Raw genomic sequence first — 52,855 nt, 5'->3', positions numbered from 1 at the left:
GGTGCCGAGGGCGCCGCCAACGTCATCTTCCGCCGTCAGATCGCCGAGGCCGAGGACCCCGAGGCCATGCGCACCCGCATGGTCAAGGAGTACAAGGCCGAGCTCATGCACCCGTACTACGCGGCCGAGCGGGGCCTGGTCGACGACGTCATCGACCCCGCCGAGACCCGCGAGGTGCTCATCCGCTCCCTCGCGATGCTCCGCACGAAGCACGCCGACCTGCCTTCGCGCAAGCACGGCAACCCCCCGCAGTAACCCCACAAGGAGATCACTGCACATGTCTGCACACGACATCCGCGTTGAGAAGGGCCACGCCGAGCCCGAGGAGGTCGCGGCCCTGACCGCGATCCTGCTGGCCCGCGCCGCCGCCGCATCGACCGACAGCCCCGCCCTGCGTGGCCGCGACAAGGCCGGCTGGCGCCGCCTGGAGCGCCAGCACGGCTTCCGCGCCCCGCACAGCTGGCAGGGCTAGGGCCGGCGGGCATACGGCCCGTCCGGCCTCTCAGGGCCTCTCAGGACGGGCCCACAGCGCGGAAAAGCCCCCGGTGACCCACACAGGGTCCCGGGGGCTTTTCCATGCCTTCGGGCGCCGGAGGCTACCGGAGGCGGGCCATCAGCGCGTGCTCCACGAGCGTGATGAGCGCCGACTTCGCATCCGCGCGGTGACGGGCGTCGGTCGTGATGATCGGGGTGTCCGGGCCGATCTGCAGCGCCTCACGGACCTCGTCCGGCTGGTACGGCTGGCTGCCGTCGAAGCCGTTGAGGGCGACGACGAAGGGCAGTCCGGAGTTCTCGAAGTAGTCGACGGCAGGGAAGCAGTCGGCGAGACGGCGGGTGTCGACGAGCACGATCGCGCCGATCGCGCCGCGCACCAGGTCGTCCCACATGAACCAGAAGCGGTCCTGACCGGGCGTACCGAAGAGGTACAGGATCAGGTCCTGGTCCAGGGTGATGCGGCCGAAGTCCATGGCGACGGTGGTCGTCGTCTTGTCTCCGGTGTGGGTGAGGTCGTCGATGCCCGCGGACGCGGACGTCATGACGGCCTCGGTGCGCAGAGGGTTGATCTCCGAGACGGCGCCCACGAAGGTCGTCTTGCCGACGCCGAAGCCGCCCGCCACCACGATCTTCGCGGACGTGGTGGAGCGGGAAGGCCCTCCGCTAGAGCTTGCGAAGTCCACTGAGCACCCTTTCGAGCAAAGTCACGTCTGGCTGGCCGCCGGCGTTCTCTTCGCCGCCGGGCTGATGAATGGCGACCAGGCCCGCCTCCGCCAAGTCGGCGACGAGAATCCTGGCCACGCCGAGGGGGATGCTGAGCAGGGCCGAGACTTCGGCCACTGACTTGATCTCTCGGCAGAGGGTGCAGATCCGCTGGTGCTCGGGCAACTGGCCCTGCAACTGGTGCGGCTGCGCGGTGGTGTGCACCAGCGCCTCGATGGCGAGCTGGTAGCGCGGCCTGGTGCGGCCACCCGTCATGGCGTAGGGACGCACCAGGGGATTGTTGGCGGCCGGTGCGGGGCTGTCGGGGCGCCGCTGCGGCTGCACGGGCTGGATGCGCGGTGCAGACGGCTGGTCGTACGGCCCCGGCTGCCGCGGCTGCGGCGGGTGCGGGGGCGCGTACGGCTGCCGCTGGTGGCTCGGCGCGGAGGGGAAGTTGTACCGGTTCGGCGCGTCACCCTGCCCCTGGCCCTGACCCTGACCCTGGCCAGGCCCGTAGGACCAGTTCGCCGATGAACCGCTCGGGGGTGTTGCAGAACCAGCCACGCTTTCCTCCTCCAACTGTGCCGGGCACCATCACCGTGGAGCCGCGTCCCGAAACCTTACGGCTACGGAACGCGAAATCGCACCGTCTGTCTGTCAGTTGAGAAGGCTCCCCTGAAGCTCGGCCCGCAGGTCGGGAGTGAGAACCGTCCCCGCGCGGTCGACAAGAAGTGCCATCTCGTACCCGACGAGGCCAATGTCCGCCTCCGGGTGTGCGAGGACGGCGAGGGAAGAACCGTCGGAGATGGACATAAGGAAGAGGAATCCTCGCTCCATCTCCACAACTGTCTGGTTCACGCTGCCGCCCTCGAAGATGCGGGACGCGCCCGCGGTCAGCGAGGTAAGTCCCGACGCTACGGCCGCCAGCTGGTCGGCACGGTCACGCGGGAACCCTTCGGACATCGCCAGAAGGAGTCCGTCGGCGGAGACCACCACCGTGTGGGACACCCCAGGGGTGTTGTCCACGAAGTTGGTGATCAACCAGTTCAGGTTCTGTGCCGCCTGGCTCATCGGGCTCACACTAACGCTCCTGGTTGTAGGTGCTGTCAGGACCACTGTGCTGATTCGTGGCCTGGCCGTTCGTGTCACTTCCTGCTTCGCGTCCCCGCTGCACGCCACGGCGCAGGTTGCTCAGCCTGCCCCTGACGTCCTCAGGCGCGCGGGAGACCTGGGGGCCGCCCTGCGGGGTCGATTCCGCCGTGCCCTCGACCAGGTTGGCCTTGGGCACCCGGCGCGGCAGACCGGAGGAGGTGACTCCGCCCGCCTTGGGCTTCCGGAGCTGCTCCGCGCGGACCCAGCGCTCGTCGTTGGACGAACGCCAGTCGCCGGGGCCGCTGCCGTCGCCGCTGCCGTTGTCCTGGGTGGTGTTGTCGCCGCGGTCGGGTGCCGGCGTCGCCGCCGGGGCCTGGCGCTGCTGCCCGCCCGCACCGCGCATCGGAAGACCGGAGTCGGTGAGCGAACGTGCGGCGGACGGGGTGGGCCCGGCCGGCGCCGCGGGACCGTGCGGGTCGAAGCCTACGCGCTCCTGCTGACCGGCGTCAGCGCGCTGCGCGGATTCCGCTTGAGCGTTGTGCTCGGACCGGTAGGACTCCTGGTAGCCGTCCTGCGCCTGCCAGCCGCCCTGCTGCGAGCCGCGCAGCGGCGAATCGCCGAAGGCCGAGTACGTCTCCTGGACGGGTTCCGTATACGCGTCCTGGGACGCGTAGCCGTCCTGCGGCGCGAAGAACGAGTCGTTGTAGGAGCCGTTCTGCGGCTGCTCGTCGTACGTCTGCCGGCCCTGCGCATAGACGGACGAGGGATCCTCGTACGCCTGCTGCTGACGGTTGTCGTACGCGTCCTGCGCCGGAGGGTAGGTGGTCTGCTGCTGCTCGAACGGGTCCTGGCCCTGCGCCGCCGCGATCTCGTCGCGGAACAGGGGGCGGTCGTCGCCCGGCTCACCGGTGTGCGCCTGGGCCTCCAGGGCCGCGCGGCGCTCCTCGCGCATCAGCGAACGGCCGACCGGGTCCAGGTCGCGCAGGTCGTCGGGGACCTCGCCGTAGCGGCTGTCGTCGAAGCCGAGCTCCGCGGCGGTGCGCAGCGGGGTCGGCTCGTACGCCGACTGCGACGGGATCATCGACGAGACGGTGAACTCGGACTCGGGGAGGTGCTCGCCGCTGCCACCGTGGGTGATGGCGTCGGGCAGCATGACGAGCGACGTCGTGCCGGCCTGCTCGCCCGAGGGGCGCAGCTGGACGCGGATGCCGTGCCGGTCGGACAGGCGGCCGACCACGAACAGGCCCATGCGCTGCGAGATCGCGGCGTCCACCGTCGGCGGGTTGGCCAGCTTGTGGTTGATGTCCGCGAAGTCCTCGGCGGTGAGGCCGATGCCCTTGTCGTGGATCTCGACCATGACGCGGCCGTCGGGCAGACGGGTCGCGGTGACACGGACCTTGGTCTGCGGCGAGGAGAACGTCGTGGCGTTCTCCAGGAGCTCGGCGAGCAGGTGCACGAGGTCGGTCACCGAACGGCCGTGGATCTCGGCCTCCGGCACACCCGACAGCTCGATGCGCTCGTACTGCTCCACCTCGGAGGAGGCGGCGCGCAGGACGTCGACCAGCGGGACCGGCTGGTCCCAGCGGCGGCCCGGCTCCTCGCCGGCGAGGACCAGGAGGTTCTCGCCGTTGCGGCGCATACGGGTCGCGAGGTGGTCCAGGCGGAAGAGGTTCTCCAGCTGGTCCGGCTCGGCCTCGTTGTTCTCCAGGTCCGTGATGAGGGTCAGCTGGCCCTCGATCAGGGACTGGTTGCGGCGCGACAGGTTGGTGAAGATCGCGTTGATGTTGCCGCGGAGCAGGGCCTGCTCGGCGGCGAGGCGGACGGCCTCGCGGTGCACCTGGTCGAAGGCGCGGGCGACCTCGCCGATCTCGTCCGTGGAGTTGATCGGGATGGGCTGCACACGGGTGTCGACGCGGCCCGGGTCGGTGCGCGAGAGCTGGTCGACGAGCATCGGCAGGCGCTGCTCGGCGACGTCGAAGGCGGCGGTGCGCAGGCGGCGCATCGAGCGGCTCATCTGGCGCGCCATCATCCCGGCCAGCGCGAACGCGGCGAGCAGGGCGACCAGGACGACCGCACCGGTGATGAACGTGGACTGCTTGGCGTCGTCGGCGATGCCGGCGGCCTCGTTCACCGCCTTGTCGGCGAGGTCGGACTCGATGGTGCGGTACGCGTTGAACTTGGCGGTGTTGACCGCCCACCAGTTCTCCGCGGTGACGCCGTCCTGCGCGATGGCGAGGCGGGCGCTCGGCTGCGTGGTGGGCAGTGCCGCGATCTCGGCCACCATCTGCGTGGGGTCGGTCGGCGGCGGGACGTAGGTCTTGCCCTGCGCCTTCGCGGCGGCGACGGCCTGCTTGGCCTGCTTCGCGCCGTCGATCGCCAGCTGCTTCCTGGCGGCGTCGAGCTTGTCGACGTCGGCCTGCGTGCCGCCGCCCTTGTACTCCTCGACGGCGATGCCCTCGAGGTACGCGTAGGAGGAGAGCGCGATCTTCTGCTTGCCGAAGGTCTCGGCCGTGGGGCCCGGCTTCACCAGCAGGTGCATACCGATGGACCGCTCGAGGGAGAGCGCGGCCTTGGACAGCGAGATCGCGTAGACCGTGCGGCCGTAGCTCGTGATGTTTCCGGTGCCGAGGCCGAGCTCGTTGGCGAACTCCATCAGCGGGTGCTGGATGCCGACATAGTTCTCTTCGGTCTGCACGGCGGGGAGCTTGCTCGTGTACGCGGCGGCCCGCAGCTTCTCCAGGCCGGGCTCGACCTTACGGAACTGTGTGAGGCGGCGCTCGAGGCCTTCCTTGGCCGGCATGTTCTTCGCGGCGGCGTCGAAGGCGTCGGCGGCCTCGTTCGTCGCCTCGCGGGCCTTGACGACCTTCGGGTCGTTCTTCTTGCCGAGCAGGAGAGGAGCCGCGGAGATGTCGCGCTCCTCGATCAGGCTGTTGGCGTACGTCAGGGACGCCTGCACCAGACGCGCGGTGTTCTCCGCGTCCTCGGCCTCGTTCCAGGTGTCGATCGAGCCCTTCACCTGGAAGCCACCCATGATCAGACCCACGAGCACGGGTATGAGCAGGATCGCGTTCAGCTTGGTGGGCACCCGCCAGTTGCGCGGCGACATCCGGCCGCCGGACGGTGCCGGGGGCGCCTCGGCCCGTGGCACATGCGCGGCCGGCGCCGCTGCACGCGGCGGCGGGGTGAAGTTGCCCCGCGCCGACGACGGCTCGGGACTGTTCTTGCTTCGCCTCACTCGACCAACAACCTCTCGGCGTCGGCACTTACGCTGTGCCGCTGTCTCCAGGCCCTTACCTACTGGGCAGTTCAGCGCATTCCAGCACGTCAGGCGGTTCTCTTCCAAACACCGGGAACCGGAACCTCCGAGTGACCTATGCCCCAGATAAAACGGTCATAAAGAGCGAGCCCCGCCAAAAGGCGGGGCTCTTGTGCGCACAGTGGAACCGGGTGTGCGCGACCTGTGTCTGAGGCACTGGAATTCTCTGTCGAAACGTTATGAACACGGAGGCCGACCGTGTCAAAGGACACAGCGGCCTCCGGGCACAGTACGACAACTGCCGTACGGATCTAGCCACTTGATGGCCGGATTTTCGGCGGCAGAGCTACTTCAGGCGGGCCATCAGCGCGTGCTCGACGAGCGTGATCAGGCCACTCTTTGCATCCGCACGGTGTCGGGCGTCCGTGGTGATGATCGGGGTGTCCGGACCGATCTGGAGCGCCTCGCGCACCTCGTCGGGCGTGTAGGGCTGGTGACCCTCGAAGCCGTTGAGGGCGACGACGAAGGGCAGTCCGGAGTTCTCGAAGTAGTCGACGGCCGGGAAGCAGTCGGCGAGACGGCGGGTGTCGACGAGCACGATCGCGCCGATCGCGCCGCGCACCAGGTCGTCCCACATGAACCAGAAGCGGTCCTGACCGGGCGTACCGAAGAGGTACAGGATCAGGTCCTGGTCCAGGGTGATGCGGCCGAAGTCCATGGCGACGGTGGTCGTCGTCTTGTCTCCGGTGTGGGTGAGGTCGTCGATGCCCGCGGACGCGGACGTCATGACGGCCTCGGTGCGCAGAGGGTTGATCTCCGAGACGGCGCCCACGAACGTGGTCTTGCCGACGCCGAAGCCGCCCGCCACCACGATCTTCGCGGACGTGGTGGAACGGCCGCCTCCGCCGTTAGAGCTTGCGAAGTCCACTGAGCACCCTTTCGAGCAGTGTCACGTCTGGCTGGCCGCCTGCGTTCTCGTCGCCACCGGGCTGGTGGATGGCCACCATTCCCGCTTCCGCCAGGTCCGCGACGAGGATCCGGGCCACACCGAGAGGCATCGACAGCAGGGCCGACACCTCCGCCACCGACTTGACCTCTCGGCACAGGTGGCAGATGCGCTGGTGCTCGGGGAGCAGCCCTGACAGCTGGGCCGGGTCGGCGGTCGTGCTGACGAGCGCCTCGATGGCGAGCTGGTAGCGCGGCCGTGTCCGGCCACCGGTCATCGCATAAGGACGCACCAGCGGCTGGTCGCCCTCAGGACCGTACGCGGCGTGCGGAGATACGCCGTACGGGTCGTGAGAGGCGGTGGGCGGGGTCATGGATCCTCCGGGCGGGACAGCAGGTGGTCTGCGTGCCGTCTGACGGGGCCGGTGGGGGACGGTGACGGCCTGACGGTGCGGTCATACGTGCGTGTGGGGGAGGGCGTGACTAGTGCAGCAGGCTGCCCTGCAGTTCGGCGCGGAGATCGGGGGTGAGCACGGAACCCGCACGGTCCACGAGCAGCGCCATCTCGTAGCCGACGAGGCCGATGTCGCACTCGGGGTGCGCGAGCACCGCGAGGGACGAGCCGTCCGAGACCGACATGAGGAAGAGGAAGCCACGCTCCATCTCCACCACGGTCTGGGCCACCGTGCCGCCCTCGAAGATCCGGGACGCGCCCGCGGTCAGCGAGGTGAGGCCCGAAGCGACGGCGGCCAGCTGGTCGGCGCGGTCCCGGGGGAATCCCTCCGACATGGCGAGCAGCAGGCCGTCCGCGGACACGACGACGGTGTGGGAGACCCCCGGCGTGTTGTCCACGAAGTTGGTGATCAACCAGTTCAGGTTCTGTGCCGCCTGGCTCATCTGGGTCAACTAACGCTCCTGCTGGTGAGTGGGGCTGGGGAAGCTGCCGGTCTGGCCCGTACCGGCCTGGCGACCCTGCTGGATGCCCCGACGGAGATTGGTCAGCCGGCCGCGAACGTCATCAGGCGAACGCGAGACCTGCGGACCGGTTTGGTGCTGTTGCTGCTGAGCCGTACCCGCGACGAGGTTCGCACGCGGGACGCGACGCGGAAGCCCGGAGACGGTGACCCCGCCGGCCGAGGGCTGGCGGACCCGCTCGGCCTGGCGGCCGAGTTCGTCGTTGGGCGACTGGCGCCAGTTGGCGGGCGCCTGAGCCTGCTGGGGCGCCGCGGGTGCGGCGGCCGCCGGGCGGGCGGGCGCGGGGGAGGCGGCGGCGGGCGGCTGGGGCTGCTGCGGCGAGCGCTGCGGCAGGCCGCCCGGCCGGCCGTTGTTCTGCTGGGGGGCGGGCGCCTGCGGCCGGTCCTGCTGCCGCGGGGCCTGCTGGCCGTGGAACCAGTTGGTCTCAAGGGTGTCGAAGAGCGGCGTGCGGCCGTCGCCGGGTCCGGCGGGCGGCAGGTCGTCCTGTCGGCCGGGGGCCTGCGGCTGCGCCGGGAAGCCCTGGTCCTGACCGCCCTGGAGCGGCGGTCGCGGCATCGAGAAGTCCGCCGCGTCCCGGGAGCCGAGCTGCGGGAGTTCGCGCGCGGGACCGCCGGGGCGGCCCTGCGGCTGCCCCTGGCCCTGTCCTTGCTGCGACTGCCCGAAGGCGTCGCCGCCGGGGAACTGGCCGTCCTGGCGCGGACGTCCGGAGTTGTTCTGGCCGGGGGCCGCGAACTGGCCGGTGGCGGACGGGTCCTGAGCGCCGGGGCGCAGACCGTCACCGAAGCCGGGCGCCGCGAACTGGCCGGTCTGGTGGTTCGCGTTCTGCGGCTGACCCTGCGGCTGCAGGTGGTTCGGGTTCTGCGACTGGCTCTGGTGGCCGCCGAAGACGTCGTTACGGACGAACGCCCCCGTGTCCTGGCCCTGACCGTGGTCGTGCGGGGCGGGCGCGCCGGGACGGGGCCCGTCGAAGTCGGGCCGGGCGAACTCGGCCGTCGAGCCGGGGCCCTGGCGGTCGTCCACCCGCGGGAACTGCGACGTGGAGTCCGGCTCCTCGTGCCCGCGGGGCGCGTCCAGCGAGGCGCGCGGCACCGGCGGCTGCGCGTCGTCGTTGCCCCAACTCGGCACGCGCGGCTGGGGGTTGTTGCCGCCGGGCAGCTCGGCGCGGGGCCCGCCACGCGGCGGCAGGACCGGCCGGCGGCCCTGCTCGGGCGCCTGGTTCGTACGCTGCGGGGGCGGTACGGCACCGTTCTGGCCCTGGCCCTGGCCCTGGCCGAGGCCCTGACCCTGCGGCTGACCCTGGCCGGGACCGCCCTGCAGCCCCTGCGCGCCGAACGCGCCGGCCGGAGCCGGACGACCCTGCTGGGGCGACTGCTGCGACTGAGGTGCCTGAGGTGCCTGCGGGCCACCGGCCTGCGGGCCGTTGCCGTCACGGCCGGGCAGCGCGGCGCGCGGACCCGAGCCCGCGACCTGCGGACGCGCCGCGCCGGGACCGGCACCGAGCCGGCCCGTGCCACCGGGGCCACCCGGACCGCCCTGCGCACCCGAGCCGACCCCACGCCGTGCGGCGGCCACACCGGCGGCGGCCTGCGCGGCGGCGGGACCACCGGAGGCGGCGCCGGGACCGGGCTTGCCAGGAGCCTTCTTGCCGCCCTGTGCGACGTCGACGGGCAGCATGACGAGCGCCGTCGTGCCACCGGAGTCGGACGGGCGGAGCTGGATACGGATGCCGTGACGCTGCGACAGACGGCCGACCACGAACAGACCCATGCGGCGCGAGACCGACACGTCCACGGTGGGCGGCGACGCGAGCCGCTCGTTGATCGCGGCGAGGTCCTCCGGGGAGAGGCCGATACCGGTGTCATGGATCTCGATGAGCACACGGCCGTCGGGCAGCGCGTGACCGGTGACCTTGACCTTGGTCTGCGGCGAGGAGAACGAGGTCGCGTTCTCGAGCAGCTCGGCGAGCAGGTGCACGAGGTCGTTGACGACGCGTCCGGCGACCTCGGTCGTGGGGACCGAGGCCAGCTCGATGCGCTCGTACTGTTCCACCTCGGAGGCGGCGGCACGCAGGACGTCGACCAGCGGGACCGGGCGGGTCCAGCGGCGGCCGGGCTCTTCACCGGCGAGAACGAGGAGGTTCTCACCGTTACGGCGCATGCGGGTCGCGAGGTGGTCGAGCTTGAACAGGGAGGACAGCTGGTCGGGGTCGGCCTCGCGGGACTCCAGCTCGGAGATGAGCGAGAGCTGGCGCTGGATAAGACCCTGCGAACGGCGCGAGAGGTTGGTGAACATCGCGTTGACGTTGCCTCGCAGCAGGGCCTGCTCGGCGGCCAGACGGACCGCCTCGCGGTGCACGTCGTCGAAGGCCGAGGCCACCTGGCCGATCTCGTCGCGCGAGTGCACACCGACGGACTCGACGGAGGTGTCGATGTCCTGCGGGTCCGACTCGGACAGCTGCTTGACCAGCTCGGGCAGACGGTCCTGGGCGACCTTGGTCGCGGTGTCCTGGAGCCGGCGCAGCGAGCGGATCATGGACCGGGCCACGACGAACGCGCCGACGAGCGAGACGCCGAGGACGAGCAGGATCAGGGCACCGTTGATGATGGCCGTGCGCTCGGACTCGTTGCGCAGCTCGCGGGCCTGCTGCTCCATCTGGTTGAGCAGCGTCAGCTCGATCTTGGACATTTCCTGCAGACGCTGGCTGTCCGCGTCGACCCAGTCCTTGTAGGACCGCTTGTCCTGGATCCTGATGCCGCCCTCCTGGCTGAGGGCGCGGCGGGCGTACTGGTCGGCGGCCTTGATCGTCGCGTTGCCCGAGTCGATGGGCTTCATCAGCTCGGTGGCGGCGACGTTTCCGTAGACGGAGCTGAAGCCCTTGAGGTCGGACTCCTGGTTCTCCAGCGCGGACTCGCCGTAGCGGCGGTCGGTCTCGGAGAGCTTGCCGAAGTCACGGTCGTTCGGGGGCAGGGCGGCCGCGATGACGGCGCGCTGCACGGACGCGTACTCCTTGGCGGAGGAGAACGACGCCAGGGCGCGCGTGCGCTTGATCATCTCGGGGTTGCTGGTCGCCTGCGCCATGTCGGTGGACAGCGACAGGAGCTGCTCGACGAGGCGGCTGTAGGCGTCGATCGTCTGGGACGAGGTGCTGCGGTCCTGGAACGCGTCCTGCCGGATGCCCTTGAGGTTGTTGAGCTGGCCGGCGATCTGCGTGACGTGGTCCTGCACACCGTCGAGACCGCTGTTGCTGGTCCCGTCGGTGATCTCGTACGTGCCTTCCATGAAGGCCTTGCGCGCGCGGTCGGTCTTCTCGCGCGCTCCCTTGACGGTGTAGTCCTCGGTCGCCTTGCCGCCGTTGGCCAGCGGGCCCGCCGACTGGTCGCGCTCCTCCTGGAGCGCGGACGCGAGCTCGGTGGCCTGCTTGGTCATGTCGGTCAGCAGCTTCATGTTGTCGAGCTGCTGGATGTCGCTCATCGACTCGCCGATACGCAGCGCGCCGAGGGAGGTCGCGGCGACCACGGGGAGAGCGAGCAGCGACACCAGGCGGGTGGAGATACGCCAGTTGCGCAGGGCTATTCGCGAGCCGGGGCCGGTCGGGCTCTTCGGCTTCGCGGCGGTCTTGGGCGCGGCCGAGGCCGTCGTACTGCCCTCGACGGAGGCGGTCCGGCCCGGGTTCTGGGCGTGCTGGGGCGAGGAACTGCCTGTCATCGGGCCAGTCCCGCCGCGCGGCTCAGGCTCCGCCGCAGCGCTGCCATCCCTGTTCTTACGTCCCTGCACTAGCGTCGCAACCTCTGGACCAGGCGTCCCCCGCGTGCGCGGACGGGACGGTGTCGGCGTAGTTCGGGGGCGAGCGGACACGCCCCCTTCGGTCGTCGGTGACCGGCGCTGCTCCCCCTTCCCGCCGCGACTCGGCGCTGCGTTGCGCCCCGTGCGCGCCGGCTCGATCTCGCGGCGGTCCCGCGAATTCCAGCACAGTGCAGGATCTCCAACAAGGGCCGAGCGTCAGCACGCGACCAGTGTGACGCCGTGTGAGGGGTGTGTCACGAGACGTAGAAAGTGATCTCGTCGATAACGGACTTTTAATGACGTTCCACCTACGCCCCGGGGGTGTCCCAGTCGCCATGATCGGGAGCGGAATCGTGGCTTCAGTGGCGGAATGCCCGTTTCGGTACGGCACACTTCGGGTCCGAATTGAAACCTTTGCCCGCCCTCTGGTGAGCAAACTCACACGAAGAACATCGTCTCTTCCTCGCTTTCGACGGTAATCAGATGTTTAGCCTGACGCTTTACAGGGATGGCGAATCCGACAACCGGCGCCCTGCGGGCGCCCGCACCGACAAGGTCACGAGCGACACATGAAGACAGTGAAGTCCGCGATGTTCCGCAACATCGCCAACCCGCGGCGTACGACGCTGATGCACCTCAAGGACGCCGACGAGCTGCAGGCGGCACCGGAGCAGCCCGAGTACTCCGTCGAACTCCCCGCGCAGACGGCCAACCCGCGCCGCGCCATCCTGATGGAGCTCCCGGAGACGACCGAGGCGGCGTGAGGACGCGCCCCTGATCTCCGTGCCCCAAAGGGGCGCGGGGAACTGCGCGACAAGCCCCCACCGGGGGGAACGGGCAAACAACCCCGAGCCCCCACCCGCGCTAGCCTGAAGCATCACATTCCACCAGGCACAAGCAAGAAAAGGGGCGCAGCCAACTCGTGCGGATCGCCAGATTCTCCATCGACGGCAATGTCGCCTTCGGCGCGGTCGAGGGCGACAAGCCTGACGAGCTTGTCCTCGACATCATCAAGGGCATCCCGTTCGCGGACTTCGAACTCTCCGGTACGAAGGTCCCGCTGAGCAAGGTCAGGCTCCTGCCGCCGGTGCTCCCGAACAAGGTCGTCGCCTTCGGCCGCAACTACGCGGAACACGCGAAGGAACTGGGCAACGAGGTCCCGGACGCCCCCTTCGCGTTCTTCAAGCCGTCCACCTCGGTGATCGGCCCCGGCGACCAGATCGCGTACCCCTCCTTCTCGCAGGAACTGCACCACGAGGCCGAGCTCGCCGTCGTCATCGGCCGCATGTGCCGCGAGGTCCCGCGCGAGCGCGTCAAGGACGTCATCCTCGGCTACACCTGCGCGAACGACGTCACCGCGCGTGACGTCCAGAAGCGCGAGAAGCAGTGGGCCAGGGCCAAGGGCTTCGACACCTCCTGCCCGCTCGGCCCCTGGGTGGAGACGGACCTCGACCCCAGCGACCTGACGATCCAGTGCACGGTCAACGGACAGCAGCGCCAGCTCGGCCGCACGTCCCAGATGATCCACTCGATCGAGGACCTGATCGTCAACATCTCCGAGGCCATGACGCTGCTCCCCGGCGACGTGATCCTCACGGGCACCCCGGAAGGGGTCGGCCCGCTCAACGTCGGCGACGAGGTCGCCGTCACCATCGAAGGCATCGGCACTCTCACCAACAAGGTGATCAAGCGTGGCTAACGCGAACTCCCCCAAGCTCTCGAATCCGCTCGACCGGGGGGTACCCCCACGCGTACGTTTCTGTCCCTCTCCCACCGGCAACCCCCATGTGGGCCTGGTGCGCACCGCCCTCTTCAACTGGGCCTACGCCCGGCACAACCAGGGCACCCTGGTCTTCCGCATCGAGGACACCGACGCGGCCCGCGACTCCGAGGAGTCGTACAACCAGCTGCTCGACTCGATGCGCTGGCTGGGCTTCGACTGGGACGAGGGCCCCGAGATCGGCGGCCCCCACGCGCCGTACCGCCAGTCGCAGCGCATGGACATCTACAAGGACGTCGCCGAGAAGCTCCTCGCCGCCGGCCACGCGTACCGCTGCTACTGCTCCACCGAGGAGCTCGACGTCCGCCGCGACGCCGCCCGCGCCGCCGGCAAGCCCTCCGGTTACGACGGTCACTGCCGCGACCTGAGCGCCGAGCAGATCGCCGCGTACGAGGCCGAGGGCCGGCAGCCCATCGTCCGTTTCCGTATGCCCGACGAGGCGATCACCTTCGAGGACCTGGTCCGCGGCGAGATCACCTACCAGCCGGAGAACGTCCCGGACTTCGGCATCGTCCGCGCGAACGGCGCCCCGCTGTACACGCTGGTCAACCCGGTCGACGACGCTCTCATGGAGATCACCCACGTCCTGCGCGGCGAGGACCTGCTCTCGTCCACGCCCCGCCAGATCGCCCTCTACAAGGCGCTCACCGAGCTCGGCATCGCGAAGCTCACGCCCGCCTTCGGCCACCTCCCGTACGTCATGGGCGAGGGCAACAAGAAGCTCTCGAAGCGCGACCCGCAGGCCTCGCTCAACCTCTACCGCGAGCGCGGTTTCCTGCCCGAGGGACTGCTCAACTACCTGTCCCTGCTCGGCTGGTCCTTCTCGGCCGACCAGGACGTCTTCTCCATCGAGGACATGGTCGCGAAGTTCGACCTCGCGGACGTCAACGCGAACCCGGCGCGCTTCGACCTCAAGAAGGCCGAGTCGATCAACGGCGACCACATCCGCATGCTGGACGTGAAGGCGTTCGCGACGGCCTGCGAGCCGTGGCTGCGCGCCCCGTTCGCCAACTGGGCGCCCGAGGACTTCGACCAGGCGGCCTGGGAGGCCATCGCCCCCCACGCGCAGACCCGTGTGACGGTCCTGTCGGACATCACGGCCAACGTCGACTTCCTGTTCCTCAAGGAGCCGGTGGAGGACGAGGCGTCCTGGACCAAGGCCATGAAGGGCGACCCGGCCGGCCTCCTGACCACGGCCCGCGCGAAGCTCGAGGCCGCCGACTGGACGTCGGCCGACGCCCTCAAGGAGGCCGTCCTGGCCGCCGGCGAGGAGCATGGCCTCAAGCTCGGCAAGGCGCAGGCCCCGGTCCGCGTCGCCGTCACCGGCCGCACGGTCGGCCTGCCCCTCTTCGAGTCCCTGGAGATCCTGGGCAAGGACAAGACCCTGACCCGCATCGACGCGGCGCTGGCCAAGCTCACGGCCTAAGCTCGGTCACATGCCGATCCGCGCGGTCCTGTGGGACGTAGACGACACGATCTTCGACTACGCGAACGCGGACCGCGCGGGAATGCGGGAACACCTTCGGGCCGAGGGCCTGGCCGACGGATTCACCTCCGTCGGCCAGGCCCTCGCCCGTTGGCGCACCCTCACCCAGGAGCACTGGGCGCGCTTCGAATCGGGCGAGACCGACTGGGAGGGTCAGCGCCGCGATCGCGTACGGGCCTTCGTGGGGAGCGGCGCCGACGACGCCGACGACATGGGCGACGCAGAGGCCGACGCCTGGTTCGGGCGCTACATCGTCCACTACGAGGCCGCCTGGGCGCTGTTCCCCGACACCGTCCCCGTGCTCGACCTCCTCGCGGACCGCTACCGGCACGCCGTCCTGTCCAACTCCTCGCTGCACAACCAGGACCGCAAGCTGCGCGTCCTCGGCGTCAGGGACCGCTTCGAGGCCGTCGTCTGCGCCGCCGAACTCGGCGTGGCCAAACCGCAGGCGGCCGCCTTCCACGCCGCCTGCGAGGCGCTGGAACTGCCCCCGCACGAGGTCGCGTACGTCGGCGACCAGCCCGACACCGACGCCCGTGGCGCCGAGGAGGCGGGGCTCACCGGCATCTGGCTGGACCGTGCGCGGACCGGCGGCCGTCCCGAACTCACGCGCATCACGGCGCTCGGCCAGCTCCCCGCCCTGCTGGCCCCGGATACCCGTTTTGGAGCGCCGTCCACCTTCGGGTAATGTTCTTCCTGCGCCGAGGGAAACGGGCCGACAGGCCGGACCCGGAAGCGTAAATCAAACAGAACCCTCGCAAGGGGTTGCTTTTTGATGGCCTATGGTGTAATTGGCAGCACGACGGTTTCTGGTTCCGTTAGTCTAGGTTCGAGTCCTGGTAGGCCAGCTCGCAGAGCTTATCTGCATCGCGGATTCCAGATCCGCAAAGCCCCCGTTGTGTAGCGGCCTAGCACGCTGCCCTCTCAAGGCAGTAGCGCCGGTTCGAATCCGGTCGGGGGTACAGATCCTTCCCAGGGGGACAGTCCGGGTCGCACCCGCTGTTTCTCATGCAGGATCGCTAGGGCCCCCGTTGTGTAGCGGCCTAGCACGCCGCCCTCTCAAGGCGGTAGCGCCGGTTCGAATCCGGTCGGGGGTACTGATCGGGCCACCCAGGCCTGGATCGCATTGGGCTATGGTGTAATTGGCAACACGACGGTTTCTGGTTCCGTTGTTCTAGGTTCGAGTCCTGGTAGCCCAGCTGGATCGCGTGGCATCACAAGATCCTTGCCCCCGTTGTGTAGCGGCCTAGCACGCCGCCCTCTCAAGGCGGTAGCGCCGGTTCGAATCCGGTCGGGGGTACAAGACAGCAAGAGGCCCTCCCCAGCAGGGGAGGGCCTCTTCGCGTTGCCCGGAGCGGGTGCCCGTGAGGTCCCGACAAGTCTCAACTCGGGCCGGTCGCTGCGGCGTTGAAGCGGCCGGCCCGAGGGGGAGCGGTGTGGTGGGGGAGGGTCAGCCGGTGCGGCGCAGGGCCTCGGAGAGGCGTCCCGCCGCGTCGATGACGGCCTGCGCGTGCATCCGGCCCGGGTGGCGCGTCAGGCGCTCGATCGGTCCGGAGACCGAGACCGCCGCGACGACGCGGTTCGAGGGGCCGCGCACCGGCGCGGAGACGGACGCGACGCCCGGCTCCCGCTCGCCGATCGACTGGGCCCAGCCGCGGCGCCGTACGCCCGACAGGGCGGTCGCCGTGAAGCGGGCGCCCTGGAGGCCGCGGTGCAGGCGCTCGGGCTCCTCCCAGGCCATCAGGATCTGCGCCGACGAGCCCGCCTTCATCGTGAGCGTGGAGCCCACGGGGACGGTGTCCCGCAGGCCCGACAGGCGCTCGGCGGCCGCGACGCAGATGCGCATGTCGCCCTGCCGGCGATAGAGCTGCGCGCTCTCGCCCGTCACGTCGCGTAGGTGGGTGAGTACCGGGCCCGCCGTCGCGAGCAGGCGGTCCTCGCCCGCCGCCGCGGCCAGCTCGGCCATGCGCGGGCCGAGAATGAAACGGCCCTGCATGTCACGCGCCACCATGCGGTGGTGTTCCAGTGCCACGGCGAGACGGTGAGCCGTGGGTCTTGCCAGTCCGGTCGCCGCGACCAGCCCCGCGAGGGTGGCCGGACCGGACTCCAGGGCGCTGAGAACAAGGGCCGCCTTGTCCAGAACGCCGACGCCGCTAGAGTTGTCCATGCGTCGATACTCGCGTCTCACTCTGTGAAACGCAAGTTCAATTTCCCGTGAAACTTGACACCCTGTACTTACAGCGGCCCGCAGACCAACGGGCCGGGACGTTCACGTCCGGTACGAGGGGTACGGACGTCGGCGACCACGATCTCTAGTTGGGCCGGCTCACGATGCCGGCCGGAGGGAAAGCGATGGGTAGGACACTCGCGGAGAAGGTCTGGGACGACCACGTCGTCCGGCGCGCCGAGGGCGAGCCCGACCTCCTCTTCATCGATCTGCACCTGCTGCACGAGGTGACCAGCCCGCAGGCCTTCGACGGCCTGCGTCAGACCGGTCGCCAGGTGCGGCGCCTCGACCTCACCATCGCCACCGAGGATCACAACACCCCGACCCTCGACATCGACAAGCCGATCGCGGACCCGGTCTCGCGCGCCCAGCTGGAGACGCTGCGCAAGAACTGTGCCGACTTCGGTGTGCGTCTGCACTCGCTGGGTGACGTCGAGCAGGGCGTCGTGCACGTCGTCGGCCCCCAGCTGGGCCTGACCCAGCCGGGCACCACGGTCGTCTGCGGCGACTCCCACACGTCCACGCACGGCGCGTTCGGCGCGCTGGCCTTCGGTATCGGCACCTCCCAGGTCGAGCACGTCCTGGCGACCCAGACGCTGCCGCTGGCCCGTCCGCGCACGATGGCCATCACCGTCGACGGTGAGCTGCCCGAGGGCGTCACCGCCAAGGACCTGATCCTCGCCATCATCGCGAAGATCGGGACGGGCGGCGGCCAGGGCTACATCCTGGAGTACCGCGGCTCCGCCATCGAGAAGCTCTCGATGGAAGCCCGCATGACCATCTGCAACATGTCGATCGAGGCCGGTGCCCGCGCGGGCATGATCGCCCCCGACGAGACCACCTTCGCCTACCTCGAGGGCCGTGCGCACGCCCCCAAGGGCGAGGACTGGGACGCAGCGGTTGCGTACTGGAAGACGCTGAAGTCGGACGACGACGCGGAATTCGACGCCGAGGTCGTCATCGACGCCGCAGCGCTGTCGCCGTTCGTCACCTGGGGCACCAACCCCGGCCAGGGCTCGCCCCTGTCGTCGCACGTCCCCGACCCTGCTTCGTACGAGGACGCTTCGGAGCGCCTCGCCGCCGAAAAGGCCCTGGAATACATGGGGTTGACCGCCGGGCAGCCGCTGCGTGACGTCAAGGTCGACACCGTCTTCGTAGGTTCGTGCACCAACGGCCGCATCGAGGACCTGCGCGCCGTCGCCGAGATCGTCGGGGGCCGCAAAGTCGCCGACGGCGTACGGATGCTGGTCGTTCCCGGCTCCGCGCGGGTGGGTCTGCAGGCCGTCTCCGAGGGCCTGGACAAGGTCTTCAAGGAGGCCGGCGCCGAATGGCGGCACGCGGGCTGCTCGATGTGTCTGGGCATGAACCCCGACCAACTCGCCCCCGGCGAGCGCTCCGCGTCCACCTCGAACCGCAACTTCGAGGGCCGGCAGGGCAAGGGCGGCCGTACCCACCTGGTCTCGCCCCAGGTCGCCGCCGCCACCGCCGTGCTCGGCCACCTGGCCTCTCCGGCCGACCTGTCCGACACTGACGCCCGTACGCCCGCTGGAGTCTGATCAGCCATGGAAGCATTCACCACGCACACCGGCCGGGCCGTCCCGCTGCGCCGCAGCAACGTCGACACCGACCAGATCATCCCCGCCCACTGGCTCAAGAAGGTCACCAGGGACGGTTTCGAGGACGGGCTCTTCGAGGCCTGGCGCAAGGACCCCGAGTTCGTGCTGAACAAGGCCGAACGCGAGGGAGCCACGGTCCTGGTTGCAGGTCCCGACTTCGGCACCGGATCCTCCCGCGAGCACGCGGTGTGGGCGCTGCAGAACTACGGCTTCAAGGCCGTCATCTCCTCGCGGTTCGCCGACATCTTCCGCGGCAACTCGCTCAAGAACGGCCTGCTCACGGTGGTGCTCGACCAGAAGGTCGTGGACGCGCTGCAGAGCCTCGTGGAGAACGACCCCCAGGCCGAGATCACGGTCGACCTTCAGGCCCGTGAAGTACGGGCCGAGGGCGTCACCGCCGCCTTCGAACTCGACGAGAACGCGCGCTGGCGGCTGCTGAACGGCCTGGACGACATCAGCATCACGCTCCAGAACGAGGGCGACATCGCGGACTACGAGTCCAAGCGTCCGTCGTTCAAGCCGCAGACCGTGCAGATCTGAACTCTGCAAGGCTGATTCCGGCCATCGCAACAAGCATCTGTACCCCCAATCGTGGACGGTTGGGGGTACAGCTGTATCCGGCCTCCGACCGCTCGCCAAGTGCCGTTCCGGAGGTTTCAACTCGCCGTGTTTTCAAGGGTGTTCACGACGTACGCGCATCTCGTGGCGCTCGTTCACGCACGCCCCGCGAAGGGGCCCAGGAGCCCCGCCAGGGACGGCAGTTACCCCCTGCGGAGGCGACAACTCGCCCCAGATGGCACAATCTGTGCATGGAACACGACGGCCAACTCCAGCTCTATGCGGCGGTCGCGGACCAACTCAAGGAAGCGCACTCCAGGGTGCGCGCACTGCAAGTCCCGGAGGGCGTACGGATGGCGCTGACCCGGAAGCTGCTGGTCATTACGGCCGCGGCCAAGCACGATCTCGCCGGTGCGGCAAGGCGACTGGACCGATTCATGGTGGACCTCGACGAGGGTCGATTCCCGCAAGAGGACCACTGAAGAACTTCGAGACAGCCCCGAGTTCGTTGCGGCACAAGGGTGATTAGCCCGTTTCGTGTTTGATTTGCGGTATATATCTGCCTAACGTGCGAAAAAGCCGGACCGGATACGTTCCGGCAATGTCTCCGAAGGGGAAGACGTGAACAAGGCGCAGCTCGTAGAAGCGATTGCCGACAAGGTCGGCGGCCGTCAGCAGGCCGCCGACGCCGTCGACGCGGTCCTGGACGCCATCGTCCGTGCCGTCGTCAGCGGGGACCGGGTCTCGGTCACCGGCTTCGGCTCGTTCGAGAAGGTCGACCGCCCGGCCCGTTACGCGCGCAACCCGCAGACGGGCGAGCGCGTGCGGGTCAAGAAGACCTCCGTTCCGCGTTTCCGCGCCGGTCAGGGCTTCAAGGACCTCGTCGCGGGCTCGAAGAAGCTCCCGCGTGGTGGAGAGGTCGCGGTCAAGAAGGCGCCCAAGGGCAGCCTGACCGGCGGCGCCGCGGCGACGGTCAAGAAGGCCGCGGCCAAGAAGGCCACCGCCAAGAAGGCGGCGGCGAAGAAGGTCACCGCCAAGAAGGTCACCGCCAAGAAGACGACGGCGAAGAAGACTACGGCGACGGCGAAGAAGACCACCGCCAAGAAGGCCACGGCCACGGCGAAGAAGACCACCGCCAAGAAGGCCGCCCCGGCGAAGACCGCCGCGAAGAAGGCCACCGCGAAGAAGACGGCGCCCGCCAAGAAGGCCACGGCCAAGAAGGCGCCCGCCAAGAAGTCCACTGCGCGCAAGACGACCGCCAAGAAGACCACCGCCCGCAAGAAGTAAGGGCGAAGGCCTCAAGAGCCCCTCACGCGCCGGGCCGGGCTCCCCTCGGGGAGCCCGGCCCGCGGTGTTTCGCGAAGAGTCAGTTGGTGCGAAAGCCCAGTTCAGAAGAGGTTCAGAGCGTCTGCAGCGTCACCAGGGTGATGCGCCGCGCCTCGCCCTCACCCTCGACCTCGATACGGACCCGCTGTCCGGGGCGCAGCAGCCGGAGGCCGCCCGCGTCGAACGCCGGGGCGTCGAAGGGCACGGGAGTACCGTCGTCGAGCAGCACGCTGCCGGAGCGGGAGTCGGAGTCGTATGTGTACGCGGTCGCCTGCATACAGGCAGCGTACTCAGTCCGGGATCAGCAGCCCGGCGGCCGCCCCCGCGGTGCGCGGGCCGACGCCGAGCGACAGTGCCGCCCGCAGGTCCTCGGCAGTGTCCACGTCCTGGCGTACGGAATCGACTCCTGTCAGCGGGAGTTCCACCGCGCCGGACGCGGCATGACGGGCTCGGGACCCGGTGCCGAATGCCGGGCGCAATTCATTGCCGGGACCCGCACTGAGAAGAGTCGTCCCGATTCCCGCCGTATCGGGGAGAAATGCGCGGGGAAATAGTGCGGCCTCCGCGAGAACCCGGGACAATTCCGCCGGCCGCAGAGCCGGCAGATCGGCGTTGAGCGCCGCGACGGCCGCATCCGGGTGTCGGGCCCGTGCCGCCGCCGCACCGTGCGCCAGGGCGGCGTTCAGGCCCGCTCCCGGGGCATCGGGGACGATCAGGGCGCCGAGGGCGGCCAGCTCCCTCCCGGCGAGCTCGTCGTCCGTGACTACCACCACATCCCGCACCCCGGCCGAGGCGGTCGCGGCGGCCACGGTGTCCTGCGCGAACGCAAGCGCGAGTCCGGGACGCACCCCGTCCCCCGCCGTGGGCGCCAGCCTGCTCTTGGCCCGCACCAGGGGTTTCAGCGGGATCACCAGGGTCCACTGCACGTGAGGTCCGTCCCTTCGGGTCGCGCTCATTGTGGCCCGGCGCGTGAGGTGGGCATAAACGCGCGGGCGTACGGTGTTCTCGACAGACCGGCGGCCCGGGGCGACACTTGTGCGGCTGACCAGGTCCGAGAGGGCCTTCAAGGGTCCATAGAGGAAGGTGTCCGAGTGTCCCGCCGCAGAATCGGCTTCTGGTACCGCCTGGCAGCGGTCATCGCTAAACCGCCGCTCGTGGTTCTGATCAAGCGGGACTGGCGCGGAATGGAGCACATTCCGGCCGACGGCGGCTTTATCACCGCGGTGAACCACAATTCGCATCTGGACCCGTTCGCGTACGCGCACTTCCAGTACAACACCGGACGCGTTCCGCGATTCCTCGCCAAGCACGGGCTCTTCAAGAAGGGGTTCATCGGCGCCATCATGCGCGGCACCGGACAGATCCCCGTCTACCGCGAGACCACGAATGCGCTCAGCGCGTTCCGTGCCGCCATCGACGCCGTCGAGCGCGGGGAGTGCGTCGCCTTCTACCCCGAGGGCACCCTCACCCGCGATCCGGACCTGTGGCCCATGACCGCCAAGACGGGCGTCGCGCGCGTGGCACTGCAGACCAAGTGCCCCGTGATTCCCGTCGCCCAGTGGGGCGCCAACCTCGTGCTCGCGCCGTACGCCAAGAAGCCCGACCTGCTGCCGCGCAAGACGCACCACGTCCTCGCCGGACCGCCGGTCGACCTGGAGCGCTTCTACGACAAGGAGATGACCCCGGAACTCCTCAAGGAGGCCACCGAGGTCATCATGACGGCGATCACCGGACTGCTCGGTGAACTGCGCGGCGAGCAGCCCCCGCAGCGGCGTTACGACCCCCGTGAGGCGCGCATCGCGCAGCGCCGCAAGGCCGCCGAGGTCAACACCCTTACGGAACAGGCCGGTTCGGCCGTCATCGAGCACGGAAGTCCTGAGGAGAGCAAGTGACCCCACCCGTCAAGGCGGCCGTCTTCGGAACCGGCTCCTGGGGTACGGCCTTCGCCATGGTGCTCGCCGACGCGGGGTGCGACGTCACCCTGTGGGCGCGCAGGCCCGAACTGGCCGAAGCGGTCAACTCCACGCGTACGAACCCCGATTACCTCCCCGGCGTCGAACTCCCGGGCAGCATCAGGGCCACCACCGACGCCGCACAAGCCGCGGACGGCGCCGAGTTCACGGTGCTCGCCGTGCCCTCGCAGACGCTGCGCGCCAACCTCGCCGAGTGGACGCCGCTGCTCGCGCCCGGCACCGTCCTCGTCTCCCTCATGAAGGGCGTCGAACTCGGCTCCGCCATGCGGATGAGCGAGGTCATCGAGGACGTCACCAAGGTCGGCGAGGACCGCATCGCGATCGTCACGGGCCCCAACCTCGCCCGCGAGATCGCCGCCCGGATGCCCGCCGCCGCCGTCGTCGCCTGCCGCGACGAATCGGTTGCGCAGCGCCTCCAGATGGTCTGCCACACGCCGTACTTCCGCCCGTACACGGAGACGGACGTGATCGGCTGCGAACTGGGCGGCGCCGTGAAGAACGTCATCGGGCTCGCCGTCGGCATCGCCGACGGCATGGGGCTCGGCGACAACGCGAAGGGCTCGCTCATCACCCGCGGCCTCGCGGAGACCGCGCGCCTCGGTGTCGCGCTCGGCGCGGACCCGCTCACCTTCTCGGGACTCGCGGGCCTCGGCGACCTCGTCGCGACCTGCTCCTCGCCCCTGTCGCGCAACCACACCTTCGGCACCAACCTGGGCAAGGGCATGACCCTCCAGGAGACCATCGCCGTCACCAAGCAGACCGCCGAGGGCGTCAAGTCCTGCGAGTCGGTGCTCGACCTGGCGCGCCGGCACGGCGTCGACATGCCGATCACCGAAACCGTCGTCGGCATCGTGCACGAGGGGAAGTCCCCGGTCGTCGCCCTGAAGGAGATGATGTCGCGCAGCGCCAAGCCCGAACGGCGCTGACGCGGGGCCCGCCGGACGCTGACTCCGCTGCTACCAGCAGGTACGCTCAACGCGATATGAGCAGCGAGAACCTTCCCCAGAGCAGCCGCCCGTCGGGCCAGAAGCCCCGTGTGGCCGTCGTCTTCGGCGGTCGCAGCTCCGAGCACGGCGTTTCCGTCGTCACCGCAGGCGCCGTACTGCGGGCCATCGACCGCACCAAGTACGACGTGCTGCCGATCGGCATCACGCGTGAGGGACGCTGGGCGCTGACGGCCGACGATCCCGAGCGGATGGCCATCACCGACCGCAAGGTGCCGGACGTCGCCGAGCTCGCCGAGTCCGCCGAGGGCGGGGTCGTGCTGCCGGTCGACCCGTCGAGCCGCGAGGTCGTCTACACGGAGCCCGGCTCCGTGCCCAAGGTCCTCGGCGACGTAGACGTCGTGTTCCCCGTCCTGCACGGCCCGTACGGCGAGGACGGCACCATCCAGGGCCTGCTCGACCTGTCCGGGACGCCGTACGTCGGCTGTGGCGTCCTGTCCTCGGCCGTCGGCCAGGACAAGGACTACATGAAGCGGGTGTTCACCTCGTTCGGGCTGAAGGTCGGCCCCTACCTGGTGATCCGGCCGCGCGAGTGGGAGCGTGCCGCTCCGAATGGAGAAAAGGGCGCAGACGCGCGGCGCCGCATCGCGGACTTCGTCGGCGAGCAGGGCTGGCCGCTGTTCATCAAGCCCGCGCGCGCGGGTTCGTCGATCGGCATCACCAAGGTCGACTCCTTCGAGGGCCTCGACGAGGCGATCGAGGAGGCCCGCAGGCACGACCCGAAGATCATCGTGGAGGCGGCGCTCGTCGGCCGCGAGATCGAGTGCGGAGTCCTGGAGTTCGAGGACGGGCCGCGCGCGAGCGTGCCGGCCGAGATCCCGCCGGTCCAGGCCCACGACTTCTACGACTTCGAGGCCAAGTACATCGACTCGGCGTCCGGCATCGTGCCCGCGCCGCTCACCGACGAGCAGACGGCCGAGGTGCAGCGGCTGGCGGTCGAGGCGTTCGACGCGGCGTCCTGCGAGGGCCTCGTGCGCGCCGACTTCTTCCTCACCGAGGACGGCGAGTTCGTGATCAACGAGATCAACACGCTGCCCGGCTTCACCCCGATCTCCATGTACCCGCGCATGTGGCAGGAGAGCGGCGTGAGCTACCCGGAGCTGGTGGACCGCCTCATCCAGGCGGCGCTGAACCGCTCTACGGGACTGCGCTAGCCGGAGCCCCTCGGCCCCGTAGCGAAGCACGCACGTCAGTCGGCGATCCCTTCGGGGATCGCCTTCTTGACGGGACCGGCGAAGTCGACCAGGGGCGAGGCCCCCTCGGCGGCCAGCTCCTTGGGCAGGGTGACCTCCACGTAGGCGACCCGCAGCGTCGTCGTGAGCACCTGCGCGCCGTCGTCGCGCTTCTCGTACGCCCAGCCCACGCCGTTCACCTTCACCGGCAGGGCCTGGGGGTCGTCCATCAGCGCGGGCCGTTCGACACCGCAGCGCAGTATGATCGCCGGATCTCCCCACCCCGCGGTCAGCTCGGACCGCGGAGAGGGGTCGTTCCTTCCGTGCCCGTCCACCGTGTCCGGAAGCCTTTTGTGCAGGTTGCGGCACAGGTCGGTGACCTTGGCATCAGGGGTGGGAACCGCTGCGTGCGCCGTGCCGTCTGCTGAGGAGCAGCCCGAGACGGCGAGCAGCAGGGCCAGGGCGGGGAGCCCGGTGGCAAGACGGGGCCGGTGACGGAAGAAGTTCACCGGCCAAGGTTAGACGGGGGCTACAAGTGCACGACCGGGCAGGTCAGGGTGCGGGTGATGCCGTCCACTTGCTGGACCTTGGCGACCACCATGCGACCCAGCTCATCGACTGTGTCGGCCTGCGCGCGCACGATGACGTCGTAGGGACCTGTCACGTCCTCGGCCTGGATCACCCCCGGGATCTTGCCGATCAGCTCGGCTACGGTCGACGCCTTGCCGACTTCGGTCTGAATCAGGATGTACGCCTGTACCACGGAACCTCCAGGGCGGCCACGAGGATCATGTGGGGAGAAGAGACGCCACGGTATCGCGTCGCTGCTCGCCGCGGGGAGACCTGCGGTGGCTGTGGCGTACACACTGCGACTTACGGACGGCGGGCACCGGTCAACGGGACGGTCCCGCCCACGACAATGACCGTACCGATGACAGAGACGGCTCGCGACCGCAAGCGGACCGGGGCAGAAGGGGCAGTACGCGCATGAAGGGCACCGTCGGCGAGCTGGGCGAGTTCGGGCTCATCCGAGAGCTCACCTCCCGGCTCACCACCACCCCGGCCGTACGACTCGGCCCGGGCGACGACGCGGCCGTGGTGGCCGCGCCGGACCGCAGGGTCGTCGTGAGCACGGACATCCTCCTCGAAGGGCGGCACTTCCGCCGCGACTGGTCCACGGCCTACGACGTCGGGCGCAAGGCGGCCGCGCAGAACCTCGCGGACATCGCCGCGATGGGCGCCGTCCCGACCGCGCTCCTGCTCGGCCTCGTGGTCCCCGCCGAACTCCCCGCCAGCTGGCCGAACGAGCTGATGGACGGCCTGCGCGACGAGTGCCAGGTCGCGGGCGCCGCCGTCGTCGGAGGCGACGTCGTACGCGGTGACACGATCACCGTCGCGATCACGGCTCTCGGCGACATGCGCAACCACGAGCCGGTCACGCGCGCCGGAGCACAGCCCGGCGACGTCGTCGCGGTGACCGGCTGGCTCGGCTGGTCCGCGGCCGGCCACGCGGTCCTCTCCCGGGGGTTCCGCTCGCCCCGCGCCTTCGTCGAGGCCCACCGCAGGCCCGAACCGCCGTACCACGCGGGCCCCGCGGCCGCCGGGCTCGGCGCCACCGCCATGTGCGACGTCAGCGACGGCCTGATCGCCGACCTGGGGCACATCGCGGAGGCCAGCAAGGTCCGTATCGACATCAAGTCCGGCAAGGTCGACGTGCCGTCGCAGATGAACGACATCGGGCAGGCCGTCGGCGTCGACCCCATCCAGTGGGTGCTCACCGGGGGAGAGGACCACGCGATCGTGGCCACCTTCCCGGCGGACGTGAAGCTGCCCGCCCGCTGGAAGGTGATCGGCGAGGTCCTCAACCCGTCGGCGCTTCCTCAGGTGACCGTCGACGGCGCCCCCTGGACGAACAAGGGCGGCTGGGACCACTTCGGGGACATCGAGGCCTGACGCGCTCACCGGCCGCGCACGACGGCGGCCGGCGCGTCCAGCAGGGCCGGGTAGTCCTTCAGGTCGAGCGCGGTCGCGGCCTTCTCCGTCAGGCGCTTGAAGAACCCGGCCATCAGGCGGGAGCCGAGCAGCCGGTACATCCGGTCGCGGCTGCGGATCTTCCGCTCGGTGGGCGGGGCGAAGAAGGGGCCCGCGTTGCCCGAGATCTTCTGGCAGCCCTTCGCGAAGTCCCCGATCTGCGCCTCGTAGGCGGCGAACGCGGTGCGGTGATCGCCGTCGGCCAGGGCCAGTTCACCGGCCAGGACGTACGCGCCGACGATCGCGACGCCGGTGCCCATGCCGCCCATCGTGGCGCCGTACCCGGCGTCGCCGAGCAGGACCACGCGGCCCTTGGTGAGCCGGTCGACGTGGATCTGCGCGATGGCGTCGAAGTACAGGTCGTCCGCGTCCTCGAGCGCCTTGAGGACCCGCGGCGCCTCCCAGCCCATCCCCGCGAACCGCTCCGCGAGGATCCGCTTCTGCCGGCCCACGTCCCTGCGGTCGTGGTCGAGGGGCCCGGAGCGGAACACCAGGAGCGCGCCCGCCCGGTCCGGGTCACCGTCGTAGTTGCTGACGGAGACCGCCCGGCCCGGGTCGCTGTACAGCCGGCCGGTGCGGTCGAGGCCCAGGTGGTTGGGGATGCCGAAGCCGGCCACGTAGTGGTCCAGGAAGCGCAGGTACCGCGACTCGTCGCCGAACACGAGGCGGCGGGTGGGGGAGTGCAGTCCGTCGGCCGCCACGACGAGGTCGAAGCGGCGGGGCGCCGCGCGCTCGAAGGTGACGTCGACCCCGTCGTCGTCCTGGGTCAGGGTGGCGATCGAGTCACCGAAGACGTAGTCCACAGAGTCCTTGCTGTGCTCGTGCAGGATGCGGGAGAGGTCGCCGCGGAAGATCTCCACGTCGCCGCTCATCAGTTCCGCCGGCAGATCGACGCGCGGGGTGCCGTCGGCGGCGACGACCGTCTGGCGGCCCATGTGGGTCTGGCGCGCGTGGACGTCGTCGTGGATGCCGAGGGCGGTCAGGACCGTGCGGTGCACCCAGCCGCGGAAGTCGACGGCGAATCCGCCCTCGCGCAGGGCGGGGGCCTTCTCGACGACGGTGACGCGGGCTCCGTGCAGGGACAGGGCGAGGGCGACGGCGGGACCGGCGACGCTGGCGCCGGAGACCAGGACGTCGAGGTGGGACAGTCGGGTCGATGCGTACGCGGTGTGTGTGGTCTTCATGTCCCCGAGCGTCGCGGGCGCCCCTGACCGCCCGCTTACCGTCGGCTGACCGCCGCTGACCGCATCGCCCGGCCCTCTTCGAACGCCTTCTCGTACGTCTCCGTAGTGAGCGCCGCACGGACCCGCGCCTCTACGGGGGCGACGTCCGGGTCCCCGGCGAGCGCGCGGCCGCGCAGGCCCGCACCGGCCCCGAGCAGCACCGCGGCCTCGCGCGGATCCCGCGTCACGGAGGCCAACGCCTCGGCCGTGTCCGCGAGTTCGAGTGCACGCGTGGGACCGTCGCAGAGCGCGAGGCCCTGCTCGAACCAGTCGCGGGCCTCGTCGGGCCGGGACGCGGCGAGGGCGGCGCGGCCGAGGCCGATGAGGGTCCGCACGGTCTCGCCCACGCTGAACCAGTTCGCGGCGCACAGTTCGAGAGCCGCCTCGTAGTGCACGCGCGCGTGCTCCGGGTCCCCGCCGATCCGCGCCACATCGCCGAGCCCGCGCCGCGCGCTCGCCACCTTGTCGGGGACGGCCGCCGTACGCGCCATCGCGGCAGAGCGCGTGAAGTGGTCGGCGGCGTCACGGAGTTGGCCCTGATGGAGCAGGACGTACCCGCGCCGGTGCAGCAGATCGGCGGTCTCCTCCGGGGCTTCGAGCGCGGCCACGTGCGCGAGACCCTCGTCGAGGAGCGCCAGGGCCTGCTCCCGGTCGCCGCGCCAGTGCGCGAACATGCCCAGCGGATCGAGGCAGTTGGCCATGCCCCACCGGTCCCCGGCCGCCCGGAAGCCGTCGAGCGCCCGCTCGAAATGCTCCTGCGACGTGACGGGGCGCCCCGCGAACCACTCCTGGAAGCCCAGGCCGACATCGAGCAGCGCGAGCCCCCAGGGCGCCTCGCCGACCTGCCGGCGCACCCGCTCCTGCACGGCGTGCTGAGGCCCGTACGCCACCGACCACAGGACCACCACGAACGGCCGCCGCAGCGCGTGGTCCCGGGAGGCGAGCACGGCCTCCGCGCGCGCCAGGCGCTCCGGTTCACGCGGGTCGTCGCCCTCACCTGTGACCGTGTTGATCACGCACAGGACGTACTCCTCGGCAAGGTCCTGCGGCGGCTCGTCCCCGAGCGCCGCGAGCAGTTCGCGCGCCAGCGGCACATGCGCGCCGTGCAGCCCGCGCAGCCGCCAGAACCAGGACAGGTCCGCCATCAGCCGCAGCGCCGCACGCGGGTCCGTGCGCACGAGATGGCGCAGGGCCGCCGACAGGTTGTCCTGCTCGGCCCCGAGCGCGGCCAGCCGCGGCAGCTGCCCGCCGCCGCGCAGATACGGCTCCGCCTGCGCCGCCAGTGCCTGGAAGTACGCGGCGTGCGCGTCCCGCAGCCGCGGCAACTCCCCTTCGTCGGCGAGCTGCTCCGCGCAGAACGCGCGGATGGTCTGAAGCATCCGGTAGCGCCCGCCGGCCGCCTCCAGGAAGGACTTCTCCGTGAGCGAGGCCAGCAGGTCCTCCGGGTACGGCACCCCGCACACGGCCTCGACCGCGGCGAGCGTCGCGCCGCCGGACGACCCTCCGGCGAACACGGCCATCCGCCGCGCGAGATCCCGCTCCTCCTCGTCGAGCAGCTCCCAGCTCCACTCGACGACCGCGCGCAGCGTGCGATGCCGGGGCGCCTTGGTCCGGTCGCCGCGGGACAGCAGCCGGAAGCGGTCACCGAGGCGGGCTGCGAGTTCGTCGACGGTGAGCGTCCGCAGTCTGGCCGCGGCGAGTTCGATCGCCAGCGGCAGCCCGTCGAGGGCCTCGCAGATCCCGTGAACGGCCTCCACGCGCGCGTGCAGACCGGCATCGGGCCGTACAGCTGCCGCCCGGTCCATGAAAAGGCGCGCGGCGGGACCGGCCGCGAGCGGCGGCACCGGGCACAGTGCCTCACCGGTGATGCCGAGCGCCTCCCGGCTCGTGGCGAGGATCCGCAGCCCGGGGCACGCGCCCAGCAGCACGACCGCGGTGCGGGCCGCGTCGTCGACGAGATGCTCGCAGTTGTCGAGCACGAGCAGCACGTCGCGCCCCTCCAGCGCGTCGATCAGCCGCGCGACCGGATCCCCCTGAGGCCCCCGGAACCCCTCACGCACCCCGAGCGCCGCGAGCAGCGCGTACGGCATCTGCTCCCCGTCGGCGAGGGGCGCCAGTTCGGCCCAGCACACGTCGGCTCTGTCCCGTGCGGCCTCGGCCGCGAGCCGGGTCTTGCCCGCCCCGCCCGGACCCGTCAGCGTCACGAGCCGGGACCCCGCGAGCAGCGCGTCGATGCGGGAGAGTTCGTCCGTCCGCCCGACGAATCGGGTCAGCTGCGCGGGAACGCCCCGCCCGCGCGCGGGTTCCCGCCCCCGAAGGAGTTCCAGATGCAGCGCCGAGAGCTCCGCCGACGGATCGGCGCCCAGCTCGTCGGCGAGGACGCGGCGCACCTCTTCGTACACGGCGAGCGCCTCGGCAGGGCGCCCGTCCGCGTGGAGGGCGCGCATCAACTGACCGTAGAGGCGCTCGCTGAGGGGGTGTGCGGCGATCAGTTCCCGCAGCTCAGGGACGAGACCGCCGCCCGAGCCGAGCGCGAGTTCCGCCTCGACACGGCTCTGGGCGGCGGTGAGCCGGATCTCGTCGAGACGGCTGCCGAAGGCGGCGGGGAGATCGGTGAGCGCGGGTCCGCGCCAGAGCCCGAGCGCCTCCCCGAGGAGCGCGGACGCCAGGGAAGGGTCCCCGGACGAGAGCGACCGCTCGCCCTCGGCGGCCAGCCGCTCGAAGCGGTGCACGTCCACGTCGTCCGGGCCGACGGCCAGCCGGTAGCCCGCCGGGGTCGCCTCGATGTCGAGACCGAGCCGCTTGCGCAGCCGTGAGACCTGGGACTGGAGCGCGTTCGCGGCGCCGGCCGGGGGCTCCTCCCCGTACAGGCCGTCGATCAGGCGCGCGGCGGGAACGGTCCGGCCCGCCTCCAGGAGCAGCAGCGTCAGCAGCGCGCGCGGACGCGGACCACCGGGGTCCAGCGGGGTGCCGTCGGGGGCGCGTACGTCGAGGGGGCCGAGGATGCCGAAGCGCATTGGGCAGATTGTGGCAGCCGGGACTCCTCCCGACAGGAAGAGCCGGGACTCTTCACGGCATAAAAAAGGACCGGTCCCCGAGGGGACCGGTCCTTCAAGCAACCAGCTAGGTGGCCGCGCTACGCGTTACGTCAGCGCGAGACCTTGCCGGCCTTGATGCACGAGGTGCAGACGTTGAGCCGCTTCGGCGTCCGCCCGACCACTGCACGCACACGCTGGATGTTCGGGTTCCAGCGACGGGACGTACGGCGGTGCGAGTGCGAAATGTTGTTGCCGAAGCTCGGCCCCTTGCCGCAGACGTCGCAGTTGGCAGCCACGGGTCACTCCAAGACTTCAGATGCACTTACGGTTGATCCCGGCATGCCGGGATCGGATCGGAGGATCTGAGTGGCGGTGCCAGGGGAAGGCCCGATGGATATCGGGCAACCGGAGCAGCATACAACGGCTGCTTCGGTAGAACGAAACTACCATGGTTGACCCGGTTGCCGTCCCGGGCCCTCTTCCGGAGGAACCCCCTCCGGGGTCTACGCTGCGATGCCAGTTCGGCTGCTCTAGGAGGCGCAGGTGCCGCAGGTGCTCGACGTCCACGCGGTGCGCGCCTGGTGCGCACTGGCCCTGGAGGCGCTCGGGCGGGACCGCGAGGAGATCGACGCGATCAACGTCTATCCCGTCGCGGACGGCGACACCGGCACCAATCTGTACCTGACCGTCGAGTCCGCCGTACAGGCCGTGGAGGCCGTCTTCACGGGACTCGAACCCGCACCGCCCGCGCTGCCCGACGTCGTCCACGCGATGGCCCATGGCGCCCTGATAGGGGCCCGCGGAAACTCCGGAACGATCCTCGCTCAGCTCCTCCGTGGCATGGCCCAGGTGCTCGCGGGCGACGTCGACGGTGAGGCGGCTCACAGCGAAAGGACCGACGGGGACGGCCTGCGTCGCGCACTGCGCCGGGCCGCCGAGTCCGCCCGGGAGGCGGTCGCGCACCCCGTGGAGGGCACGGTCCTGACAGTGGCCGCCGCCGCGGCGGACGCCGCCGACATCTCCGGCGGGCCGGGCGGCGACTGCGGTGACGTGGCCCGTGCCGCGTACGACGGTGCCCGCGCGGCGCTCGACGCGACGCCCGGGCAGCTCGCGGTCCTGGGGCGCGCCGGTGTCGTCGACGCGGGCGGGCGCGGGCTCGTGGCCGTGCTCGGCGCGCTGACCGAGGCGCTGTCGGGCGATCCGGTGGCGCCTGTGGGTGTCCGGGGCGTGCACCACGCGCGCGTGGCCGCCGGCCAGACCCAGGAGTGCGCGGACGGCGAAGGGCCCGCCTTCGAGGTCATCTACCTCCTGGAGGCCGACGACCGGGCCGTGGCGCGGCTGCGGACCCGTCTCGACGGCCTCGGCGACTCCCTCGTCGTCGTCGGCGGCGACGGACTGTGGAACGTCCATGTGCACGTCGACGACGCGGGCGCCGCCGTCGAGGCGGGCGTCGAGGCCGGCCGCCCGTACCGCATCCGCATCACGCACTTCGCCGTCGGCGACGCCCATATGACGCACCCCGCCACCGGCTCCGCGCCCACCGGGGAACCCGCCCAGCGCGCGATCGTCGCCGTGGTCCCGGGAGAGGGGCTCGCCGGCCTGTACAGCGAGGCGGGCGCCACGGTCGTGCCCGAGCGGCCCGGCGAGGCGCCCGGCAGCGGGGAACTGGTCGACGCGATCCGGCGGGCGCACGCGCGCGAGGTGGTGCTCCTGCCGAACGACGCCGAGCTGCGCCACACCGCAGCCGCCGCGGCCGAGCAGGCCCGTACCGAAGGCGTGCGGGTCGCCCTGATCCCCACGCGGTCCGCGATCCAGGGCATCGCCGCGCTCGCCGTCCACGAGAAGGAGCGGCGCTTCGACGAGGACGTCGTCGCGATGACGTCGGCGGCCGGCGCGACCCGCTACGCCGAACTGGCCGTCGCCGAGCGGCAGTCGTGGACGATGGCCGGCATCTGCCAGGCCGGGGACTTCCTCGGCCTCATCGACGGGGACGTCGCCGTGATCGGCGAGGACGTCACGCGGACGGCCCGTACGACCCTCGACCGGATGCTGGCCGCGGGCGGCGAGATGGTCACCCTTGTCCTCGGCGACGACGTGCCCGACCAGGTCGCCGAAGGGCTCGAACGGCACGTACGCGAGACGTACCTGGCCGTCGACACCGTGGTCTACCGGGGCGGGCGGAACTCGGCGCTCATGCTCATCGGCGTGGAGTGAGAGCGGGCACACCTGTCGACCAGCCTGAGAATCAAGAATCAGTGGCGTGGTGTGCAGGGACTCCGCCGTTGCGTGGACGCGATGGCTTCTCACTTGTCCGCTGATTTGGATGCATGACGGACAAGCCCTGCCCGGTGCCCGAAAGGCACGCTGCGACTCCAGTACCTTGCCGACGCTCGTACCCCCGGATTGCGGGATCGAGAGCCGCCGATGTCAGAGCCATGGTGTGAAATGAATTCCGTGCCCGCGCTCGAAGAACCGCTGAAGAAAGCGCTCGGTCCCGCCACCGCGAAGGTGATGGCCGAGCACCTAGGCCTGCACACGGTCGGTGACCTGCTCCACCACTATCCGCGCAGATACGCGGAGCGCGGCGAGCTCACCCGCCTCGCCGACCTGCCCCTCGACGAGCACGTCACCGTGGTCGCCCAGGTGGCGAGCGCCCGCATCCTGAAGTTCAACGGCGGCGCGGGCCAGCGCCTCGAAGTGACCATCACGGACGGCAGCGGCCAGCTCCAGCTGGTCTTCTTCGGCCGCGGCATCCACAAGCCGCACAAGGACCTCCTGCCCGGCACGCGCGCGATGTTCGCGGGCAAGGCCTCCGTCTTCAACCGCAAGATGCAGCTCGCGCACCCGGCGTACGAGCTGCTGCGGGCCGACGCCCTTGACGCGGGCGAGGCCGACGAGGCGATCGGCTCCTGGGCCGGCGCCCTCCTCCCGATCTACCCGGCCACCGCCAAGCTGGAGTCCTGGAAGATCGCCAAGGCCGTCGACATGGTGCTGCCCAGCGCCCAGGAGGCCCTCGACCCCCTGCCGGACTCCCTGCGCGAGGGCCGCGGTCTCGTCCCGCTGCCCGAGGCCCTCCTGAAGGTCCACCGGCCCCACACGAAGGCGGACATCGCCGACGCCCGCGCCCGCCTCAAGTGGGACGAGGCGTTCGTCCTCCAAGTCGCCCTCGCCAGGCGGCGCTTCGCCGACGCGCAGCTGCCCGCCGTGGCCCGCGTCCCCCGCCGGGACGGCCTGCTCACGGCGTTCGACGCGAAGCTCCCCTTCACCCTCACCGACGGCCAGCAGAAGGTCTCCGAGGAAATCTTCGACGGCCTCGCCACCGAACACCCGATGCACCGCCTGCTCCAGGGAGAGGTCGGTTCCGGGAAGACCATGGTCGCCCTGCGCGCCATGCTCGCCGTCGTCGACGCGGGCGGGCAGGCCGCGATGCTCGCGCCGACCGAGGTCCTCGCCCAGCAGCACCACCGCTCCGTCACCGAGATGATGGGGGAGCTGGCCGAGGGCGGGATGCTCGGGGGCGCCGAGCACTCCACCAAGGTGGTCCTGCTCACCGGTTCCATGGGCGTCGCGGCCCGCCGTCAGGCCCTTCTCGACCTCGTCACGGGCGACGCGGGCATCGTCATCGGGACGCACGCCCTGATCGAGGACAAGGTCCAGTTCCACGACCTGGGCCTGGTCGTCGTCGACGAGCAGCACCGCTTCGGCGTCGAGCAGCGCGACGCCCTGCGCGGCAAGGGCAAGCAGCCCCCGCACCTGCTGGTCATGACGGCCACCCCCATTCCCCGTACGGTCGCGATGACGGTCTTCGGCGACCTGGAGACGTCCGTCCTCGACCAGCTGCCCGCGGGGCGTTCGCCGATCGCCACCCATGTCGTGCCCGCCGCCGACAAGCCGCACTTCCTAGCGCGCGCCTGGGAGCGCGTACGCGAGGAGGTGGAGAACGGGCATCAGGCGTACGTCGTCTGCCCCCGCATCGGCGACGAGGAGGAGCAGGGCGGGAAGAAGGGCAAGGGGGCCAAGAAGGAGTCCGCCGAGGACGTAGCCGAGAAGCGGCCTCCGCTCGCCGTCGTGGACGTGGCCGAGGAGCTGGCCCACGGCGCCCTGCGCGGGCTGAAGGTGGAGGTGCTGCACGGCAGGATGCAGCCCGACGACAAGGACGCGGTGATGCGCCGCTTCGCCGCGGGCGAGACGGATGTCCTGGTCGCGACCACGGTCATCGAGGTCGGGGTGAACGTGCCGAACGCCACAGCCATGGTGATCATGGACGCCGACCGCTTCGGCGTCTCCCAGCTCCATCAGCTGCGCGGCCGCGTCGGCCGTGGCTCGGCGGCGGGCCTGTGCCTCCTGGTCAGCGAGATGCCGGAGGCCAGCCCGGCCCGCGCCCGCCTCGGCGCCGTGGCCGCCACGCTCGACGGGTTCGAGCTCTCCCGTATCGACCTGGAGCAGCGCCGCGAGGGCGACGTCCTCGGCCAGGCCCAGTCCGGGGTGCGCTCGTCCCTGCGCATGCTCGCCGTCATCGAGGACGAGGAGATCATCGCCGAGGCCCGCCAGGAGGCCACGGCCGTCGTCGCCGCCGACCCGGACCTGGAGCACCTGCCGGGCCTGCGCACGGCCCTGGACGCGCTCCTGGACGAGGAGCGCGAGCAGTACCTCGACAAGGGCTGACAAACTGGAGGTCCCCGCAGTCCCCTCAACCCCTTCTTCACTAGGACTCAGATGACCCGCGTGATCGCCGGCCGGGCCGGCGGACGTCGCCTGTCCGTCCCGCCGGGCAACGGCACCCGCCCCACGTCCGACCGGGCGCGCGAAGCCCTCTTCTCCACCTGGCAGTCGCTGCTCGGCGGCGACCCCCTGGACGGCGAGCGCGTGCTCGACCTGTACGGCGGCTCGGGCGCCGTCGGGCTGGAGGCGCTGTCGCGCGGCGCGGGGCACGCGCTCCTGGTGGAGGCCGACGCCCGCGCGCTCCGCACGATCCGCGAGAACGTGAAGTCCCTCGGCCTCCCCGGCGCCGAGGTCAGAGCAGGCAAAGCGGAACAGATCGTTCACGGTCCGGCTCCCGCCACCCCGTACGACCTGGTCTTTCTCGACCCTCCCTATGCCGTCCCGGACGACGATCTTCGGGAGATTCTGCTCACACTCGCCTCTGGGGGCTGGCTCGCGGACGAAGCGCTCGTCACCGTGGAGCGAAGCACCAGGGGCGGTGTTTTCCCGTGGCCGGACGGATTTGAGGCACTGAGGTCCCGTCGCTACGGCGAGGGAACGTTTTGGTACGGTCGCGCCGCCCTGAAGAGCACCGTCACGTGCGAGGACGCACCGTGACCGGACCGGAGAGCGAGGGACTCACGTTGCGCCGCGCCGTCTGTCCGGGGTCGTTCGACCCCATCACCAATGGCCACCTCGACATCATCGGCCGAGCTTCCAAGCTGTACGACGTCGTGCACGTCGCGGTGATGATCAACCAGTCGAAGAAGGGTCTCTTCGAGATCGAGGAGCGCATCGAGCTGATCCGCGAGGTCACCGCCGAGTTCGGCAACGTCGAGGTCGAGTCCTTCCACGGACTGCTCGTCGACTTCTGCAAGCAGCGCGACATCCCGGCCATCGTGAAGGGTCTGCGCGCCGTCAGCGACTTCGACTACGAGCTGCAGATGGCCCAGATGAACAACGGCCTCACGGGCGTGGAGACCCTCTTCGTCCCCACCAACCCGACGTACAGCTTCCTGTCCTCGTCCCTGGTCAAGGAGGTCGCGGCCTGGGGCGGCGACGTCTCCCACCTGGTGCCGCCGGCGGTCTTCGAGGCGCTCACCCAGCGCCTCCCCAAGAAGTGACATCCGGGCGCCAGTTGGCCGTACAGTCGCCTTGTCCGTCTCCAACACCCCTGTAGAGAGTGGCGAGCACACGGTGGACGTGCAGAAGAAGCTCGATGAGATCGTCGCCGCGGTCGGCAATGCCCGGTCCATGCCCATGTCGGCCTCGTGCGTGGTCAACCGCGCCGACCTGCTCGCGATGCTCGAAGAGGTGCGCCAGGCACTGCCCGGCTCCCTCGCGCAGGCCGAGGAGCTGATCGGCGGGCGCGAGCAGATGGTGGAGCAGGCCCGTCAGGAGGCCGACCGGATCATCGAGACGGCGCACGCCGAGCGCGGTTCGCTGATCTCCGACACCGAGGTCGCCCGCCGCTCCCAGGACGAAGGGGAGCGGATCCTCAGCGAGGCCCGCAGGGAGGCCGAGGAGATCCGCGCGGAGGCCGACGACTACGTCGACTCCAAGCTCGCCAACTTCGAGGTCGTCCTCACCAAGACCCTCGGCTCCGTGGGCCGCGGCCGCGAGAAGCTCCTCGGCACCGGCCCCGGCGTCGACGACCAGGGCTACGAGGACGAGGACGCCCCCGAGCGCAGCCACGACCCCGAGACCCTGCGCCGCGACGCCGACTCGTACGTGGACGTGAAGCTCGGCGCCTTCGAGGCGGTCCTCGCCAAGACCCTCGAGGCGGTCGGCCGTGGCCGGCACACGCTCCAGGGCCGGGTCGCCAGCGACGAGCTGGGCACCCTCGGCGCGGACGGCACGGGCGGACAGCACACGAGCGACGCCGACTACCTCGCCGGACTCGCGGAGATCGGCAACGCCCCCGCGGAGCCGGACCGGGAGATCCCCCAGGCCCCGCAGATCCAGACCCCGCAGATCCCGGCCCAGCAGCCGGTGTACGCGACGCAGCAGCAGGACCCACAGCAGGACCTGTACGGGTACCAGCAGCACCAGCAGCAGCCCTACGGCCAGCAGGATCCGTACGCGGTGTACCAGCAGGACCCGTACGCGTACCAGCAGCAGGACCCGTACGCCGCCTATCCGCAGCACCAGCAGCAGGGCTACGACCAGGGTCAGGCCGGCTACGGGCAGCCGCAGGCGGCGCACGAGCCGGCGGCGCTCGACGAGACCAGCCTCTTCGACACGAGCATGATCAGCACGGAGCAGCTGAGGCAGTACGAACAGGGGCGCTGACTCCGGATTGGGCCGTGAGCGAAAGGTCCAGTATCCTGGTTCTTCGGTCGCGCGTACGTCCGCGATCACAGCTGCCCGGGTTCATTCGGGGCAGCGATCCCCTTGAGGGGATTGAACAACTTGAGCATCGAAGACCGAAGGCAGGACCAGCCCTGAGTACGCACCTCGACCACCGCAACCCTCTCGTGTTCGATACGCACGAGCTGGGACGGCGTCCTGGTGCTCAGCAGCGGCTGGCCCGCACGGTCGACGCCCCCAAGGACTTCGGTATCGAAGGGGTCGTCGGAGTGCCGGAAGGCGCGCCGATGGAGCTCGAGGTCCGTCTCGAGTCGGTCATGGAAGGGGTGCTTGTCACAGGCACCGCCCGTGCATCGGCTCAGGGGGAGTGCGTAAGGTGTCTGGAGCCGCTCGGCCTTGAGGTCGACGCGGATTTCCAGGAGATGTTCTCGTACCCTGACGCCGACGACCGGGGCCGCGCAGCGGAACCGGCCGACGACGCCGAGGAAGACGAGGACAGGCTCTTTCTCGAGGACGGCATGTTCGACCTCGAGCCTGTGCTGCGTGATGCGGTGGTGCTCGCACTGCCGATGCAGCCGGTGTGCCAGGACGACTGCCCGGGTCTGTGCTCCCAGTGCGGAGCTCGGCTCGCGGACGATCCGGACCACCACCACGACGCCGTCGACATCCGTTGGGCGGCACTGCAGGGACTCGCCGGGACCATCCAGGACGGCGAGAAGGACGAGATGAGCGGCGCCGAACCTGGCGTCGACGAGAAGCAGGAGAAGTAGCCGTGGCTGTTCCGAAGCGGAAGATGTCGCGCAGCAACACGCGCCACCGCCGGTCGCAGTGGAAGGCTGCGGTCCCCACCCTGGTTTCGTGTGAGCGTTGCCAGGAGCCCAAGCTGCAGCACATCGCGTGCCCCGCTTGCGGCACTTACAACAAGCGCCAGGTCCTCGAGGTCTGAGCGGCTGGTGAGAGGCGCAATGTCTGAGTCGAACAAGACGGACAATGCCTCGTCCCACACGCTTCTGGAAGGGCGGCTCGGGTACAAGCTCGAGTCCGCCCTTCTGGTGCGTGCACTGACCCACCGCTCGTACGCGTACGAGAACGGCGGTCTGCCGACGAACGAGCGGCTCGAGTTCCTCGGGGACTCCGTGCTCGGCCTCGTCGTCACGGACACGCTGTACACCACCCACCCCGACCTGCCCGAAGGCCAGCTGGCCAAGTTGCGGGCCGCGGTGGTCAACTCGCGTGCACTTGCGGAGGTCAGCCGTGGGCTCGACCTGGGTTCCTTCATCCGGCTCGGCCGGGGTGAAGAGGGCACGGGCGGCCGGGACAAGGCATCCATCCTCGCCGACACGCTCGAAGCGGTGATCGGCGCCGTCTATCTCGACCAGGGGCTGGACGCGGCGGGCGAACTCGTCCACCGTCTCTTCGATCCTCTGATCGAGAAGTCCTCGAATCTGGGTGCGGGCCTGGACTGGAAGACCAGTCTCCAGGAGCTCACCGCGACCGAGGGGCTCGGCGTTCCCGAGTACCTGGTCTCGGAGACCGGCCCCGACCACGAGAAGACCTTTACTGCTGCCGCCCGCGTCGGAGGCGTCTCGTACGGCACCGGCACCGGCCGCAGCAAGAAGGAAGCGGAGCAGCAGGCCGCTGAATCGGCATGGCGCGCGATCCGCGCGGCTGCCGACGAGCGCGCCGAGGCGGCGAAGACGGCTGACGCCGTCGAGGCCACCGTGGCAGCCGAGGGGAACGCCGACTCCTCCTCGGCGTCGGCCTGACGCCCGCATCCGAACTGTCCGGTGCCGACCGTCCCGAGGGGCGGTCGGCACCGTTCGTTTCGCATCCGAGCTTTCTGAGCCCTCACAAGGAGACACCGTGCCCGAGCTGCCCGAGGTCGAGGTCGTACGGCGCGGACTCGAGCGCTGGGTCGCCCACCGCACCGTCGCCCAAGTCGAGGTCCTGCACCCGCGCGCCGTGCGCCGCCACATCGGGGGCGGCGAGGACTTCGCGAACCGGCTGAAGGATCAGCGCATCGGCATACCCGAGCGGCGCGGGAAGTATCTGTGGCTGCCGCTGGAGCCGACGGGCGGCGCCGTCCTCGCGCACCTCGGGATGAGCGGACAGCTCCTGGTGCAGCCGGCCGGGGCGCCGGACGAGAAGCATCTGCGCATCCGCGTCCGCTTCGCCGACGAACTGGGTACGGAGCTGCGCTTCATCGACCAGCGCACCTTCGGCGGCCTCTCGCTGCACGAGACCGGCCCCGACGGGCTGCCGGACGTCATCGCGCACATCGCGCGCGACCCGCTGGACCCGGAGTTCGACGACGCCGCGTTCCACGAGGCGCTGCGCAGGCGCCGTACGACCATCAAGCGGGCCCTGCTCGACCAGTCGCTGATCAGCGGCGTCGGAAACATCTACGCGGACGAGGCGCTGTGGCGCTCAAAGCTCCACTACGAACGGCCGACCACCGGATTCACGCGCCCGCGCACCGCCGAACTCCTCGGCCACGTACGGGACGTGATGAACGCGGCCCTCGCCGTCGGCGGCACCAGCTTCGACAGCCTCTACGTGAATGTGAACGGCGAGTCCGGCTACTTCGACCGCTCGCTCGACGCCTACGGGCGCGAGGGTGAGCCGTGCCGGCGCTGCGGCACCATTATTCGCAGGCGCCCCTGGATGAACCGCTCCAGCTACTTCTGCCCGCGCTGTCAGCGGCCGCCGCGCGCCCCGTCCGCGTCGTAACGGGCGCGCGACGCGAGCACGTCGTCCATCCGGCCCTCGACGAACTGGATGAGGGCCAGGAGCCGTTCGGAGACCTCGCGCCCGAGCGGCGTCAGCTCGTAGTCCACGCGCGGCGGGTTGGTCGGCTGCGCCTCGCGGTGCACCAGGCCGTCGCGCTCCAGCGCGTGCAGGGTCTGCGACAGCATCTTCTCGCTCACGCCGTCCACGCGGCGCCGCAGCTCGTTGAAGCGGAAGCTGCCCTCGTGCAGCGCCCCGAGCGTGAGCGCTCCCCAGCGGCCCGTCACGTGCTCGAGGGTGCCGCGGGACGGGCACTGCCGGGAGAACACGTCGTACGCGAGGTCGCTGCCGCTCGATTCCATGCGGCAAGCGTACTCCGGCGCAGCGCGAACCTCCGGGGCGCGCTAACCACTGGTTAGCGCAGGGCGAGCGCCGATCGGTGCGGTCAGAAGCCGAAGTCCTGCGTCCACCACGGGCCGCCCGACCCGAAGTGCACGCCGACACCCAGCGTCTTGTAGTCGCAGTTGAGGATGTTCGCGCGGTGGCCGGGGCTGTTCATCCAGGAGTCCATGACGGACTGGGCGTTGGCCTGGCCCCGGGCTATGTTCTCGCCGCCCAGGTCCGTTATCCCGGCCTTCTTCGCGCGGTCCCAGGGCGTCGCGCCATCCGGATCCGTGTGGTCGAAGAAGCCCCGCGCCGCCATGTCCTCGCTGAAGTTCCCGGCGAGGGCGGCGAGGCCGCCGTCCGCGGTCACCGGCCTGCAGCCGGCCTTGGCCCGCTCCGTGTTGACCAGCGCGAGCACCTGGGCCTCGGCCGCCGCCTCGCCGGACGGGGCCTTCAGGCTCGGCGCCGCAGCCGGGGGCTTCGGCTTCGCGGTGGCGGTCTTCGACGGGGTCGCGGTCCTGGGCGAGGTCGTCGCACCGGAACTGGAGGACGTGCTCGTCGAAGCCGTCTTCGACGGGGTCGAAGACGGCTTCGACGAAGACTGCGAGGGCGAAGCGGAAGGAGAGTCCGAGCGCTCGGCGCTGCGGCTCGCGGAGGACGGGGCACGGTCGGCGCTGCCGTCCGTTCCGCCCTGCGTCTCGAGCCCCGAGGGAGAGTCGGCGGCGCGCACCTTGTCGGCGCCGTTGCCGCCGCCCAGCGAGTAGTTGTCCATGCCGGGGACCACCCCGGAGGCCACCGCGACGGCGCCCATCGCCACGGCGGCGGAGACTCCGAGGAGCCCCGTCCGCACCGGCCTGGCGACGCGCTTCCTGTGGCGGTGCGAGCCGCCCCGGCTCCCGGAGGGCGTGTACGCGACTTCGGGCTCGCCCGGGTAGGCGTCGTCGAACGCCCGGCCCAGGTCGCTGTTCGCCGTGGCGTGCGGGCCCGTGGTGTACGGGGAGGTGAATCCGTCGGGCGTGTACGTGTCCGCGTGCGCGCCGTCGTACGCGCCGTTGCGCCCGGCCCTGTACGTACCGTCGTGCCCGGCATACGAACCGGCCGTGCTGTCCGTGGCGCGACCCGTGGCGGCGCGGCCGGCGTCGGTGCGTCGGTGGCGACCCATCCTGTGGCCTTCCTCGTCCTCGCTGTGGGTAATGCGACTCACCCGTTCGAGTGAGTCGCATTGGTCCGGGACGGTACCCCACGACGCAAGGGGGCGAAGTGCTCCGAGTGCAATTGGCCGGTTAGCGTGCCCCTTATGAACGAAGACGTACGCATCACCGTCTGGGTGCGCGGACGCGTCCAGCGTGTGGGTTTTCGCTGGTTCACGCGGGCGAAGGCTCTGGAGATCGGCGGCCTGAGTGGCTTTGCTCTCAATTTGGACGACGGCCGGGTCCAAGTCGTCGCGGAGGGCTCACGCGCGAGCTGTCAGGGCCTTCTCGACTGGCTCCGCGACGGCGACACACCCGGGAGGGTCGACGGAGTCACCGAGATCTGGGACGCCCCGCGCGGCGGATACGCCGACTTCGCCATTCGCTGAGAAGGACGCGCAGGTCAGGCCCTCGAGAGGTGTTCATGGCATGCGCAGGGCAACTGCGCGGGGCATGAATGACCTGGTGGTTGCCAATAAGCGCTCGTCGTGGCAGGCTCGCGAAGTAAGGATGATCTCCACGCCCCCAGGGGCCCGAAGTGAGGCCGCGCCGCAGTATTCACGGTGCCGAGCCCCCGGGCTTACCCGTCGATACGGGGTGTGATCGTGTTGACCGTCAAACTTTTTGGTGAGACTCTGGAAGCCCCGCGCACCTTAGCTGTTTGGCATGTATGAACGGCAGCAAGACAACGAGTGCCAGGCACCGCGGGTGCGATTCCCTCACGACCCACACCGCTTCGGTCGGTCACTCATTGTGGAGGACCATCCATCATGGCAAAGGCGCTTCTCGGTTACGTCGGCGGTTCCGACCCGCGACTCCTCGCCGAGATGCGACGGCTCCAGCAGCGCGTCCAGGACCTCGAGTCCGAACTCGTTCGGATCCAGTCCGAGAACGACGCGCTCGCGGCTGCCGCTTCTCACGAATCGCTCCTCGAGAGCATCGACGTACCCCAGGCGGAGCCTGCGCTCACCTGACCACATCACGCACACGACACCAGTGGTCAGGCAGCCCTTTCATCAAGCCGCTTGATCAGTTTGCTCAGATCTGCAAGGGACGCTTTTCGCGTCCCTTCTTTCTGACTTTCCGCTCCCCGTGAGCCACCCCGTACCGCGCTCCCTCGAATGCCCCGACGATGCTCCGCGCGTCGACGTCTTTCTTTAACGTCTGATGTGCCCTGCACTTTCCTGGGCGAAACCGCGGGTTCATGGAGTGAGACACGCGCGGCGGGTAGAGTCCGGCGGCGTGCACCTCAAGGCCCTGACCCTGCGCGGGTTCAAATCGTTCGCCTCGGCCACCACATTGCGGTTCGAGCCGGGCATCACCTGCGTCGTCGGCCCCAATGGCTCGGGCAAGTCCAATGTCGTGGACGCCCTCAGCTGGGTCATGGGCGAGCAGGGTGCGAAGTCGCTGCGCGGCGGCAAGATGGAGGACGTCATCTTCGCCGGCACGACCGGGCGCCCGCCGCTCGGCCGCGCCGAGGTGTCGCTGACCATCGACAACTCCGACGGCGCGCTGCCCATCGAGTACGCCGAGGTCACCATCACGCGGATCATGTTCCGCAACGGCGGCAGCGAATACCAGATCAACGGCGACACGTGCCGGCTGCTCGACATCCAGGAGCTGCTGTCCGACTCCGGTATCGGGCGCGAGATGCATGTCATCGTCGGGCAGGGCCAGCTCGACTCCGTGCTCCACGCAGACCCGATGGGGCGCAGGGCGTTCATCGAGGAGGCCGCCGGCGTCCTCAAGCACCGCAAGCGCAAGGAGAAGGCGCTGCGGAAGCTGGACGCGATGAAGGCCAACCTCGCGCGCGTGCAGGACCTCAACGACGAGTTGCGGCGGCAGTTGAAGCCGCTCGGGCGCCAGGCCGCCGTCGCGCGCCGCGCCGCCGTCATCCAGGCCGACCTCCGCGACGCGCGGCTGCGCCTCCTCGCCGACGACCTCGTACGGATGCGGGGTGCGCTGCGCGCCGAGATCGAGGACGAGGCGGCGCTCAAGGAACGCAAGGACGCCGCCGAGGCCGAGCTGAAGAAGGCACTCCAGCGTGAGGCGCTCCTGGAGGCCGAGGTCAGGCAGCTCACACCGCGGCTCCAGCGCGCCCAGCAGACCTGGTACGAGCTGTCGCAACTGGCCGAGCGGGTGCGCGGCACCGTCTCGCTGGCCGACGCGCGGGTCAAGAGCGCGACGTCCGCCCCCGCGGAGGAACGGCGCGGGCGTGACCCCGAGGACATGGAGCGCGAGGCCGCCCGGATCCGCGAGCAGGAGGCCGAACTGGAGGCCGCGCTCGAGGCGGCCGAGCGCGCTCTCGACGACACGGTGGCCCACCGGGCCGACCTGGAACGGGAGTTGGCGGCCGAGGAGCGCCGGCTCAAGGACGCCGCCCGGGCCATCGCCGACCGGCGCGAGGGGCTCGCGCGGCTGAACGGGCAGGTCAACGCCGCCCGTTCGCGGGCCGCCGCGGCGCAGTCCGAGATCGACCGGCTGGCCGCCGCGCGGGACGAGGCGCGGGAGCGGGCCGTCGCGGCGCAGGAGGAGTACGAGCAGCTCAAGGCCGAGGTGGACGGCCTCGACGCCGGGGACGCGGAGCTCGGGGACCGGCACGACACGGCCAGGGCCGCCCTCGCCGACGCGGAGTCCGCGCTGACGGCGGCCAGGGAAGCCCTGACGTCCGCGGAACGCAAGCGGGCCGCTGTCTCCGCCAGGCATGACGCCCTCGCGCTCGGACTCCGTCGCAAGGACGGCACCGGCGCGCTGCTCGGGGCCCGCGACCGGCTGACCGGAGTCCTCGGCCCCGCGGCCGAACTGCTGTCCGTCACCCCAGGCTTCGAGGTCCCGGTCGCCGCGGCGTTCGGCGCCGCGGCCGACGCCATCGCCGTGACCACCCCCGCCTCCGCCGCGGAAGCGATCCGCCTCCTGCGCAAACAGGACGCGGGGCGCGCGGCGCTGCTGCTGGCGGGGGACGATTCCGCTTCGGGCGGGGGTGTGGGTGCGTCGTCGGCCGGGGGGTCGGTCGGTGGTGGGTCTGCGGATGGTGGGCCGGTGGCTGGTGGTGGCGTTTCCGCGGCTGCGGCCGGCGGCATGTCTGCCTCGGCGGGGGGTTCCCCTGACGGTGGGGCCGCCGGTGGTGGTGGCACTGGTGACGTACACGGTGGTGGCTCCCATGCGGCGAGTGCCGCGTCGGCGACCGGGGCGGGCGGTGTCGGTGAGGGGCCCGGTGGCCTCGGGCGTGCGTACCCGGGACGGGCTGCGCGGGGTGGGGACGGGCCGCCGCTCGTGGCCGATCTCGTGCGCGGGCCCTCCGAGTTGATGCCTGCCGTGCGGCGGCTGCTGCGGGGGATCGTGGTCGTCGGGACGCTCGAGGATGCCGAGGATCTTGTCTACGCGCGGCCCGAGCTGACCGCCGTCACCGCCGAAGGGGACCTGCTCGGTGCGCACTTCGCGCAGGGCGGTTCCGCCGGTGCGCCCAGTCTTCTCGAGGTGCAGGCCTCCGTCGACGAGGCCGCGGGCGAGCTGGCCGGGCTCGGGGTGCGGTGCGAGGAGCTGGCCGAGGCGCAGCGCACCGCGGTCGCCCGGCGCGCGGACGCCGCCGCTCTCGTGGAGGAGCTGGGGGAGCGGCGCCGGGCCGCCGACCGCGAGAAGTCGTCCGTGGCGCAGCAGCTCGGCCGCCTGTCCGGACAGGCGCGAGGCGCGGCCGGGGAGGCCGAGCGCAGCGCCGCCGCGGCCGCCAAGGCGCAGGACGCGCTGGAGAAGGCCGTCATGGACGCCGAGGAGCTGGCCGAACGGCTCGCCGTCGCCGAGGAGATGCCGGCCGACGAGGAGCCGGACACCGCGGTACGCGACCGGCTTGCCGCCGACGGGGCCAACGCCCGCCAGACCGAGATGGAGGCCCGGCTCCAGGCGCGTACGCACGAGGAGCGCGTGAAGGGCCTTGCCGGACGCGCCGATTCGCTGGACCGGGCGGCCCGCGCGGAGCGCGAGGCACGCGCGCGTGCGGAGCGGCAGCGCTCCAGGCTTCGCCACGAGGCGGCCGTGGCCGAGGCGGTGGCCTCCGGCGCCCGGCAGTTGCTCGCCCACGTCGAGGTATCCGTAGGGCGGGCCGAGCAGGAGCGGGCGTCCGCCGAGAGCGCCAAGGGCGGGCGGGAGCGGGAGCTCGTCGCCGAGCGGGCCCGCGGCCGGGACCTGAAGGCGGAGCTCGACAAGCTGACGGACTCGGTGCACCGGGGCGAGGTCCTCGGCGCCGAGAAGCGGCTGCGGATCGAGCAACTGGAGGCCAAGGCCCTGGAGGAACTCGGCGTCGAACCGGCCGGACTCGTATCGGAGTACGGCCCGCAGCAGCCCGTACCGCCCTCGCTTCCGGCCGAGGGCGAGGAGCTGCCCGACGACCCCGAGCACCCGCGCAATCAGCCGCGGCCGTTCGTGCGCGCGGAGCAGGAGAAGCGGCTCAAGTCCGCCGAACGGGCGTATCAGCAGCTGGGAAAGGTGAATCCGCTGGCTCTGGAAGAGTTTGCCGCGCTGGAGGAGCGCCACAAGTTCCTCAGCGAGCAGCTCGAGGACCTGAAGAAGACGAGGAGCGATCTCCTTCAGGTGGTGAAGGAAGTCGACGAGCGCGTCGAACAGGTCTTCACCGAGGCGTACCGGGACACGGCCCGAGAGTTCGAGGGGGTCTTCAGCCGGCTCTTCCCCGGCGGCGACGGACGGCTGATCCTGACCGATCCCGACAACATGCTCACCACGGGCGTCGACGTGGAGGCCCGGCCTCCGGGCAAGAAGGTCAAGCGGCTCTCGCTGCTCTCCGGCGGCGAGCGCTCCCTGACCGCCGTGGCGCTGCTCGTCTCGATCTTCAAGGCGCGGCCCAGCCCCTTCTACGTGATGGACGAGGTCGAGGCCGCGCTCGACGACACCAACCTCCAGCGCCTCATCCGCATCATGCAGGAGCTCCAGGAGGCCTCCCAGCTCATCGTGATCACGCACCAGAAGCGCACGATGGAGGTCGCCGACGCGCTCTACGGGGTGTCGATGCAGGGCGACGGGGTGTCGAAGGTGATCAGTCAGCGGCTGCGCTGACCGCGCGCCGGGCCGCCCGTACACCGGTCACCGGCCCGCCCGTACACGGGTCACCGGTGCGGCATCGCTGCGGCGTCGGCCGCGAGATCAGCCACAAGATCACTCACCAGTATTCGTTCAAGAGTTGAATGATGCCCGTGACCAGGGCGGCTGAAGTTCACAGTTACCCCCCTCTTGACTTCGAAACTTGAAGGCATAGTCTCTGCAACGTTGCTTTTACCTTCAGGTGGTGGGCGGCGTGAAGTTGTGCGCCACTGGAAGGGCTCTCACCCCCACCCCCGGCACCGCTGCCGGTGGCCCGAGGAGTACACGTGACCAGCACAGCGAAGCCGCCAAGCGCCCGAGAGGCTCACCCCGACCATCTCGGCCATGTCATCTTCATCACGGCGGCGGCCGCGATGGGCGGCTTTCTCTTCGGCTACGACAGTTCCGTGATCAACGGAGCCGTCGAGGCCATCCGTGACCGGTACGACATCGGGTCCGGAACGCTCGCCCAGGTCATCGCCATCGCCCTGATCGGCTGTGCGATCGGCGCGGCCACCGCCGGCCGGATCGCGGACCGCATCGGCCGTATCCGCTGCATGCAGATCGCGGCCGTCCTCTTCACGATCAGCGCCGTCGGCTCCGCACTGCCCTTCGCCCTGTGGGACCTGGCCTTCTGGCGGATCGTCGGCGGCTTCGGCATCGGCATGGCCTCCGTCATCGGCCCGGCCTACATCGCCGAGGTCTCGCCGCCCGCGTACCGCGGCCGCCTCGGCTCCTTCCAGCAGGCCGCGATCGTCGTCGGCATCGCCATCTCACAGCTCGTCAACTACGGCATCCTGCAGGCCGCCGGCGGCGACCAGCGCGGTGACGTCCTGGGCCTCGAGGCCTGGCAGGTCATGCTCGGCGTGATGGTCATCCCGGCCGTTCTCTACGGCATGCTGTCCTTCGCGATCCCCGAGTCGCCGCGCTTCCTCATCTCCGTCGGCCGCGAGGCCAGGGCGAAGGAGATCCTCGCCGAGGTCGAGGGCACGAAGGTCGACCTGGACGCCCGCGTCGCCGAGATCGAGCACGCGATGAAGAGCGAGCACAAGTCCACGTTCAAGGACCTGCTCTCCGGCAAGGGCAACGGCGGTCTCTACTTCAAGCCGATCGTCTGGATCGGTATCGGCCTCTCGGTCTTCCAGCAGTTCGTCGGCATCAACGTCGCGTTCTACTACTCCTCGACGCTGTGGCAGTCGGTCGGCGTGAACCCGACGGACTCGTTCTTCTACTCGTTCACCACGTCGATCATCAACATCATCGGCACCGTGATCGCGATGCTCCTGGTGGACCGCGTCGGCCGTAAGCCGCTGGCCCTGGTCGGTTCCGCCGGCATGGTCATCGGTCTCGCGCTGGAGGCCTGGGCGTTCTCGTACGACCTGGTGGACGGCAAGCTGCCGGCCACGCAGGGCTGGGTCGCCCTGATCGCCGCCCACTTCTTCGTCCTGTCCTTCGCCATGTCCTGGGGTGTCATCGTCTGGGTCTTCCTCGGCGAGATGTTCCCGAACAAGATCCGTGCCGCCGCGCTCGGCGTGGCCGCGTCCGCGCAGTGGATCGCCAACTGGGCCATCACCGCGAGCTTCCCGTCGCTGGCCGACTGGAACCTCTCCGGGACGTACGTCATCTACACAATCTTCGCCGCGCTCTCGATCCCCTTCGTGCTCAAGTTCGTGAAGGAGACCAAGGGCAAGGCGTTGGAGGAGATGGGTTAAGTCCCCGCTGCCATCTCCTCACCCTCGTCACTGCCCCGGCTCAGACCGCAAGGTCTTCGAGCCGGGGCAGTACGCTTTCGCAGAACAGGTGCAGGCTGCGCCAGCCCTCGTCGACCGGCATGCCGCCGGACAGCGGGTGCAGCACATAGCTGTCGAGGGCCTGCTCCACACACTCGTCGGGCGTGAGGATCCGGTAGACGCCCTCCGCGCGCAGCTCGTCGACCGTGGTGGCCCCCGATTTCACCGCCGACTTGATGTCGCCGGACTGCCAGGACGCGTACGTCCGCGCCTCGTGCAGGAAGTGCTCGCCGTGCTCGGCCCACACGCGGTCGGGGTCCTCGGCGACGTGCAGCAGCGGGGTCACCGCCGCGGGCATCATGGTCCAGCCCTCGGTTCCGTGCTCGACGAGCTGTTCCTTGTAGTACGCCTCGAGTTCGGGCAGATGCGCGCTCGGGAAGAACGGCAGGCCGAGGCGGGCCGCGCGCCGCGCCGCCGCCTGCGAGGAGCCGCCGACCAGGAGCAGCGGATGGGGCTGGGTGAACGGGCGCGGTGTGACGCGGACCGTGCGGCCGCGGAAGTCGAACTCCTCGCCCGTCCACGCCTTGAGCAGGGTGTCGAGGAGCTCGTCCTGGAGCTTGCCCCGCCGCTTCCACTCGACGTCGAACTGGCCGTACTCCTCGGGCCGGTAGCCGATTCCGGCGACGGTGACGAGCCGGCCTCCGCTGAGCAGGTCGAGTACCGCGATGTCCTCCGCGAGGTGCAGGGGATCGTGCAGCGGGCCGATGATCGCGGAGACCGTGACGGCGATGCGCCGGGTCGCGCCGAAGACGGCGCCCGCGAAGGTGAAGGGCGACGGCAGCCAGTTGTTGGCGACGCCGTGGTGCTCCTCGGTCTGGACCGTGGAGATGCCGCGGTCGTCGGCGTACGCCGCCATCTCGACGGCCGCCCTGTACCGGGCGCTCAGCGATTCGGGCGTCGCCGCGGGGTCCACGAGGTTGAAGCGCACGACCGTGACGGGCATGAGAAGTCCCCCTTCACAGGGCGGAGTTGGGCCGCTGGTGAGGGGGGACGGTAGCTGACGGAGCGTCAGACAGCCAGGGTCTCGTGCTCCTCTTCGTCACAGACCCCGGACGGGGCGGCGACGGCGGGCTTCGGCAGGGCCATGTACAGCAGGCCGGAGATCACGATCGTGGCGACCCAGCCGAGGCCGTACTCGCCGATCGGGTTGTTGGCGGCGAGCGGGCCGGTGAACCAGTCGGACGTGGTGAACATCAGGCCGCTGATCAGGCCGATCGCCCAGGAGGCGACGGCTGCCGGGCTGAAGCCGCCCGTGTACCAGTAGGCGCTGGTGCGCGTCGTGTCGACGAGGGCCTCGGCGTCGTACTCCTTGCGCCGCAGCATGTCGGCGCCGAAGACGCCGACCCAGGCCGAGAACGCCACCGCGAGCAGCGACAGGAAGGCGATGAACGAGCCCATGAAGCTGGTCGCGACGAGCATCAGGATGCCGCCGAAGATCAGCGAGATCAGCGCGTTGATCGAGACGGCCCAGTGGCGCGGGACCTTGAAGCCGAGGGTCTGGGCGGTGAAGCCCGCCGAGTACATCGACATCGAGTTGATCAGCAGCATGCCGACCAGGGCGATCAGGAGGTACGGGACCGCGATCCACAGCGGCAGGATCTCGCCGAGGAAGGAGACCGGGTCGGCGGCCGAGGCCAGGTCGGGCGTGGAGACCGCCATGACGGCGCCCATCAGGACCATCGGCAGGACGACGATGCCGGCGCCGCCCACCGAGTTGCGCACGATCGCGACCGACGAGGCCGTGCGCGGCAGGTAGCGCGTGAAGTCCGGCGACGAGGGGATCCAGCTGACGCCGCCCGCGGCGATCAGGCCGATACCGGCGACCATCAGCGACATCTTGCCCGCGGGCTGGTCGAAGACGCGGGTCCAGTCGGTGTTGGCGATCAGGTAGACCAGCACGAGGACCGAGAAGAGACCGAAGAGGTACGTCGCGTACTTGTTGCACTTCTGCACGGCGTTGATCCCTAGACCGGAGATCACGAACGTCGTGACGACGAAGAGCAGCAGCGTGACGATCACCAGGACGTTGTTGCTCTTCACGCCGAAGAGGATGTCCAGGACGGTGAGCACGGCGTAGGCGCCGGTCACCGCGTTGATCGTCTCCCAGCCCCAGCGGGCGACCCAGATGAGCGAGCCCGGCAGCAGGTTGCCGCGCTGGCCGAAGACCGCGCGCGACAGGGCCATGCCCGGGGCACCGCCGCGCTTGCCGGCGATGCCGATCAGGCCGACGAGGCCGTACGAGACAATGGGGGCGGCGATCGCGACGACGAGTGCCTGCCAGAAGTTGAGCTTGTACGAGACGACCAGGCTCGCGCCCATCGTGAGCAGCAGCACGCTGATGTTGGCGGCGACCCAGGTGGGGAACAGCTCACGGGTCCTGGCGGTGCGCTCGGACTCGGGGACGGGCTCGATGCCGCGGGTCTCGAGTGCGCCTTCGGATTCGGCAGTCTTGCTCATGCGGTGGGGTTCCGTGCCTCTCGCTCGGCTCCGTGGGTGTTGGCGGGGGGAGCCGGTGGGGGGTGTGGGGAGGGGACGCTGTGGACTCTACGCGCGTTGCATCATCCTCTTCCATCGTACTTTAGTCCGAGTAATCCACTCAAGTGGCTTATGTTCTTTAGAGGAAGCCACAAGAGCGGTGTCCCCGGTGCCCATGGCTGATACTGGACGCGTTATGGAAATCGTCATCCTTGCTGTAGTCATCGCCGTGGTCGTGATCGGCGCACTCGGCGGGCTCGTGGTCGGCAGCCGCAGAAGGAAGCAGCTGCCCCCGCCGCCCCCCTCCGTGCCCGACATCACCGCCCCTCCGGCCGAGCCGCACGTCGGCGAAGAGGCCGAGACGCCGCGCGACGAACCCCGCCGCACGATCGAGGAGGTCGACCTCCCGCTCGTCGAGCCGGAGCCGTCCGCGCCCATCGCGGTGGAGGAGCCCCCGGCTCCGGCCGCGCCCGAGATCGAGGTCCCCGAGCCGACCGCGGGGCGCCTCGTGCGCCTGCGCGCCCGGCTCTCCCGCTCGCAGAACGCGCTCGGCAAGGGGCTGCTCACGCTCCTGTCGCGCGAGCACCTGGACGAGGACACCTGGGAGGAGATCGAGGACACCCTGCTCACCGCCGACGTCGGCGTGCAGCCCACGCAGGAGCTCGTCGACCGGCTGCGCGAGCGCGTCAAGGTGCTCGGCACCCGCACGCCCGACGAGCTGCGCACGCTGCTGCGCGAGGAGCTGCTGCAGCTCCTCGTCCCGGAGTTCGACCGCGCGGTCAACACCGACTCGCCGCTCGACACCCCGGGCATCGTGATGGTCGTCGGTGTCAACGGCACCGGCAAGACCACCACCACCGGCAAGCTCGCGCGCGTGCTCGTTGCTGACGGCAAGAACGTGGTGCTCGGTGCCGCCGACACCTTCCGCGCCGCCGCCGCCGACCAGCTGCAGACCTGGGGCGAGCGCGTCGGTGCCCGCACCGTGCGCGGCCCCGAGGGCGGGGACCCCGCGTCCATCGCCTTCGACTCCGTCAAGGAGGGCATCGAGGAGGGCGCCGACGTCGTCCTCATCGACACCGCGGGCCGCCTGCACACCAAGACCGGCCTCATGGACGAGCTCGGCAAGGTCAAGCGCGTCGTCGAGAAGCACGCCCCGCTCGACGAGATCCTGCTCGTCCTCGACGCGACGACCGGGCAGAACGGCCTGGTCCAGGCCCGCGTCTTCGCCGAGGTGGTGGACATCACCGGCATCGTGCTCACCAAGCTCGACGGCACGGCCAAGGGCGGCATCGTCATCGCCGTGCAGCGCGAGCTGGGCGTGCCGGTGAAGCTGATCGGCCTGGGCGAGGGCCCCGACGACCTGGCTCCCTTCGAGCCGGAGGCGTTCGTGGACGCGCTGATCGGCGAGTAGCCGTACGGACGTCTCTTCGCACAGGGAAGCGGGCGCGCCCCCGGCACCGGGGGGGTGCAAGTGTGGTGGTGGGGGCCCCGGCCGCGGGGTGGGTTTC

48 protein-coding genes and 5 tRNA genes are annotated in these 52,855 nt (G+C 70.4%); 33 read left to right on the top strand and 20 right to left on the bottom strand.

Annotated features, from left to right (window positions below; all coding sequences use genetic code 11):
• The coding region (locus ACWIGU_RS41200; RefSeq protein ID WP_454406938.1) for a carboxyl transferase domain-containing protein at nt 1-255 on the top strand (255 nt) is incomplete at its 5' end.
• A 22-nt stretch (nt 256-277) separates the two neighbouring features.
• Entirely contained in the window at nt 278-472 is a 195-nt protein-coding gene (locus ACWIGU_RS41195; RefSeq protein ID WP_326773951.1) for an acyl-CoA carboxylase epsilon subunit, read from the top strand.
• A 124-nt stretch (nt 473-596) separates the two neighbouring features.
• Here the strand turns inward: ACWIGU_RS41195 and ACWIGU_RS41190 are convergent, their stop codons facing one another.
• The 8 genes from ACWIGU_RS41190 to ACWIGU_RS41155 all read right to left on the bottom strand — a co-directional run bounded on the left by ACWIGU_RS41190 (nt 597) and on the right by ACWIGU_RS41155 (nt 11,239).
• Nucleotides 597-1,178 (bottom strand): GTP-binding protein, encoded by a 582-nt coding sequence (locus ACWIGU_RS41190; protein WP_054239772.1) that lies wholly within the window; start codon nt 1,176-1,178, stop codon nt 597-599.
• On the bottom strand, nt 1,159-1,761 hold the full coding sequence (locus ACWIGU_RS41185) for a DUF742 domain-containing protein (RefSeq protein WP_454406937.1): 603 nt from the start codon (nt 1,759-1,761) through the stop codon (nt 1,159-1,161). Before ACWIGU_RS41185 ends, ACWIGU_RS41190 begins: the two co-directional genes overlap by 20 nt.
• 93 nt (nt 1,762-1,854) lie before the next feature.
• Complete coding sequence (locus ACWIGU_RS41180; RefSeq protein ID WP_100595178.1) at nt 1,855-2,268, bottom strand: roadblock/LC7 domain-containing protein; 414 nt, start codon at nt 2,266-2,268, stop codon at nt 1,855-1,857.
• 10 nt (nt 2,269-2,278) lie between these two features.
• Nucleotides 2,279-5,524 carry a sensor histidine kinase gene (locus ACWIGU_RS41175; RefSeq protein ID WP_454406936.1) on the bottom strand — a complete coding sequence of 1,082 codons (3,246 nt, stop codon included), beginning with the start codon at nt 5,522-5,524 and terminating at the stop codon, nt 2,279-2,281.
• A 367-nt stretch (nt 5,525-5,891) separates the two neighbouring features.
• Nucleotides 5,892-6,473, bottom strand: a complete 582-nt coding sequence (locus ACWIGU_RS41170; RefSeq protein ID WP_100595019.1) for a GTP-binding protein — start codon at nt 6,471-6,473, stop codon at nt 5,892-5,894.
• A complete protein-coding gene (locus ACWIGU_RS41165) occupies nt 6,454-6,864 on the bottom strand; it encodes a DUF742 domain-containing protein (RefSeq protein WP_454406935.1) in 411 nt (136 codons plus the stop codon). Before ACWIGU_RS41165 ends, ACWIGU_RS41170 begins: the two co-directional genes overlap by 20 nt.
• Nucleotides 6,865-6,973: 109 nt before the next feature.
• Nucleotides 6,974-7,387, bottom strand: a complete 414-nt coding sequence (locus ACWIGU_RS41160; RefSeq protein WP_067164664.1) for a roadblock/LC7 domain-containing protein — start codon at nt 7,385-7,387, stop codon at nt 6,974-6,976.
• A gap of 9 nt (nt 7,388-7,396) precedes the next feature.
• Complete coding sequence (locus tag ACWIGU_RS41155; RefSeq protein WP_454406933.1) at nt 7,397-11,239, bottom strand: nitrate- and nitrite sensing domain-containing protein; 3,843 nt, start codon at nt 11,237-11,239, stop codon at nt 7,397-7,399.
• 578 nt (nt 11,240-11,817) lie between these two features.
• Between ACWIGU_RS41155 and ACWIGU_RS41150 the strand changes: the two genes are divergently transcribed.
• From ACWIGU_RS41150 to ACWIGU_RS41110, 9 genes are all read left to right on the top strand, one after another.
• A complete protein-coding gene (locus ACWIGU_RS41150) occupies nt 11,818-12,012 on the top strand; it encodes a hypothetical protein (RefSeq protein ID WP_454406932.1) in 195 nt (64 codons plus the stop codon).
• A gap of 158 nt (nt 12,013-12,170) precedes the next feature.
• A complete protein-coding gene (locus ACWIGU_RS41145; RefSeq protein WP_329569980.1) occupies nt 12,171-12,947 on the top strand; it encodes a fumarylacetoacetate hydrolase family protein in 777 nt (258 codons plus the stop codon).
• The gene (gene gltX, locus ACWIGU_RS41140; RefSeq protein ID WP_454406931.1) at nt 12,940-14,454 is read left to right on the top strand and encodes a glutamate--tRNA ligase; all 1,515 of its coding nucleotides are present in this window, start codon (nt 12,940-12,942) and stop codon (nt 14,452-14,454) included. Before ACWIGU_RS41145 ends, gltX begins: the two co-directional genes overlap by 8 nt.
• Nucleotides 14,455-14,464: 10 nt before the next feature.
• Nucleotides 14,465-15,202: an HAD family hydrolase gene (locus ACWIGU_RS41135; protein ID WP_454406929.1), complete on the top strand. Its 738-nt coding sequence runs from the start codon at nt 14,465-14,467 to the stop codon at nt 15,200-15,202.
• Nucleotides 15,203-15,290: 88 nt separating this feature from the next.
• A tRNA-Gln gene (locus ACWIGU_RS41130) sits at nt 15,291-15,362 on the top strand.
• Nucleotides 15,363-15,403: 41 nt separating this feature from the next.
• Nucleotides 15,404-15,476: transfer RNA gene (locus tag ACWIGU_RS41125), tRNA-Glu, on the top strand.
• Between the two features lie 62 nt (nt 15,477-15,538).
• Nucleotides 15,539-15,611, top strand: a tRNA-Glu gene (locus tag ACWIGU_RS41120).
• A 30-nt stretch (nt 15,612-15,641) separates the two neighbouring features.
• Nucleotides 15,642-15,713, top strand: a tRNA-Gln gene (locus ACWIGU_RS41115).
• Nucleotides 15,714-15,741: 28 nt separating this feature from the next.
• Nucleotides 15,742-15,814 (top strand) — tRNA-Glu (locus tag ACWIGU_RS41110).
• Between the two features lie 150 nt (nt 15,815-15,964).
• Here the strand turns inward: ACWIGU_RS41110 and ndgR are convergent.
• Nucleotides 15,965-16,681, bottom strand: coding sequence for an IclR family transcriptional regulator NdgR (gene ndgR, locus ACWIGU_RS41105; protein ID WP_100595026.1), 717 nt, complete (start codon nt 16,679-16,681; stop codon nt 15,965-15,967).
• Between the two features lie 185 nt (nt 16,682-16,866).
• Here ndgR and leuC point away from each other — a divergent pair, with 185 nt between their 5' ends.
• The 4 genes from leuC to ACWIGU_RS41085 all read left to right on the top strand — a co-directional run bounded on the left by leuC (nt 16,867) and on the right by ACWIGU_RS41085 (nt 20,202).
• The gene (gene leuC / locus ACWIGU_RS41100) at nt 16,867-18,297 is read left to right on the top strand and encodes a 3-isopropylmalate dehydratase large subunit (protein ID WP_454406927.1); all 1,431 of its coding nucleotides are present in this window, start codon (nt 16,867-16,869) and stop codon (nt 18,295-18,297) included.
• A gap of 6 nt (nt 18,298-18,303) precedes the next feature.
• Entirely contained in the window at nt 18,304-18,897 is a 594-nt protein-coding gene (gene leuD / locus ACWIGU_RS41095; protein ID WP_454406925.1) for a 3-isopropylmalate dehydratase small subunit, read from the top strand.
• Between the two features lie 269 nt (nt 18,898-19,166).
• A complete protein-coding gene (locus ACWIGU_RS41090) occupies nt 19,167-19,397 on the top strand; it encodes an SCO5555 family protein (RefSeq protein ID WP_454406924.1) in 231 nt (76 codons plus the stop codon).
• Nucleotides 19,398-19,536: 139 nt separating this feature from the next.
• Entirely contained in the window at nt 19,537-20,202 is a 666-nt protein-coding gene (locus ACWIGU_RS41085; protein ID WP_454406923.1) for an HU family DNA-binding protein, read from the top strand.
• A gap of 112 nt (nt 20,203-20,314) precedes the next feature.
• Here ACWIGU_RS41085 and ACWIGU_RS41080 read toward each other — a convergent pair whose 3' ends face one another.
• Together ACWIGU_RS41080 and cofC are read right to left on the bottom strand one after the other, a co-directional pair.
• Nucleotides 20,315-20,518, bottom strand: a complete 204-nt coding sequence (locus tag ACWIGU_RS41080) for a hypothetical protein (protein ID WP_329569966.1) — start codon at nt 20,516-20,518, stop codon at nt 20,315-20,317.
• A 13-nt stretch (nt 20,519-20,531) separates the two neighbouring features.
• The gene (gene cofC / locus ACWIGU_RS41075) at nt 20,532-21,167 is read right to left on the bottom strand and encodes a 2-phospho-L-lactate guanylyltransferase (RefSeq protein ID WP_454406921.1); all 636 of its coding nucleotides are present in this window, start codon (nt 21,165-21,167) and stop codon (nt 20,532-20,534) included.
• 165 nt (nt 21,168-21,332) lie between these two features.
• On the opposite strand from cofC, the gene ACWIGU_RS41070 reads away from it, so the two are divergent.
• Genes ACWIGU_RS41070 through ACWIGU_RS41060 form a run of 3 tightly spaced genes read left to right on the top strand, consistent with a single transcriptional unit; the run spans nt 21,333 to nt 24,372 of the window.
• Nucleotides 21,333-22,133 (top strand): lysophospholipid acyltransferase family protein, encoded by an 801-nt coding sequence (locus tag ACWIGU_RS41070; RefSeq protein WP_356288292.1) that lies wholly within the window; start codon nt 21,333-21,335, stop codon nt 22,131-22,133.
• The gene (locus tag ACWIGU_RS41065; RefSeq protein WP_454406920.1) at nt 22,130-23,140 is read left to right on the top strand and encodes an NAD(P)H-dependent glycerol-3-phosphate dehydrogenase; all 1,011 of its coding nucleotides are present in this window, start codon (nt 22,130-22,132) and stop codon (nt 23,138-23,140) included. Before ACWIGU_RS41070 ends, ACWIGU_RS41065 begins: the two co-directional genes overlap by 4 nt.
• A gap of 56 nt (nt 23,141-23,196) precedes the next feature.
• Entirely contained in the window at nt 23,197-24,372 is a 1,176-nt protein-coding gene (locus ACWIGU_RS41060) for a D-alanine--D-alanine ligase family protein (protein WP_454406919.1), read from the top strand.
• A 35-nt stretch (nt 24,373-24,407) separates the two neighbouring features.
• Here the strand turns inward: ACWIGU_RS41060 and ACWIGU_RS41055 are convergent, their stop codons facing one another.
• Together ACWIGU_RS41055 and ACWIGU_RS41050 are read right to left on the bottom strand one after the other, a co-directional pair.
• The gene (locus tag ACWIGU_RS41055; RefSeq protein ID WP_454406918.1) at nt 24,408-24,899 is read right to left on the bottom strand and encodes a DUF3515 domain-containing protein; all 492 of its coding nucleotides are present in this window, start codon (nt 24,897-24,899) and stop codon (nt 24,408-24,410) included.
• Between the two features lie 20 nt (nt 24,900-24,919).
• Complete coding sequence (locus ACWIGU_RS41050) at nt 24,920-25,153, bottom strand: Lrp/AsnC family transcriptional regulator (RefSeq protein ID WP_016642988.1); 234 nt, start codon at nt 25,151-25,153, stop codon at nt 24,920-24,922.
• A gap of 224 nt (nt 25,154-25,377) precedes the next feature.
• Between ACWIGU_RS41050 and ACWIGU_RS41045 the strand changes: the two genes are divergently transcribed.
• Nucleotides 25,378-26,343, top strand: coding sequence for a thiamine-phosphate kinase (locus ACWIGU_RS41045; RefSeq protein WP_356288280.1), 966 nt, complete (start codon nt 25,378-25,380; stop codon nt 26,341-26,343).
• Nucleotides 26,344-26,348: 5 nt separating this feature from the next.
• Here ACWIGU_RS41045 and ACWIGU_RS41040 read toward each other — a convergent pair whose 3' ends face one another.
• The 3 genes from ACWIGU_RS41040 to rpmB form a co-directional block, all read right to left on the bottom strand.
• On the bottom strand, nt 26,349-27,605 hold the full coding sequence (locus tag ACWIGU_RS41040) for an FAD-dependent monooxygenase (protein ID WP_454406917.1): 1,257 nt from the start codon (nt 27,603-27,605) through the stop codon (nt 26,349-26,351).
• Nucleotides 27,606-27,640: 35 nt separating this feature from the next.
• Nucleotides 27,641-30,661, bottom strand: coding sequence for a BTAD domain-containing putative transcriptional regulator (locus ACWIGU_RS41035; RefSeq protein WP_454406916.1), 3,021 nt, complete (start codon nt 30,659-30,661; stop codon nt 27,641-27,643).
• Between the two features lie 131 nt (nt 30,662-30,792).
• Nucleotides 30,793-30,978, bottom strand: a complete 186-nt coding sequence (rpmB, locus tag ACWIGU_RS41030) for a 50S ribosomal protein L28 (protein ID WP_003951095.1) — start codon at nt 30,976-30,978, stop codon at nt 30,793-30,795.
• A gap of 247 nt (nt 30,979-31,225) precedes the next feature.
• Here rpmB and ACWIGU_RS41025 point away from each other — a divergent pair, with 247 nt between their 5' ends.
• The 9 genes from ACWIGU_RS41025 (at nt 31,226) to mutM (ending at nt 40,423) form a co-directional block, all read left to right on the top strand.
• Nucleotides 31,226-32,896 (top strand): DAK2 domain-containing protein, encoded by a 1,671-nt coding sequence (locus ACWIGU_RS41025; RefSeq protein WP_454406914.1) that lies wholly within the window; start codon nt 31,226-31,228, stop codon nt 32,894-32,896.
• 231 nt (nt 32,897-33,127) lie between these two features.
• Entirely contained in the window at nt 33,128-35,347 is a 2,220-nt protein-coding gene (gene recG, locus ACWIGU_RS41020; protein ID WP_454406913.1) for an ATP-dependent DNA helicase RecG, read from the top strand.
• Between the two features lie 51 nt (nt 35,348-35,398).
• Nucleotides 35,399-36,001, top strand: coding sequence for a 16S rRNA (guanine(966)-N(2))-methyltransferase RsmD (rsmD, locus tag ACWIGU_RS41015; protein WP_454406912.1), 603 nt, complete (start codon nt 35,399-35,401; stop codon nt 35,999-36,001).
• 26 nt (nt 36,002-36,027) lie between these two features.
• The gene (gene coaD / locus ACWIGU_RS41010) at nt 36,028-36,507 is read left to right on the top strand and encodes a pantetheine-phosphate adenylyltransferase (RefSeq protein ID WP_227300596.1); all 480 of its coding nucleotides are present in this window, start codon (nt 36,028-36,030) and stop codon (nt 36,505-36,507) included.
• Nucleotides 36,508-36,580: 73 nt separating this feature from the next.
• Nucleotides 36,581-37,675: a cell division initiation protein gene (locus ACWIGU_RS41005; protein WP_454406946.1), complete on the top strand. Its 1,095-nt coding sequence runs from the start codon at nt 36,581-36,583 to the stop codon at nt 37,673-37,675.
• Nucleotides 37,676-37,827: 152 nt separating this feature from the next.
• Nucleotides 37,828-38,463, top strand: coding sequence for a YceD family protein (locus ACWIGU_RS41000; protein WP_454406944.1), 636 nt, complete (start codon nt 37,828-37,830; stop codon nt 38,461-38,463).
• 2 nt (nt 38,464-38,465) lie between these two features.
• Entirely contained in the window at nt 38,466-38,639 is a 174-nt protein-coding gene (gene rpmF / locus ACWIGU_RS40995; RefSeq protein ID WP_030361955.1) for a 50S ribosomal protein L32, read from the top strand.
• Between the two features lie 19 nt (nt 38,640-38,658).
• On the top strand, nt 38,659-39,459 hold the full coding sequence (gene rnc, locus ACWIGU_RS40990) for a ribonuclease III (RefSeq protein ID WP_100595043.1): 801 nt from the start codon (nt 38,659-38,661) through the stop codon (nt 39,457-39,459).
• Nucleotides 39,460-39,556: 97 nt separating this feature from the next.
• Nucleotides 39,557-40,423, top strand: coding sequence for a bifunctional DNA-formamidopyrimidine glycosylase/DNA-(apurinic or apyrimidinic site) lyase (mutM, locus tag ACWIGU_RS40985; RefSeq protein WP_454406911.1), 867 nt, complete (start codon nt 39,557-39,559; stop codon nt 40,421-40,423).
• Here mutM and ACWIGU_RS40980 read toward each other — a convergent pair.
• A complete protein-coding gene (locus ACWIGU_RS40980) occupies nt 40,390-40,782 on the bottom strand; it encodes a winged helix-turn-helix transcriptional regulator (protein WP_326773929.1) in 393 nt (130 codons plus the stop codon). The genes mutM and ACWIGU_RS40980 overlap by 34 nt on opposite strands.
• An 83-nt stretch (nt 40,783-40,865) precedes the next feature.
• On the bottom strand, nt 40,866-41,966 hold the full coding sequence (locus tag ACWIGU_RS40975; protein ID WP_454406910.1) for a CAP domain-containing protein: 1,101 nt from the start codon (nt 41,964-41,966) through the stop codon (nt 40,866-40,868).
• Between the two features lie 135 nt (nt 41,967-42,101).
• On the opposite strand from ACWIGU_RS40975, the gene ACWIGU_RS40970 reads away from it, so the two are divergent.
• The 4 genes from ACWIGU_RS40970 to ACWIGU_RS40955 all read left to right on the top strand — a co-directional run bounded on the left by ACWIGU_RS40970 (nt 42,102) and on the right by ACWIGU_RS40955 (nt 48,794).
• Complete coding sequence (locus tag ACWIGU_RS40970) at nt 42,102-42,383, top strand: acylphosphatase (RefSeq protein ID WP_454406909.1); 282 nt, start codon at nt 42,102-42,104, stop codon at nt 42,381-42,383.
• Between the two features lie 381 nt (nt 42,384-42,764).
• Nucleotides 42,765-42,968 (top strand): hypothetical protein, encoded by a 204-nt coding sequence (locus tag ACWIGU_RS40965; protein ID WP_116509408.1) that lies wholly within the window; start codon nt 42,765-42,767, stop codon nt 42,966-42,968.
• A gap of 268 nt (nt 42,969-43,236) precedes the next feature.
• Complete coding sequence (locus ACWIGU_RS40960) at nt 43,237-47,058, top strand: AAA family ATPase (protein WP_454406908.1); 3,822 nt, start codon at nt 43,237-43,239, stop codon at nt 47,056-47,058.
• 311 nt (nt 47,059-47,369) lie between these two features.
• The gene (locus tag ACWIGU_RS40955; RefSeq protein WP_454406907.1) at nt 47,370-48,794 is read left to right on the top strand and encodes a sugar porter family MFS transporter; all 1,425 of its coding nucleotides are present in this window, start codon (nt 47,370-47,372) and stop codon (nt 48,792-48,794) included.
• A gap of 40 nt (nt 48,795-48,834) precedes the next feature.
• Here ACWIGU_RS40955 and ACWIGU_RS40950 read toward each other — a convergent pair whose 3' ends face one another.
• The gene (locus ACWIGU_RS40950) at nt 48,835-49,815 is read right to left on the bottom strand and encodes an LLM class flavin-dependent oxidoreductase (RefSeq protein WP_454406906.1); all 981 of its coding nucleotides are present in this window, start codon (nt 49,813-49,815) and stop codon (nt 48,835-48,837) included.
• A gap of 65 nt (nt 49,816-49,880) precedes the next feature.
• A complete protein-coding gene (locus ACWIGU_RS40945) occupies nt 49,881-51,329 on the bottom strand; it encodes a cytosine permease (RefSeq protein ID WP_454406905.1) in 1,449 nt (482 codons plus the stop codon).
• Nucleotides 51,330-51,543: 214 nt separating this feature from the next.
• Here ACWIGU_RS40945 and ftsY point away from each other — a divergent pair, with 214 nt between their 5' ends.
• Nucleotides 51,544-52,758, top strand: a complete 1,215-nt coding sequence (gene ftsY, locus ACWIGU_RS40940) for a signal recognition particle-docking protein FtsY (RefSeq protein WP_454406904.1) — start codon at nt 51,544-51,546, stop codon at nt 52,756-52,758.
• Nucleotides 52,759-52,855: the final 97 nt, after the last annotated feature.

Source organism: Streptomyces sp. NPDC055400, from assembly GCF_053644375.1.
Note: the sequence above shows the minus strand (reverse complement) of the source record. Positions and strands in the feature narration are given on the sequence as shown.

Coding starts and splice junctions, on each gene's coding strand:
- ACWIGU_RS41195 (WP_326773951.1), top strand. CDS start 278: ATGTCTGCACACGACATCCGCGTTGAGAAGGGCCACGCCGAGCCCGAG.
- ACWIGU_RS41180 (WP_100595178.1), bottom strand. CDS start 2,268: ATGAGCCAGGCGGCACAGAACCTGAACTGGTTGATCACCAACTTCGTG.
- ACWIGU_RS41165 (WP_454406935.1), bottom strand. CDS start 6,864: ATGACCCCGCCCACCGCCTCTCACGACCCGTACGGCGTATCTCCGCAC.
- ACWIGU_RS41160 (WP_067164664.1), bottom strand. CDS start 7,387: ATGAGCCAGGCGGCACAGAACCTGAACTGGTTGATCACCAACTTCGTG.
- ACWIGU_RS41150 (WP_454406932.1), top strand. CDS start 11,818: ATGAAGACAGTGAAGTCCGCGATGTTCCGCAACATCGCCAACCCGCGG.
- ACWIGU_RS41135 (WP_454406929.1), top strand. CDS start 14,465: ATGCCGATCCGCGCGGTCCTGTGGGACGTAGACGACACGATCTTCGAC.
- ndgR (WP_100595026.1), bottom strand. CDS start 16,681: ATGGACAACTCTAGCGGCGTCGGCGTTCTGGACAAGGCGGCCCTTGTT.
- leuC (WP_454406927.1), top strand. CDS start 16,867: ATGGGTAGGACACTCGCGGAGAAGGTCTGGGACGACCACGTCGTCCGG.
- leuD (WP_454406925.1), top strand. CDS start 18,304: ATGGAAGCATTCACCACGCACACCGGCCGGGCCGTCCCGCTGCGCCGC.
- ACWIGU_RS41090 (WP_454406924.1), top strand. CDS start 19,167: ATGGAACACGACGGCCAACTCCAGCTCTATGCGGCGGTCGCGGACCAA.
- ACWIGU_RS41080 (WP_329569966.1), bottom strand. CDS start 20,518: ATGCAGGCGACCGCGTACACATACGACTCCGACTCCCGCTCCGGCAGC.
- ACWIGU_RS41060 (WP_454406919.1), top strand. CDS start 23,197: ATGAGCAGCGAGAACCTTCCCCAGAGCAGCCGCCCGTCGGGCCAGAAG.
- ACWIGU_RS41045 (WP_356288280.1), top strand. CDS start 25,378: ATGAAGGGCACCGTCGGCGAGCTGGGCGAGTTCGGGCTCATCCGAGAG.
- ACWIGU_RS41040 (WP_454406917.1), bottom strand. CDS start 27,605: ATGAAGACCACACACACCGCGTACGCATCGACCCGACTGTCCCACCTC.
- ACWIGU_RS41035 (WP_454406916.1), bottom strand. CDS start 30,661: ATGCGCTTCGGCATCCTCGGCCCCCTCGACGTACGCGCCCCCGACGGC.
- recG (WP_454406913.1), top strand. CDS start 33,128: ATGAATTCCGTGCCCGCGCTCGAAGAACCGCTGAAGAAAGCGCTCGGT.
- rsmD (WP_454406912.1), top strand. CDS start 35,399: ATGACCCGCGTGATCGCCGGCCGGGCCGGCGGACGTCGCCTGTCCGTC.
- rnc (WP_100595043.1), top strand. CDS start 38,659: ATGTCTGAGTCGAACAAGACGGACAATGCCTCGTCCCACACGCTTCTG.
- ACWIGU_RS40980 (WP_326773929.1), bottom strand. CDS start 40,782: ATGGAATCGAGCGGCAGCGACCTCGCGTACGACGTGTTCTCCCGGCAG.
- ACWIGU_RS40975 (WP_454406910.1), bottom strand. CDS start 41,966: ATGGGTCGCCACCGACGCACCGACGCCGGCCGCGCCGCCACGGGTCGC.
- ACWIGU_RS40970 (WP_454406909.1), top strand. CDS start 42,102: ATGAACGAAGACGTACGCATCACCGTCTGGGTGCGCGGACGCGTCCAG.
- ACWIGU_RS40965 (WP_116509408.1), top strand. CDS start 42,765: ATGGCAAAGGCGCTTCTCGGTTACGTCGGCGGTTCCGACCCGCGACTC.
- ACWIGU_RS40950 (WP_454406906.1), bottom strand. CDS start 49,815: ATGCCCGTCACGGTCGTGCGCTTCAACCTCGTGGACCCCGCGGCGACG.
- ACWIGU_RS40945 (WP_454406905.1), bottom strand. CDS start 51,329: ATGAGCAAGACTGCCGAATCCGAAGGCGCACTCGAGACCCGCGGCATC.
- ftsY (WP_454406904.1), top strand. CDS start 51,544: ATGGAAATCGTCATCCTTGCTGTAGTCATCGCCGTGGTCGTGATCGGC.